This window comes from Citrobacter sp. wls829 (genome assembly GCF_005280825.1).
GTDB lineage: Bacteria > Pseudomonadota > Gammaproteobacteria > Enterobacterales > Enterobacteriaceae > Citrobacter > Citrobacter gillenii.
Genome location: NZ_SZWP01000105.1, coordinates 57,672 through 115,342 on the forward strand (window position 1 = coordinate 57,672; position 57,671 = coordinate 115,342).

Here is a 57,671-nt window from a genome sequence, read left to right on the forward strand (position 1 = left end):
CCACTCGATGCTCACAGAAACCGTGGCGCGTACTGACATCGATATGCAAAACGGCGATCTCGATTTAATTACTGCGTTCCTCAACCCGGTGGCATTTAATCAAATTAACGGTGTGGGTGTTTCTGATGATGTGGCCATCGGCGCGATTGTTCGCGGCATGACGCGTCAGGTGGGCAACGAGATTGATGAGTTTATTACCGATGCCTTGCGCAATAACCTCATCGGGTTACCGCTGGACTTAGGTGCACTCAACATTGCGCGCGGTCGTGATACCGCAATGCCGACGCTGAACCAGGCTCGCGAGCAGTTCTTTGAACTCAGCGGTGACTCGCAGTTGCGCCCCTATACCAGTTGGGCCGATTTCACCACCTACCTGAAAAACCCGGCGTCCATTATTAACTTTATGGCCGCCTACGGTCAGCATGAGCTGATCCTTAACGCCACCACCCTCGTCGAAAAACGCGCGGCGGTTAACTTCCTGTTGTTTGGCGATAAAAACAATGCCCCACCAGCAGATGCGCTCGATTTCTTCAACAGTACCGGCGCATGGGCCACCAAAGAAACCGGCCTGAATATGGTCGATTTCTGGATCGGCGGCCTGGCCGAGCGCAAAAACGAATTTGGCGGCATGCTGGGTTCGACCTTCAACTTTGTGTTTGAAACGCAGATGGAAATGCTGCAGGACGGCGATCGGTTCTACTACCTGAGCCGTGTTCAGGGCCTGAACCTGCTCAATGAACTGGAGGCAAACTCGTTCTCCGCACTGGTGATGCGTAACAGCGACCTTGGCGAAGCGAATTCCTCTCACCTGCCGGCTAACCTGTTCCAGACGCCGGATCATATCTTCGAAGTCAACACCGTGTTGCAAATGGAAAGTGATCCAACATGGGGGAATCCGCTGAAAGACCTGCTGACACCTTTGCTGGTGCGACGGGCTCCGGGGAATGATGTTGATGGTGATACCCATGCCGACGGCGGCTACCTGAAATACATCGGCGACGGACATGTGGTACTCGGCGGCACTGCCGGAAACGACACGTTAATTGGTGGTAAAGGTATCGATAGCCTGTGGGGTGACGGTGGTGATGACCGTCTGGACGGTGGCGACGAAGCCGATGTGGTCCACGGTGGTGACGGCAATGACATTATTACCGACACCGGAACACCGGTTGGCGATGCTGATTTCCTGCACGGCGATGCCGGGCATGATGTCATCTTCTCCGGTAACGGTAACGACCTGGTCTTTGGCGGCAGCGGTAGCGACTTCGTGGTGGTTGGCGAAGATGCACAGGAGGTCTTCGGCGGTCTGGATAACGACTTTGCGTTGGGCGGATCGGGTGCTGATACCCTGATGGGTAACGAAGGTGACGACTGGCTGGAAGGCGGCGACGGCTTCGACACGCTCGCCGGTGATAACTCTGAGCTGTTCTTCAACAGTACCATTATTGGTCATGATGTGCTGAACGGTCAGGGCAACGATACCGACTACGATGGTGAAGCTGGCGACGATATTATGGTTCAGGGCGCGGGTATTCAACGCAACAATGGCATGGCCGGTTTCGACTGGGCAATCCATAAAGGCGACCCGAACGGTGCGAACTCCGATCTCGGGATCCCGATTTTCGTTAATCAACAGGAATTCATTCTGCGTGACCGCTTTGACCTGGTCGAAGGGCTTTCAGGATGGAAGCACAACGACATTTTGACCGGCACGGAACAGCCGATCGGCACTGCGCCGGTTCAGGGCACCCCGCTCTCCAATAACCTGACGCAGGAAGGTGCGGACAGGATCAACGGCCTACAGTCCATTCTCGGCGTCGAGCGTTCCTCTAACCCGAATGCGGTGTTGCTGAATCCGGATGACGGCAGCGACATCATCCTCGGCGGTGGCGGCAGCGACCGTATTATGGGTAAAGCGGGTAACGACATCATTGATGGCGATGCCTGGCTGAACGTGCGTATTGCCGTCACCGGCATGGCAGGACTCACCAGTGCAGAAAGCATGGCTGAGCTGAAGTCGTACATGCTGGCCGGCACCCTGAAACCGAACCAGCTGTCGATCGTGCGTGAGATCTTGCGTGAAGGTAACGGCACCGAAACTGACGTTGCGGTGTATCGCGATATCAGCACGAACTATGCCTTTACCCGTATGGCGGACGGTAGCCTTCGGGTCGACCACGCAACGCCGAATGCCGCCCTCAACCTGGATGACGGCACTGACCGCCTGCTGAATATCGAAAAACTGGAGTTTGGCGACGGTCAACAGCTGTGGGTCACCGCACAAAAAGCGACAGGTAACGTCAACATTAGCAGCGCGACACCTTCGGTCGGTGACTTGCTGCGCGTTAACGTGGCCAACTTGCTGGATGGTAACGGACTCGCGGCAAATACGGTGATCACCATGACCTGGCAGGCTCTGGTCAACGGACAATGGCGCGATCAGGCAACCGGCGTAGAGTTCAGAGTACCGGGCTCTATTCAGGGCGCTCCGCTGCGTGTGGTCGCCAGTTTTAACGACCAAATGGGCGATGCGGAAACCTTAGTCTCAGCACAAACCCAGGCCATTATGCCACGCAATCAGGCGACCACCGGCGCACCGGTGATTAACGACCTGACGCCGACTGAAAGCCTGACGTTGACCGCAGTGGTCTCCGGCATTGCTGATGCTGACGGTCTGAGTGGCGGCAACTTCAGCTACCAATGGCGAATGAGTTCCCCGACAGGGTTCATCAACATTGTTGGTGCAACATCGGCAACCTATACCCCAGGTCAGGCCGCTGTGGGACGCACGTTGCAGGTAGTGGTCACCGTCGTTGATGACGAAGGCAACCCCCCTGTTGTTCTGACATCAACCACCACTCAACCGGTGGGGGATCTGATTGTTGGTAATAACGGAAACAACACGCTGAACGGTACCGCATGGAGTGACATTCTGCGCGGTGAAAACGGCAATGACAATTTGTTTGGTGGTGCGGGTGATGACCTGCTGGTCGGAGGGGCCGGAAACGACAGCCTGTCTGGTGACGCGGGACAAGACACGCTGCAAGGCGATGCCGGAGATGACCTCCTCGATGGTGGTTTGGGGGCAGATAGCATGACCGGGGGTGCCGGTAATGACACCTACATCGTGAATGACGTTGGTGATGTGGTGATCGAAGGTCTGAACGGCGGGACGGACGTGGTTCGCACCAGCCTCAGCAGCTACGACATGACCGGTAACGTTGAAGAACTGGTGTTCACCGGCAGCGGCAGCTTTATCGGTACCGGTAATGGACTCGCCAACATCATTACCGGTGGTGTGGGCAACGATCAGCTATTTGGTATGGGAGGTAACGATCAGCTGTTCGGTGGGATCGGGAATGACTTCCTGGATGGCGGAGACGGCAATGATAACCTGCAAGGTGGAAACGGCAACGACGTCATGATTGGCGGCGCGGGCGTCGATACCCTCACCGGCGGTAACGGTAACGACATCCTCAATGGTCAGGAAGGCAATGACAATCTGGATGGCGGTACCGGGAATGACATCTTCGCCTTTGCCGCCAACTTTGGGCGAGACCGCATCACCGGTTTTGACAGTAATCCTAATGGTGGTCAGGACTATCTTGACCTGGTTCAGTTGGGCATTAATGCGGGGAATTTTGCCAGCAGCGTGTCCATCACCGGCAGCAACGGCAATACCATCGTCACTATCGGGGCTGACAACATCACGTTGGTCGGCGTCAATTCAAGCACCGTCACGATAGGTGATTTTTATCTGGAAACGCCGAACACCCTTGCCAGTAATAACGGCAACGGTTCATTGATCGTATAAGGAGAAGACTATGTCGCGCCAGCATACGCCAACAGAACTGAATGATGCATTAAAAGGAACGAAACCTACTTTTCTTATCCTGTTATTTTTTAGTTGTGTGATTAATATGCTTATGCTGGCGCCGGCAATTTATATGCTACAGGTTTATGACCGCGTTCTGGTGAGTAAAAACACCACCACGCTGTTAATGTTAACCTTACTTATTGTCGGATTATATACTGTCATTGCCATGATTGAATCAGCCCGTGCTAAGGTCATGGTTCGTCTGGGAAATCGGCTGGATGTGAAGTTAAGCCAGCTGATTTTTAACTCAGCGTTTAAAAGAAAGATTGCCACCGGTGAGAACAACCCCGCGCAGTCAATAGCAGAACTTGACCAGGTTCGTCAGTTTCTTTCTGGCAATAGCCTGTTTGCTCTGCTGGATATTCCGTGGACCCCCATTTATTTATTCATCGCCTTTCTTGTCCACCCTTTATTGGGATATCTCTCCCTCGGCGGGATATCCATACTGTTTATTCTCACCATAGTGTCTGAATTATCGACGAAGCGACCTATTCAACAAGCCCATGCGTTGACCATCAACAATGCCACCAAACTCAATAAGCAGTTGCAAAACTCCGATGCCATTGAAGCGATGGGGATGCTCTCTACCCTCAAGTCCAACTGGCAAACCCAGCATGACAAGGTGCTGGTATTACAAACGCAGATCGCCGACAAAACGGCAGGATTAAGCAGCCTGAGCCGCTTCGTGCGAGTGTTATTGCAGTCCATCGCGCTGGGCGCCGGTGCGCTACTGGTGATCGGGGGACAAATTACCCCCGGCCTGATGATTGCCGCCTCGATTATTCTGGGGCGCGTTCTGAACCCGGTTGAACAGGTGATCGGCAGCTGGAAGCAGTTTGTGCAATTTCGCAGCGCGTGGCACCAGTTATCAAACCTGCTGAAGGAGTACCCGGCACCGAAAGATGTCTTGACTCTGCCAAAACCCAAAGGCAATATCAGCGTCGAAGCCGTCTTTGCGGCCGCCCCCGGTCAGCATACTCCGCTGCTACGCAATATTTCATTTCAGCTTGAACAAGGCGAAGTACTGGGGATTATCGGCCCGTCAGCCTCAGGCAAAACATCGCTGGCTAAAGTGCTGGTCGGCGTGTGGAAACCGTTATCGGGTAAAGTCCGGCTCGACGGTGCGGATATTTGTCAGTGGGATAAAGAACTGCTGGGCCCGTCCATCGGCTACCTTCCGCAGGATGTCGAACTGTTTGACGGCACAATCGCGCAAAACATTGCCCGTTTTACGAAAAATGACAGTGAACTTATCGTGACGGCCGCGCTGCTTGCGGGTGTGCACGAGATGATCCTGCGCCTGCCGCAGGGGTATGACACTTTACTGGGTTCAGGTGGATATCAATTATCAGGTGGTCAGCGTCAGCGTATCGGGCTGGCGCGCGCGGTGTATAACAACCCCGCATTTCTGGTCCTTGATGAGCCAAATGCTAACCTGGATGATGCCGGTGAATTTGCCCTCATCAAGGCGATTAATACCCTCAGAACCCAGGGGCAAACCACCGTGATCATCTCCCACCGCCCCACGCTGCTCGGTGTGGTGAACAAGGTTTTACTGCTCAATGAAGGGGCTATCCAGGAGTTTGGTACCCGTGATCAGGTCTTTACCACGTTACGCCAGGCCAATGTATTAAAACCAGTGGCGACAGCGTCTTCATCCAACAATGAACAAAAACGCGAGGCATGAAGATGAAAAAGAATACAAAAGGTTCTGGAAATCCGGGGTCTTCAGGTGTGGATACCAATATCTGGGCGCCGATTGTTCGGGGAATCGTCGTCATCGTGCTCGGCGTTGGCGGCTTTCTGCTCTGGGCGGTACAGGCGCCGTTGGATGCCGGGGTGGTCGCGGATGGCACGGTGACGGTATCAAGCAACCGGAAAACAATTCAACATCTGAGCGGCGGACGTGTAACGGATATTTTCGTTAAAGAAGGTGACCAGGTCAAAAAAAATCAGGTCCTCATCCGTCTGGATAAAATGCAGCTCGATATGCGTTTCAGTGCCTTAAACGCGCAGTATATTTCAGCAAAAAGTATTGAAGACCGGCTGATGGCAGAGCGAGACGGTCTGGAGGAGATTGCCTTCAATAGCGCGCTGACTCAGCAATTTTCCGGGAATAAACGTCTGACAGAAGTCAGAAATTTGCAGGCCAAACTCTTTGATACCCGGCGTAAAACGATTCAGGATGAATTGTCGATGATTCAGGAAACGCTTGATGGCCTGATCGGGCAGACGGAAAATCTCAACAAAATAAAAGGTTATCGCGATCATCAGTTCACGCTGATTAACCGCGAGCTCGGCGCAATTCGTGCATTGAGTGAAAAAAACTACTACCCGAAAGCGCAATTACTGGTGCTTGAACGTGAGGCCGCTGAAATCTCCAGTAGTGTATCCGAAGATATTCTGAACATTGCCAAACTCAAATCTCAGCAAAATGAGTTGAAAATCAAAGCATATCAGGCGCGTCATCAATACCTGCGTGAGGTAGAGTCTGAACTGACCGAAAACCAAAAAGAAGTCGCCATGCTGGAAGATGAACTGGTATCTACCCGTCATGAGCTGGATAACACAGAAATTCGCTCCCCCATTAACGGTGTGGTACTGGACGTTAAGGTCAGTACCGTTGGCGGTGTAATTCAACCGGGCGAACATCTGATGGATATTGTTGCCGCCGGACAACCGATGCAAATCGATGCCAAAATACCGGTACATGCCATTGATAAACTGGCGCCAGGGTTAACCGTGGACGTCCTGTTCCCGGCCCTTAACCACGCGTTGCTGCCGTCAGTACCTGCGCATGTATTAACCGTCTCCGCTGACCGGTTAATTGATGAAGCCACCCAACAGCCCTATTATCTCGCCGAAGTGCAGGTTTCCTCTGAAGGTGCGCGCTTGCTGGGTGATTACAAGATTAAAGCCGGGATGCCCGCCAGCGTAACGATAAAAACCGGCGAGCGGACATTTTTAAGCTACCTGTTTAAACCCTTACTCGCCCGTCTGGAACTGGCGTTTAAAGAATACTGATCGTCAATTCATTACCCTGACAGGAACCCTGGTGCTCATTCGCGAGCATCAGGCCTGTTTATGCCATTGCTGGTCGCCCTGCTTTCTTGTAACCTTCCCCTTCGCAAGCCTACTGCGTGCGTGAATGATTAATTTGCACCCCTGAACTGGACTTCATATGAATGCTCATACTTCGAAAGACCCTTTACACGGCGTAACGCTTGAAATGCAGGTCACTGCGCTGGTTGACCGCTTTGGTTGGGCTGAGCTGAGCCAACTCATCAACATCAACTGTTTTAAAAACGATCCCAGCGTTAAATCCAGTTTAAAATTTCTGCGCCGCACGCCCTGGGCGCGCGCTGAAGTAGAAGCGTTGTATCTTGATTCCCTGAATGATGACGCCCCGGAAAACACCGAGTCACCGGACTTCGATCCCTGGGCTAATAGTCGCGCTAATAAGAAATAAGAGCCCTTTCAGATGTCTGCACCCGGTTTTATTTCAGGTCATTACCAGAAAAAGCTGGCGAATCTCGTCGCCCGTTCTCGCAACATACTGCCGATAACCAACGTGAAATGGTTCGCCGTGCTCGTCGGCAGCATGCTCTTACTCGGCAGTTGCTCTTCCGAGCCGCCGGTGCCGAAAACCTCGCCACAGCCGCCGTTAACCAAACCGCAGCGTAGTCAGGAGCCGATGCGTGGTGTCTGGCTGGCAACGGTTTCGCGCCTGGACTGGCCGCCGATCTCCTCGGTTAACGGCAGTTCGTCCGCCATCCGCATTAGCCAGCAGAAAAAAGCGCTGACGGATAAGCTGGATAATCTTAAGCGTCTTGGGATCAACACCGTGTTTTTCCAGGTCAAGCCAGATGCCACCGCGCTATGGCAATCCAAAATTTTGCCGTGGTCAGATACCCTGACGGGCAAAATTGGTGAAGATCCGGGTTACGATCCGCTGCAGTTTATGCTCGACGAAGCCCATAAGCGTGGGATGAGAGTCCATGCCTGGTTTAATCCGTATCGCGTTTCTGTCAACACCAAACCCGGAACGGTAACGGAATTAAATAATACCTTGTCCCAGAATCCATCCAGCGTCTTTGTTCTGCATCGAGACTGGATCCGCACGGCGGGTGAGCGTTTCGTCCTCGACCCGGGCATTCCTGAAGTCAGGGACTGGGTAACCAGCATCGTGGCGGAAGTGGTTGAGAATTATCCCGTCGACGGCGTGCAGTTTGATGACTACTTCTATACCGAATCACCCGGTTCTGCGCTAAACGACAGTCAGACCTTCAGAAGATATGGTCAAGGATTTGCCTCGAAAGCGGACTGGCGACGCCATAACACAGAAAAGCTCATTGCGCAGGTCTCGCAGACTATCAAGAAACTGAATCCTGAAGTGGAGTTCGGCGTCAGCCCGGCAGGCGTATGGCGTAACCGTTCGCACGACCCGGCGGGTTCCGACACGCGCGGTGCGGCGGCCTATGATGAATCCTATGCAGATACACGCCGCTGGGTTCAACTGGGCCTGCTGGATTACATCGCCCCACAGCTTTACTGGCCTTTTGCCCGGGATGCCGCGCGTTACGATGTGTTGGCAAAATGGTGGGCGAACGTGGTCAAGTCAACCAACACGCGCCTGTATATCGGGGTTGCGCTGTATAAGGTTGGTGAGCCGTCAAGAAAAGAGCCCGACTGGGCGGTTAACGGTGGTGTTCCGGAACTGAAAAAACAGCTCGATATGAACGAGACTGAACCGCACATCAACGGTACGATCCTGTTCAGAGAGGATTACCTTAATCAACCCCAAACCCAGGATGCGGTAACCTATATCCGCACCCGCTGGGGGCAGTAATGTTGCCACTGTCCGCCGCTATGGCATCAAGCGGCGGATGTTAGTCGATACAGATGCACACCAGATGACCGCGCTGAAGCTGGATTGCCCCCTGCCGTTTGAGTCTGGCAAGGGTATCCATAACCGTGCTACGCGAAAGTCCAGTACGATCCCGAATGTATTGTGCTGCAGAGATCCTTTGTCTGATCTCCTCAGGTTCTTGTTGCAGCAGTTCGAGGTGTCCCCAGACCATATCTGTGGCACTCCGGCTGGTGATAAGGCGATCGCGTTGGCTCATCACCTGGATAATGTAGGCTTCAACGACCGCTACCGACTCCCATAACTGATCGCGATTCACGACCGTCATAAAATCTGTTTTCTTGATAACGTGTGTCGTACAAGGACTGACGGCCTCAATATCATAAAAGTTTTGCCCGGTAGGAAGAAAAAACTCTGCCATTCCCAGCATTATCGGCGCCTGCTGGCTTGCCAGAATAAGACCATCAATGCGACGTCTTATCACGATTCTCCCCTCTGTCAGCAGCCAAATTCCGTTCTCTCCCTGCGAGTCCATAATAAAAGACCCACTGCGATATAAGGATTGTGGTTCGGAAAGTGGTAATAATGCGTTGAAAAGTCTGGAAATATTTACCGTCAGAAGTTCTTCACTGCGACCTGATTGTTCGGGGGGATTTGTCATAGCGTTCTCAAGATTATTTATATTGCCTCTCTTCAATAATTATCCTTCTGAACGGAAAAAGCAAATGAGGAAAATCCAATTTTGGATTGGCTTATATCGGATAATTTTCGAGAAAGTCTTATTTTATACTTTTAACATATTAACACTCTTTGCCATTAAAAATATGGCGATAATGTATCGCTAACAACGGGAGTTTTTATGGTACTCAATTATATTGCATTAGCGATGCTCATTTTCGTGTTCTTAGTTATTTTTTATGGCGTACTGATTTTGCATGACATTCCCTATGAAATTGCCAAAAAGAGAAATCACCCACATCTGGATGCGATCCATGTAGCTGGTTGGGTAAGCCTGTTTACGCTACATGCGCTCTGGCCATTTCTGTGGATATGGGCAACGTTATACAGTGATAAACAGGGTTGGCATGGTCATGTCTCGCGTAATGACACGCAGGAACTTACCGCGCGGATCGCCTCACTGGAGAAAACACTCGAAAAAATAGCACCCGGTAATGTGCAGGAATCGAAGGTGAATTGATCGTGGAAACATTATTAGTATTAAGTTACGCCGCTATTGTTTATGCCATTTTCAAGATATTTAAAGTACCGTTAAATAAATGGACAGTCCCTACAGCGGTTCTTGGTGGGATAGTTATGCTGGGCGCGTTAATTCTCACCATGAATTACAACCATCCCTATACCGAGGATGCGCAAAAACTGGTAGTGGGTATTCCTGTTGTCCCACAGGTTACGGGCGTGGTGTCTGAAGTCACGGACAAAATTAATACACCGATCAAAAAAGGTGAGATTCTGTTTAAAATTGACCCTACCCGCTACAAAGCCAAACTGGAAAAATTGGAAGCGGACATTGTCACGGAAAAGCATGACGTTATGCCGCTGGAAGAAAAACGCAACAGCGCGCGTCTTCAGTTTGAGCAGGCGAAAGCAGAGCGCGATAAGTATTACAAAAATTATCAGCGCTACCAGCAAGGAAGTCGGGCTAAGGTTAATCCCTTTACCGCCAATGATATTGATACCGCGCGTCAGGATTATCTGGCGCAGGATGCGGCGATGGATGCCGCCCATGCTGAATTGAACAGTATTCAAAAAGAACTCGACAGCAGTATTAATGGTCAAAATTCACAGATTGCCAGTTTACAGGCACAAATTGATGAGGCGCGATTCAATTATGAACAAACGATTGTTCGTGCTCCAAGTGACGGTTATATCAGTCAACTCCTGGTGCGGCCCGGAACCTATGCCTCGAGGCTCCCTTTTAAACCGGTGATGGTATTTATTCCTGCCCACAAGAATCAAATTGTGGCGGCTTTCCGTCAGAACGCTATTTTACGTCTTAATGTAGGCGACGATGCAGAGATTGTTTTTAACGGGTTGCCGGGACAGGTGATCGAAGGAAAAGTGGTGAACGTGGCCCCGGTAATCCCTACCGGAGCCTATTACGCCCAGGGCACGTTACAATCACTGAATATGGCGCCAGGAAGCAACAAAGTGCTTGTGAGCATTGATGTCGGTGAGAATCAGGCGGAACAGCAGTTGCCAGATGGCGTGGCCGCGCAGGTTGCGGTCTATTCCGCACACCATTTTGAAGCCTTGTCGTTGCTGCGAAAAATACTGTTGCGTATGACCAGTTGGATGCACTACCTGTATCTGGATCACTAATGGCGTATTCGGGCGCAGACGTTGCGCCCGGATACCGGTTTTGCGGAATCAGGCCGCGGCTGGTTCAGGCAATTTGAATGTCGAAACCAGCAGCGCTAACTGCTCGGCCTCTTCTTTAAGCACCTGGGTACGTGCGGCAGCGTCATCGATTAACGACGCATTCTGCTGCACGGTGCTGTCCATTTCAGTTACCGCCAGCGTGACTTCTGAAACACCTTTGCGTTGTTCTTCCCCCGCTACGCGAATTTCACCCATCAACTGGCGTACCTGCCGCACATTGCTGACCAGTTCTTCCAGCCGTTCGCCGGCAGTGTGAATTTGCTGACTGCTACTGCCCACATGAGACACCGACTCATCAATCAACGCTTTGATTTCCTGAGCGGCTGTAGCGCTGCGCTGTGCCAGCGTACGAACTTCAGAGGCGACAACGGCAAATCCTCTCCCCGCATCGCCCGCGCGAGCGGCCTCAACGGCAGCGTTTAGGGCCAGAATGTTGGTCTGGAAAGCAATGCTGTCGATCACCGCGACAATTTCTACCATTCTGCCGGATGAGCCGCTGACGTTATCCATGGTGGAGATCACCCCCTGCATCACATCGCCGCAGCGGTTGGCCGTTTGCGCGGTATTGTCGGATAACTCATCTGCCAGCTGCGTATTGCTCGCATTTTGATGAACGGTCGCATTTAACTGCTCCATTGCCGCTGAACTTTCTTCCAGCGCCGCTGCCTGCTGCGTCACCCGTGAAGAGAGCTCCATATTGCTGTCTGCCAGGCTGACCGCGTTATTGGCGACCACCACGCTGCTGCTTCTGACGGTAATCAGGATGGCCGCGATTTTATCGACAAACAGATTAAACGCCTCCGCAATGGCTGAAATCTCATCTTTGCCGCGGACATCGAGACGACGGGTCAAATCACCTTCGCCCTGCGCAATATCATCCAGAGCGCGACGCGTATCGTCCAGACGCGAGATCAGTCTGCGCACCACCAGCCAGGAGCCCACCAGCAGAACCGTCATAATCGGGATCAACACTTCCAGGACGTCCTGCATCATCACTTTTGCAAGGCCAACAATGCGTGATTCTGGCGTGACCAGGCCCACCACCCAGCCGGTGTCCGCCATCGGGAACAGCATCACTCGCGACGGTGTATTCAGCACGCCATCGTTTTCCAGCGTAATGGTTTTCACCCCGTCGGCAACGCGAAGCGACTTCAGGCCATTTTCGACCGGAGCCAGCCATTGCGCACTGCGGGACAGATCGCTAAATGTTTTCTGTTTTGCGTTGTCGGCCTGCGGGAAGTACAGGATTTGCCCCTGTTTATCGACCACAAACGCATAGCCACCGGTACTGTTACCCTGCTGCTGCATAAAGGTCGCGACGTTATCCAGACGAATATCGGTGGTCGCTACTCCGGCAAACGTGCCCGAGTGCAGGTATGGGATACTGCAGGTCACCATATTGACGCCAGAACTGGCATCCTGATAAACATCAGACCACAAACAACTGTTCTGCGAATGCCCTTTGGCATGCTGATACCAGCTTTCGTTGTGATAGCCATTTGAACCTTCGGCGTTATAGTCGTTGGAAAAATCCAGTTTTCCCTCCGCGTTACGCGCCCAGAAAAAGCTGCGCTTCTCCACGCCCGGAGTGAAAGCATTTGGCTCCGGCCAGATCCCGCCGCCGGTAATAATCGAATTCTTATCCTCGCCAATCAGGTGCGGCACCACGCTTTGGTACAGGGATTCATCGTTAGGTAATACTTCAGCCAGACGTGACAGACTAACGGTCTCACCCTCAATACGCGATAACACAGTACTCAGTTGGCGGGTTAACCCTTGCCCCGTCTCTTCGATCAGGGCGGTATTGATCTCAACAACCCTGGGCTGACCGCGCCAGAGCATAATCGCGACAATCACCAGGGTGGTGACGGCAAGCAGCAGAATGCCGCCAATGGTTAAACGCGTGGAAATACGAGTAGGATACCAGGCCATACAAACTCCTTCAGCAAAAGGCTAACTTTTAAGCAGTATCGGCACGGTTGTTAATATCTTTATGATGATTTATCAGAGGATGTGAAAATATATATGTGACACTGTCACGTATAGCAAAACCCAGCACTGTGGCTGGGTTTTAATAAGTGTTTAATCTTATTTAGATAATTCTTTTTTGATCTCGGCTTTTATTTTACTTAATTCACTCTGTGGATTCTTTTTGCACATTTCAATGGTCAGGGGAACCGCAGTAGTGATCGTTTCGTTATAGTCTACGTAGTCTCCCCCTTTGAAGTCTTCATCTTCGTTCAGCACCCAGAAGGCAACCGGCGCCATGGTTTGTGGGTTCAAATCAATAAACTCCTGGCAGCTCATTCCTTTAGGCGTCACTTCAGTTTTTGTGGTCTCAGTTGCTGCATTGACGCTGACACTGGTTAACAACGCGGCAACCAGAATACCTGCGGTAGAAAGGGAGAATTTATTCATTGTAGTACTCCATTTATAATATAGATAATATCTACACTTGCGCTTTAAACCGTTAATGTAGCTCGGGAAAAATAATACCCCTACTCTTAAAAGAATAAAGATGATGGTCGTTGATATGGCTGAAATTTATATTTCGGGTTACCAATTCTGATGTCAGTGGGGAAAATATCGCTCACAATGTGATCGTCCCGACGAAATCCGCCGATTCATACCCCGCTTTCCCTACCGTTGCACCAAAACTGAACTACGCTGCACAAATGTTGATCATTGGTTAATAAAATTACGCATTGTTTAACAAATGGCGCCAGTAAACCGGGGGCGCAGACATGGCACGCGTCCTGCGTTGTTAATCCAGTAACAACGACACGGCATCTGACAGGCAACTAACAGCGAGACGGTAATGACATCAAAACCTGAATTATTCGCCCGCGTAGAACATACCTTCAGCCAGCTTACGCCGAGTGAAAAGCGTGTTGCCGGTTGGCTGTTAGCACACGCTGCGCAGATCCCGTTTGAAACTGCAGACGGCATTGCTAAGGCCACGGGAACCAGTGGCATTACCGTTGGACGCTATCTGCGCAAACTGGGTTTTCGCAATCTGGAAGATGCTAAAGCCAGCCTGCGCGAACTGCCTGTTATCCCCTTTCAGCCGTGGGGAATGAATGAACGGCTTGATTCCTGGCACCAGCAGCAACGTCTGCCGGACCGGGCGCAGCAGTCGCTGCTGCTGGAAATTGATGCCATTACCCATGTTTATCAACTGGCGCAAAGCGACACATTTTTACGCATTGCGCAACAACTGGCACACGCCGAGGCCGTGTATATCCTCGGCATTCAGTCGACCCGCGGGATTGCCAACGCCTTTTTCAGCCATCTGGAATACCTGCGACCTAAAGTCAGTTACTCCGAGGGCTTGTCCGGAAGCTGGGTTGAGTCACTGAATTCAGGGTTTGACCAGCCGTATGTGGTGATAACCGATATGCGCGCCTACTCGGCAACATCACGACAATATTGCCGGGTCGCCCGCGACCGCCACATTCCGCTGGCGCTGATAACCGATGTCTGGTGTCCGTGGGCCAGAGACTACGGTATTGATTTACTCCAGGTGAAAACCGACACCGGGCATTTCTGGGACTCCCTTGCCCCCGTCAGCTGTCTGTTCAACTTATTACTCTCCGCGGTGGTGGCGCAACTGGGCGACGCTCTCGCCGGGCGCCTGCAAACCAATCGCCAACTCCAACAGCAGTTTGGTCAATTCGAACAATAAACAGGAATCGTGCTATGCCAGAAACCTCTGTTCTGGTCGATCTGTCGGTGATCTTTCCGTCACTGCATATCGATCTCAAATACGCTACCCGCGATAACATTACCGGCGCACCCGTCTACCGGGAAGCGCGCTGCCTGTTACACACCGATGCGGTCACGGGACTGGCCAAAAGCATCAGCATTGCGAAACTGGCGGGCCTGAATCTGGTGGTGTACGACGCTTATCGTCCGCAGCAGGCGCAGGCGATGCTATGGAATGCCTGCCCGGATCCGCAGTACGTTGTCGATGTCGCGATTGGCTCCAATCACAGCCGCGGCACGGCCATTGACGTCACGCTGATGGACGAACGTGGCAATGTCCTCGATATGGGGGCCGATTTTGATGAAATGCACGATCGTTCCCACGCCTGGCATCCTTCCGTTGCGCCACCCGCGCAGCGTAATCGACTAATGCTGAACGCCATTATGTCCGGTGGCGGTTTTGTCGGGATCAGCAGCGAATGGTGGCATTTTGAATTACCAGACGCAGCTCGTTACCCCCTGCTTGATGACTGTATTGCGTGTTTCCCTGCCCCCCAAATAACAACACCACACCCCCTTTAATTTCTGGAGCCTGGTTATGAAGACAACACACGCCTTAACATCGCTGTTTCGCCCCGCGCTGATTGCTTTAGCATTAGCGGCAGCCCTGCCCGCGGCACAAGCCGCGGTACCTAAGGATATGCTGGTGATCGGTAAAGCCGCCGATCCACAAACGCTCGATCCTGCCGTCACGATTGATAACAACGACTGGACGGTAACCTATCCGTCTTATCAGCGTCTGGTGCAGTATAAAACTGAAGGTGATAAAGGATCCACGGAAGTAGAAGGCGATTTAGCCAGCGGCTGGAAGGCGTCTGACGATCAAAAAGAGTGGACCTTCACCCTGAAAAGCGAGGCCAAATTTGCCGATGGCACGCCGGTAACGGCTGAGGCGGTGAAGCAATCTTTTGAACGCCTGATCAAAATTGGCCAGGGACCTGCCGAAGCGTTCCCGAAAGATTTGAAGGTAGAGGCCATTGATGCCAGTACAGTGAAATTTACCCTCAGCCAGCCGTTCGCGCCTTTCCTGTACACGCTGGCGAATGACGGCGCGTCGATAATCAACCCGGCGGTGTTAAAAGAACATGCCGCCGACGATGCGCGCGGTTTCCTTGCCCAGAATACGGCGGGCTCGGGTCCTTTTATGTTAAAGAGCTGGCAAAAAGGACAGCAGCTGGTTCTGGTGCCGAACCCGCATTGGGCGGGCACCAAGCCGGTGTTTAAGCGCGTATCGGTGAAAATCATCGGTGAAAGCGCCTCCCGCCGTCTGCAGCTGTCGCGCGGCGATATCGACATCGCTGATGCACTGCCCGTCGATCAGCTTGCCGCCTTAAAGCAGGAAGGCAAAGTCAAAGTAGCGGATTACCCGTCACTACGCGTGACCTACCTGTACTTGAACAACAGTAAAGCACCGCTCAATCAGGTGGATTTACGCCGCGCTATTTCGTGGTCAACGGATTATAAGGGCATGGTGAACGGGATCCTCAGCGGCAACGGTAAGCAGATGCGCGGCCCGATCCCCGAAGGCATGTGGGGCTTTGATGAAAAAGCCATGCAATACAGCTTTGATGAAGCGAAAGCCAAAGCCGAGTGGGACAAAGTCGCAAACAAACCAGACAGCCTGAGCTTCCTGTACTCGGATAACGACCCGAACTGGGAGCCGATTGCCCTCGCCACCCAGGCCAGTCTTGGCAAGCTGGGGATCAAGGTCAAGCTGGAAAAACTGGCCAACGCCACCATGCGTGACCGCGTTGGTAAAGGTGATTACGACATCGCCATCGGCAACTGGAGCCCGGACTTCGCCGATCCGTACATGTTTATGAACTACTGGTTTGAGTCGGATAAAAAAGGCTTACCAGGCAACCGTTCATTCTATGAAAACAGTGAGGTCGATAAGCTGCTGCGCAGCGCGTTGTCAACGACCGACCAGGTGGCCAGAACCAACGATTACCAGCAGGCGCAAACCATCGTGATTGATGAAGCGGCCTACGTCTACTTATTCCAGAAAAACTACCAGTTGGCGATGAACAAAGACGTCAAAGGATTTGTATTTAACCCAATGCTGGAACAGGTCTTCAACATCTCCACCATGAGTAAATAATCTCACCACGTTTATGCGGAGCCGCATTGGCTCCGCAAGGGGAAGCCAATGACTTTCTGGAGCATTTTACGCCAGCGCTGCTGGGGACTTATCCTGGTGGTGGCCGGTGTTTGCGTCATCACCTTTATTATTTCGCACCTGATCCCGGGCGACCCCGCGCGGCTGCTGGCGGGCGATCGCGCCAGTGATGAAATTGTTGAGAATATTCGCCAACAGCTGGGTCTTAATCAGCCGCTGTACGTGCAATTTTTTCGCTACGTCAGCGATGTGTTTCAGGGCGATTTAGGCACCTCGATTCGTACCGGACGTCCGGTGATGGATGAGCTGCGCGTGTTCTTCCCCGCCACGCTTGAGCTGGCCTTTTGCTCCCTGCTGCTGGCGCTAATTATCGGGATCCCGCTGGGAATTTTATCCGCAGTCTGGCGTAACCGCTGGCTCGACCACCTTGTGCGTCTGATGGCAATCACCGGTATTTCGACGCCGGCGTTCTGGCTTGGTCTCGGGGTTATCGTACTGTTTTACGGTCATCTGCAAATATTACCCGGCGGTGGACGCCTGGATGACTGGCTGGATCCACCGACGCACGTTACCGGGTTTTACCTGATAGATGCGCTGCTGGAAGGCAATGGCGAAGTGTTTTTCAATGCGCTCCAGCATCTGATCTTACCGTCCCTGACGCTGGCCTTTGTACATCTTGGTATTGTCGCCCGCCAGATCCGCTCCGCTATGCTCGAACAGCTTAGCGAGGATTACATCCGCACTGCCCGCGCCAGCGGTTTACCGGGCTGGTACATCATTTTGTGTTATGCGCTGCCCAACGCGCTCATTCCGTCCATCACCGTCTTGGGGCTGGCGCTGGGCGATCTGCTCTACGGCGCGGTACTTACCGAAACGGTATTCGCGTGGCCAGGCATGGGCGCCTGGGTCGTCACCTCCATACAGGCGCTCGACTTCCCGGCCGTCATGGGATTTGCCGTGGTGGTGTCATTTGCCTATGTGCTGGTCAACCTGGTGGTGGATTTACTCTACCTATGGATTGACCCGCGCATCGGACGCGGAGGTACACAATGATGCTCTCACAAGAAACGCCCGCCACCTCGCCGAGCGCTCACCGTCGCCGCAACTGGGCCAAACTGTTCTGGATGATGAAAAGCAGCCCGCTGACGCTGATTGGTGGAGCGATCATCGTGCTGATGTTGTTGATGATGGTGCTGTCACCGTGGATAACGCCTTACGATCCCAATGCGATCGACCTCACCGCACGTCTGCTCCCCCCGTCAGCTACTCACTGGTTTGGTACTGATGAAGTGGGACGCGATCTGTTTAGCCGTGTACTGGTCGGCAGCCAGCAGTCGATCGTAGCAGGACTGGTGGTAGTGGGTATCGCCGGTGGGATTGGTTCACTGTTGGGCTGCCTGTCCGGCGTGATGGGCGGACGGGCGGACGCGATTATTATGCGCGTGATGGACGTGATGCTGTCGATCCCCTCGCTGGTGCTGACCATGGCGCTGGCCGCCGCGCTGGGGCCCAGCCTGTTTAACGCCATGCTGGCCATTGCGATTGTGCGCATTCCTTTCTACGTACGCCTGGCCCGGGGACAAACCCTGGTAGTCCGCCAGTTTACCTACGTACAGGCTGCCCGTACGTACGGCGCATCCCGCTGGCATCTGATTAGCTGGCATATCTTACGTAATTCGCTGCCGCCGCTGATCGTGCAGGCCTCGCTGGACATCGGCAGTGCGATCCTGATGGCCGCCACGCTGGGGTTTATCGGGCTGGGTGCGCAGCAACCGAGCGCGGAATGGGGAGCCATGGTGGCAATTGGCCGCAACTACGTGCTTGACCAGTGGTGGTATTGCGCGTTTCCCGGTGCTGCCATTCTGATCACCGCCGTGGGTTTCAATCTCTTTGGAGACGGTATTCGTGACCTGCTGGACCCGAAAGCCGGAGGAAAACAGTCATGAGCCAACCCGTCCTGGAAATTGAAAATTTGCACCTGAGCTTCCCCGGCTATAAAGCTGACGTGCATGCGTTGAACCATGTCTCGTTGCACATCAACCGGGGTGAGATTGTCGGCGTGGTCGGCGAGTCCGGCTCCGGGAAATCCGTTACCGCCATGCTTGCCATGCGCCTGCTGCCGGAGGGCAGTTATCGCATTCACCAGGGGCGCGTGTCGCTGCTCGGTGAAGATGTGCTGAACGCCAGCGAGAAGCAAATGCGCAAATGGCGCGGGGCGCGCGTGGCAATGATTTTTCAGGAGCCGATGACGGCCCTAAACCCGACCCGGCGCATTGGCCAGCAAATGGTAGAGGTGATCCGCCATCATCAATTACTCAGCCGCACGGATGCGCGACAAAAAGCCATCGCCTTACTGGAGGAGATGCAAATCCCGGACGCCGCCGAAGTCATGTCGCGCTTCCCGTTTGAGCTTTCCGGCGGTATGCGCCAGCGGGTGATGATCGCGCTGGCTTTTTCCTGCGAGCCGGAGCTGATTATTGCTGATGAACCGACGACCGCGCTGGATGTTACGGTGCAACTGCAGGTACTGCGCTTGCTGAAGCATAAAGCGCGGGCCAGCGGCACGGCGGTGCTGTTTATCAGCCATGATATGGCGGTGGTTTCGCAACTGTGCGACCGGGTGTATGTTATGTACGCCGGAAGCGTGATCGAAAGCGGCACGACGCAGACGGTGATTCAGCACCCGACGCATCCCTACTCCATTGGTTTGCTGAAATGCGCGCCAGAACACGGAGAGCCCCGCGCGCCGCTGCCCGCAATCCCGGGTACCGTGCCGAACTTAACCCAATTGCCTGCCGGATGTGCATTCCGCGAACGCTGTTATGCGGCCGGGACACAGTGTGACGCGGTCCCGGCATTATGCAGTCAGGGGCATGCGGATCAGCAGTCCGCCTGCTGGTATCCCCAACTGGAGACTCGTCATGACTGACATTTTGCTGTCGCTTCAGGATATACATGTCAACTTCCCGGCCCGAAAAAACTGGCTTGGCAAGGTCACCGAGCGCGTGCACGCGCTCAACGGGTTAGATTTACAGATTCGCCAGGGGGAAACATTGGGTATCGTTGGTGAGTCTGGCTGTGGCAAAAGTACGCTGGCTCAACTGCTCATGGGGATGCTCAGGCCGAGTCAGGGGCAATACGCTCGCAGCACAGAAAAACACAGCGGCATGCAAATGGTCTTTCAGGACCCACTTTCGTCGTTGGATCCGCGCTTGCCGGTGTGGCGGATCATTACCGAACCGGTGTGGATCCAAAAGCGCAGCGCCGAACGTCACCGCCGCGCCCTTGCGGAAGAGCTGGCGTTACACGTGGGGATTCGTCCGGAATACCTTGACCGCCTGCCGCACGCGTTTTCCGGCGGGCAACGCCAGCGCATTGCCATTGCCCGCGCGTTGTCCTCTGAGCCGGATGTGATTGTGCTTGATGAACCCACCTCGGCGCTGGATATTTCCGTACAGGCGCAAATCCTCAACCTGCTGGTGGCGCTACAGGCACGCAGAAACCTGACCTATGTGCTGATCTCGCATAACGTGTCGGTCGTGCGGCATATGAGCGACCGGGTGGCGGTAATGTACCTCGGGCAAATCGTCGAGCTGGGTGACACGCAGCAGGTATTAACCTCTCCCGCGCACCCGTATACACGTCTGTTGCTGGACTCGGTCCCTAAAACCGGTGCACCGCTGGCGGAAGATCTGGTGTTACGTAAAACCGAGTTGCCGGGGAATCGAACCCTACCGCAGGGATGTTATTTCCGCGATCGCTGCCCGCTGGCGACTCAGGGATGTGAGAAGAAACAGGCATTATTGAACAACGAGACCGGGAGTGAAGTCCGCTGCTGGCGGGCAGTTAGCGAAATCTGACCTCACGGGCGTAGTGTGCCTGGTGTATCAGGCGCAATATGCCTTTTTCAGCGCATCCACCAGCATTTCGGATGCAGTCGACAACTTATGATGCGAGGAACGTAGGATCCCAATACGACGCTGGATAACCGGGCCGTCCAGCTCAATACAGGTTGCGCCAAGTTCGGTCATCTGGGTGCGGCACAATGCAGGCACGGCACTGCCGCCTAAACCATTCGCCACCAGGCGTCCAATGGTCACCAACTGGTGACTCTCCAGCGCCACTTCCAGCGCATGGCCGCTTTGTACCAGTTGCTCTTCCAGCATCAGACGTACGGCAGAGGGACGTTGCAAGGTAATAAAATCCAGCGTCAGCAAGTCCTTCCATGCGATGCGTTCCCGGCCAGCCAGACGACTGGTCGGAGGGACGATGGCGATAAAACGATCCATCCCAAGCGGGGTAAAATGCAGGTGTCCGGAGTAGTCCGGTTCAAAGGCAATCCCCATCTCGACCCGCCCTTCGCTGACCATTTCAATCACCTGCTCGTTAATTACGTCGTGCACCGTGACATTGACACCAGCATAGCTGTCGCGAAAGGTCTTGAGCACCGGCGGCAGCACATTCGCGGCAAATGACGGCATCGCAGCAATCGAAATTTTGCCACGTTGCAGTGTAAAGCGCTGGCGCATGGCTTCTTCGGTATTTTCCCAGTCGGCAAGCAGCTGTCGCCCCATGGTCAGCAGCGTTTCGCCCTCCTGCGTCAGGGTCACCTTGCGGGTGGTTCTTAACAGTAAAGCGCCCCCTAACGACTCTTCCAGTCCTTTGATCGCCAGGCTTAACGCGGGTTGCGACATATTCAGCCGTTCACTGGCATGAGCAAAATTCAGAGTGTGAGCTACCGCTAAAAACGCGCGTAACTGTTTGATGCTCATTCTCATTACTCATTCCTTTAACTTGTTGAATACCTTTAATTAACATTAAATTGATAAAAAAACCCAATAAGTGAGTCACAAATTTAAAATTAACAAATCATTTTTCACCCCTAATGATGTCGCCAGGAACAACTGGAGGGGCAAGTGTATGGCTGGACTGGATAAACGGGTCGCCACGTATCAACAGGCGTTGGAAGGGCTGACTGACAACATGACAGTGCTGGCAGGCGGTTTTGGCTTATGCGGTATTCCTGAGAATTTGATTGCAGAAGTGCGCCGTCGGAACGTTCAGGGACTGACCGTGGTGTCGAACAACTGCGGCGTGGACGGGTTTGGCCTCGGCGTGCTGCTGGAAGCACGCCAGGTACGCAAAGTGGTGGCGTCCTATGTCGGTGAAAATGCCCTGTTCGAAAAGCAGGTGCTGAGCGGAGAGCTGGAAGCCATTCTGACGCCACAGGGCACGCTGGCGGAGCAGCTACGAGCCGGTGGTGCGGGCATTCCCGCCTTCTTCACCGCCACCGGGTACGGAACCCCCGTCGCCGAAGGCAAAGAGGTGCGCGAGTTTGCCGGCCGGCCTTACATCATGGAGCAGGCGCTTACCGGTGATTTCGCGCTGGTCAAAGGCTGGAAAGCCGACTGGTACGGCAACGTCATCTACCGCCATACCGCGCAAAACTTTAACCCACTGATGGCAGCAGCCGGACGCATCACGGTAGTCGAAGTGGAAGAAATTGTCCCTCCCGGCGAGCTGGATCCCGCCGCTATTCACACCCCCGGAATTTTCGTCAATCGCATTATTCAGGGGCAGTTCGAAAAACGTATTGAACAACGCACCCTACGCCATCAAGGAGCCTGACCATGTTAACGCGTGAACAAATGGCGATGCGTGTCGCTCGCGAGCTGCGCGACGGTTATTACGTCAACCTCGGTATCGGTATCCCGACCCTGGTAGCCAATTATATCCCCGACGGCATGGACGTGATGCTGCAATCAGAGAACGGCTTGCTTGGTATGGGGCCGTTCCCTACCGAGGACGACATTGATGCCGACATGATCAACGCCGGTAAGCAAACCGTGACGGCGCGTAAAGGCGCGGCAATTTTCGACTCCGCTCAATCCTTCGCCATGATCCGCGGCGGCCACGTCGACCTGACGGTTCTTGGCGCATTTGAAGTGGATACCAATGGCAATATCGCCTCGTGGATGATCCCCGGAAAAATGGTGAAAGGTATGGGCGGCGCGATGGATCTGGTCGCTGGCGCTGAAAACATCATCGTTGTGATGACGCACGCCTCGAAAAGCGGTGAGTCCAAACTGCTTCCCAGTTGCACTCTGCCCTTGACCGGCGTGGCCTGTATCAAGCGCGTGCTGACCGACCTGGCGCTGCTGGAAATTGCCGACGGCGCGTTCATTCTGCGCGAACGGGCGCCGGGCGTCAGCGTGGACGACATTGTTGCCAGAACCGCCGGCAAGCTGATCGTTCCCGATCATGTCCCCGAAATGCACTTCAACTAAGGATCTGATCATGATGGATGTTGTTATTGTCGCAGCAACGCGCACGCCAATTGGCAGTTTTCATGGTGCCCTTGCCCCGCTTTCTGCCGTTGAGTTAGGGACAACGGTCATTCGCGCTCTGCTGGAAAAGACCGGGGTTGCACCAGAACAGATAGACGACGTGATTTTAGGTCAGGTTTTAACGACCGGCTGTGGGCAGAATCCGGCCAGACAGACGGCAATTCGTGCCGGTTTGCCGGTAACCACCCCAGCGATGACCCTCAATTTACTGTGCGGTTCAGGACTAAAAGCGGTTCATCTGGCGGTGCAGGCCATTCGCTGCGGCGATGCGGACATCGTGATTGCCGGCGGTCAGGAAAGCATGAGCAATGCACCCTATTTTCTCGACGGTGCCCGCGCAGGATTACGTCTGGGTCATACCAGCCTGAAAGACAGCGTGGTGCATGACGGGCTGTGGGATGCGTTCAACGACTACCATATGGGTATTACCGCCGAAAATCTGGCGGATAAATTCGCCATCAGTCGCGAGCAACAGGATGCCTTCGCCCTGCACTCCCAGCAAAAAGCGGCCGCCGCCCTCGAAGCCGGTCGGTTTAACGCAGAAATCACCCCAGTTAGCGTTCCGCAAGGGAAAAAAGCACCGCGCGTGGTGGAGCGTGATGAGCAACCTCGCCCGGAGACTCAGGCGGAAAAACTGGCGCAGTTGAAACCGGCATTTCGTCCCGGCAACGGCACGGTGACGGCGGGCAATGCGTCTTCCCTAAACGACGGTGCGGCGGCAGTAATGGTAATGAGTGCCGCCAAAGCCGCTGAATTAAACCTTCCGGTGTTGGCAAAAATCACCGGTTACGCCGTCTCGGGCGTTGATCCAGCCATTATGGGGATCGGCCCGGTGGAAGCCTCGCTGAAGTGCCTGAAGCGCGCCGGGTGGACGCTGGATGACGTTGATCTGATCGAAGCCAACGAAGCCTTTGCCGCCCAGGCGCTGGCGGTCGGCGAATCGCTGAATTGGGACAGCAGCAAGGTTAACGTTAACGGCGGTGCAATTGCGCTGGGCCACCCAATCGGGACCTCAGGTTGCCGCATTCTGGTTACCTTGCTACATGAAATGGCGCGGCGCAATGTGGCCAAAGGGCTGGCCACGCTGTGTGTGGGTGGTGGCCATGGCGTGGCGCTAACGGTGGAACGTCCAACAGGAGCACACTATGCAGACTAATCACATTAGCGTACTGGGCGCCGGGCTAATGGGCATCGGCATCGCGACCCACTTTGCCCGTCTTGGTCATCCTATCTGGCTGTTTGATACCGACAGCAACCGTATTGCCGAGATAACGGCTGTTGCCAGCAGCATTCTGGACGAGCTGGTTGTCACCGACCAGTTTGCCGCCGCAGATAAAGCATCGGTTCTCACGCGACTGCACGGCACAACCTCTCTGGCGGATATCGCCGCGTCTGGATTATTAATCGAAGCGATCCCGGAACGGCTAGAGCTGAAGCACGCGCTGTACGCACAGCTGGAAGCCGTTATCTCACCCGAAGCGATTATCGCCAGCAACACCAGTGGCCTGCCGCCGGATGCGTTGGCGGAAAAACTCGCGCACCCGGAGCGGTTGCTGATCGCACATTTCTGGAATCCACCGCACTTTATTCCGCTGGTTGAAATCGTGCCGGGCACAGCAACCAAACCTGAATATCTCAGTGAATTGCAGCAATGGCTGGTCGCGATGCAGCTTGAGGCGGTGGTGCTCGATCGCGCCGCACCGGGCTTTGTCGGCAACCGCCTGCAGTTTGCCCTGCTGCGTGAAGCGCTGCATATCGTCAAAAGCGGTATTGCCAGCGCCGAGGTGGTAGACCAGGTGATGCGTGCGTCGCTGGGCCGCCGTTACGCGATGGTCGGCCCGCTGGAGGCGGCGGACATGACCGGGCTTGCCACGGTGCAGGATATTTGTCGCCATCTGCTTCCAACACTCGCCACCGGCAGCGACATGATGTCGCTGGTCGCCGACAAGGTTGCTCGCGGTGAAACCGGTTTACGCAGTGGTCAGGGGTTTTATCACTGGGATGATTCGCGCAAGGAATACATCCAGCAACGCAGAGAGCATCAGCTGCGTTTTGCCCTGAAACCGTAACTTCTCTTTCTGTACCCCACTATAACAATGATATTGAGGAGTCATGATGAGTGTATTAATCGCCCTGGCCGCGCTGGGCCTGCTGATGCTGGCAGCCTATCGCGGATACAGCGTCATCCTGTTTGCCCCCATCGCGGCATTAGGTGCTGTTTTGCTGACTGAACCCAGCGCCGTCGGTCCTGCCTTTACCGGCCTGTTTATGGAAAAAATGGTCGGTTTTGTGAAGCTGTACTTCCCGGTGTTCTTACTGGGTGCAGTGTTTGGCAAGTTAATCGAATTATCGGGTTTTTCCCGTTCAATCGTCGCCGCCGCCATCAACATCCTCGGGCGGCGTCACGCCATTCCGGTGATCGTGCTGGTGTGCGCGCTGCTGACTTACGGCGGTGTCTCGCTGTTCGTGGTGGCGTTTGCGGTGTATCCGTTTGCCGCTGAGCTGTTCCGTCAGAGCAACATTCCGAAGCGACTGATCCCGGCAACCGTGGCGCTGGGCGCCTTCTCTTTCACCATGGATGCACTGCCCGGTACACCGCAGATCCAGAACATTATTCCGACCAGCTTCTTTGGCACCAACGCCTGGGCCGCGCCCTGGCTGGGGCTGATAGGCTCGCTGTTTATTATCTTTGTCGGCCTGATTTACCTTGAGCGTCAGCGCCGAAAAGCGCAGGCAAAGAACGAGGGCTATGGCACCGAACTGCTTAACGAACCGGAAACGCCGGATAATATTAATCTGCCAAACCCGATTATTGCGATTTCGCCGCTGATTCTGGTGGGGGTGTTTAACCTGTTGTTCACCCGCTGGATCCCGGTGTTTTATGGCTCGACTCATCAACTGGAGCTACCGGGTCTTGCCAAACCGATTACCACTGAAGTCGGCAAAATTACCGCTATCTGGGCGGTGGAAGCCGCGCTGATTGCCGGGATCCTGCTGGTCGTGATTTTTGGTTTTCGCAATATAAAAGGTCGCCTGGCGGAAGGCAGCCGAACGGCGGTGGGCGGTGCGATCCTCGCGGCAATGAATACCGCTTCAGAATACGGTTTTGGCGCAGTGATCGCCGCGTTGCCGGGCTTCCTGGTGCTGTCAAAAGCGCTAGCGGCCATTCCCGACCCGTTGCTCAACGAAGCCATCAGCATCACCACTCTGGCCGGGATCACCGGTTCAGCATCCGGCGGGATGAGTATTGCGCTGGCGGCAATGTCCGACACCTTTATCGCCGCCGCACATGCCGCCAACATTCCACTGGAAGTCTTTCACCGCGTGGCCTCTATGGCCAGTGGTGGCATGGATACTCTGCCGCATAACGGGGCGGTAATCACGCTGCTGGCCATCACCGGTCTCAGTCACCGTCAGGCATATGGCGGGATCTTCGCCATCACCATAATCAAAAGTCTGGCCGTTCTGTTTGTGATCGGCGTCTTCTACACCACCGGCATTGTTTAAGGAGAATCATCATGAACTTAACGGGAAAAGTGGCCCTGGTTACCGGCTCCACCAGCGGTATTGGATTAGGCATTGCGCAGGTGCTGGCGAAAGCCGGCGCCACTCTGATTCTTAACGGCTTTGGTGATGCTGAAGCGGCAAAAGATGCCGTGGCGAAGTATGGCAAAACACCGGGGTATCACGGGGCGGATCTCAGCGATGCAGCGCAAATTACCGAGATGATGCGCTACGCCGACAGCGAGTTCGGCGGCGTGGATATTCTGGTCAACAACGCCGGGATCCAGCATGTTTCACCGCTGGAGACGTTCCCGGTCGATAAATGGAATGCGATCATCGCGATTAATCTGTCCTCCGTTTTTCACACTACCCGTCTGGCGCTGCCCGGCATGCGTCAACGCAACTGGGGTCGCATCATTAATATCGCCTCTGTGCACGGGCTGGTGGCGTCAAAAGAAAAATCGGCCTATGTCGCGGCTAAACACGGCGTGGTGGGGCTAACCAAGACCACCGCACTTGAGACAGCGCAGACCGGCATAACCTGTAACGCACTGTGTCCCGGCTGGGTGCTGACGCCGCTGGTACAACAGCAGATCGACAGGCGCATTGCCGAGGGCACCGCGCCGGATGTTGCGCGCGATGCTCTGCTCGCGGAGAAGCAACCGTCACGCGAGTTTGTCACCCCGGAACAACTGGGAGAGCTGGCGCTGTTCTTATGTTCAGACGGTGCGGCGCAGGTGCGCGGTGTGGCGTGGAATATGGACGGCGGTTGGGTGGCGCAGTAAGTTATGTCAGCCGGATGCGCTCTCGCATCCGGCACATCATCGTTAAGACTTCAGCTGGTAATCCAGCGTAATTTCCGCGTTCAGAACCTGTGACACCGGACATCCGGCTTTCGCTTTCTGGATAATACCGTCAAAGGTTGCGGCATCAATGCCGGGCACGGAAACGTCACTGTGCAGCGCCACTTTGGTGATGGCAAAACCCGCATCCACCTTATCCAGAGAAACATCGGCAGTGGTATCAATGGCGTCTGGCGTGAAGCCCGCCTCACCCAGCATTAACGAAAGCGCCATCGAGAAGCAGGCCGCATGAGCCGCGCCAATCAACTCTTCAGGATTGGTGCCTTTCGCACCTTCAAATCGCGTATTAAACCCATACGGCTGCTGGTTCAACACGCCACTTTCGGTCGACACGGTCCCTTTACCGCGTTTAATGTCGCCTTCCCAGTGTGCCTGACCTTTCTTATGGATAGTCATTACCGCTCTCCTGTGTTGTCGTCGGAGTAACAAGTATAGGACGCTGAGGGAAACACATGACGCATATTGGATAGTTCTGTATTAACTGCTTAAGCATTGACCTTTCAGATGAAATGACCGACCATCCAGAAAGCCGTTATTTTAGACACCGGCTGTTAATCAGGTTGTATTTCGTCCGCGCTTACGCGGGCTCGCCCTTGAAACCAGTAACAGGATTAAGGAGTTAGAATGAAATCGAACCGTCAGGCCCGTCATGTTCTTGGACTGGACCACAAAATCTCCAATCAACGTAAAACCGTGACCGAAGGCGACAAAACCAGCGTGGTCAACAACCCTACCGGAAGAAAACGCCGCGCTGACGCCAAGTAATACCCCGCACGTTATACTGAATAATGATGATATACACCATTGCAACCGCAGTGGTGTTTTTGCTTATAAAACCCCTTAACCCATTCACAATGCTTTATACTTCGGCCGTTTCCCTGGCGGAAGGCAACCTACGATCATAAACAGTGCCAGGGAGGGTTATTCAAAAAAGAGTGAGTGACATGGAAAACGAAACTAACAAACTGCGTTCCCTTTACATCCCTTACGCTGGCCCGGTACTGCTGGAATTTCCCTTACTGAACAAAGGGAGTGCTTTCAGTGTGGAAGAACGCCGTAACTTCAACCTGCTGGGGTTACTGCCGGAAGTGGTCGAGACGATTGAAGAGCAGGCCGAACGCGCCTGGATCCAATATCAGGGATTCAAAACGGAAATCGACAAACATATCTACCTACGCAACATTCAGGATACCAACGAAACCCTGTTTTACCGACTGGTACAAAACCATCTTGATGAGATGATGCCGGTTATCTATACCCCGACGGTGGGTGCCGCCTGTGAGCGTTTCTCCGAGATTTATCGTCGCGCGCGCGGCGTGTTTATCTCCTACCAGAACCGCCATAACATGGACGATATCCTGCAAAACGTCCCGAACCACAATATCAAAGTTATCGTCGTGACCGACGGTGAACGTATTCTGGGTCTTGGCGACCAGGGGATCGGCGGGATGGGCATTCCTATCGGCAAACTGTCGCTGTACACCGCCTGTGGCGGCATCAGCCCGGCCTACACTCTGCCGGTAGTGCTGGATGTCGGTACCAACAATCAGCAGTTGCTGAACGATCCGCTGTATATGGGCTGGCGTAATCCGCGCATCACCGACGATGAATACTACGAATTTGTTGATGAGTTCATCCAGGCGGTGAAACATCGCTGGCCCGAAGTGCTGCTGCAGTTTGAAGACTTCGCGCAGAAAAACGCCATGCCGTTGCTGACCCGCTATCGTGATGAAATTTGCTCGTTTAATGACGATATTCAGGGCACGGCGGCGGTTACCGTCGGGACGCTGATTGCGGCCAGCCGCGCGGCGGGCAGCCAGTTGAGCGAACAAAATATTGTCTTCCTTGGTGCGGGGTCCGCCGGTTGCGGGATTGCCGAGCAGATCATCGCGCAGATCCAGCGTGAAGGATTAAGCGAAGAGGCCGCGCGTCAGCGCGTGTTTATGGTTGACCGCTTTGGTCTGTTAACCGACAAAATGCCGAACCTGCTCTCGTTCCAGACCAAACTGGTGCAAAAACGCGAAAACCTGCAGCACTGGGATACGAAAGAAGATGTGCTGTCTCTGCTCGACGTGGTTCGCAACGTGAAGCCGGACATTCTGATCGGTGTCTCCGGTCAGACGGGCCTGTTTACCGAAGAAATTATTCGCGAGATGCACAAGCACTGTCCGCGCCCAATCGTCATGCCGCTGTCTAACCCGACGTCGCGCGTGGAAGCCACGCCGCAGGATATTATTGCCTGGACCGAAGGCAATGCGCTGGTGGCCACCGGTAGCCCGTTTGCCCCGGTCGCCTGGAAAGATAAAATCTACCCGATTGCCCAGTGTAACAACGCCTATATCTTCCCGGGTATCGGTCTTGGCGTGATCGCCTCTGGCGCCAAGCGCATCACTGATGAAATGCTGATGTCGGCCAGCGAAACGCTGGCACAATATTCACCGCTGGTGTTGAACGGCGAAGGGCTGGTATTACCGGAACTGAAGGATATTCAGACCGTTTCCCGCGCCATAGCCTTTGCCGTAGGTAAAATGGCCCAGCAGCAAGGCATGGCAGTGAAAACATCGGCTGAAGCCCTGCAGCAGGCGATTGACGAGAATTTCTGGCAAGCAGAATATCGCGACTACCGTCGTACCTCTATCTGACGGTTTACCCGGCGGCGCCCTGCCGCCGGGTGTTCAACACTTGCACAATTCAGCGACTTGCGATTACACTTTCACCATCGATTAACATTCGGGAAAAACTAAGGAGGATACTTATGCTGTACTGTGAACGTTTGATCGTTTCACATGCTTTTGGCGATCGCCAGTGCTCAAGCGTTATCGGTATCGTGCTGCGATAACTTCTGCTTGAGCGAAGCTAACTTCTAAATCCCCTTCTCTCGGGCTTACCGGGTTATCGTCAGCGATGTTTGACGAGGCGTTTTTACGTCTGTAACTCTTGAGTAAGCAACAATGAGCACATTACTAACCGCACAATCCTTACACGTTGATACGGCATTTGGCACGCTATTCGACGATCTCACTTTTACCCTGAAAAAAGGCGACCGCATTGGGCTTATCGGCTACAACGGCTGCGGCAAAAGCACGCTGTTAAAACTGCTGGATGGCACGATTTCTCCCACCAGCGGATCCATTGCCCAGGCACATCACTGTCATCTTGCGCGCGTAGAACAGCATTTGCCGGATGAGATCCTGCCGCTAACACTCCAGGAAGCCGTACTGGCACAACTTCCCGAGCATGAACGCGCGGGTCAGCAATGGCGGGTTGAGTCACTACTCGCAGAAATGGGCTTTACGCCGGAGAATTTGCACCTCACCGCACAAACGCTGAGCGGCGGCCAGCACACGCGCCTGCTGCTGGCCCGCGCGCTGATGCGCAATCCCGACCTGCTGTTGCTGGATGAACCGGGTAACCATCTGGATATGGAAGGCAAAGAAGCGCTGGCGCACACGCTGCAACACTTCAGCGGCGGCGTGCTGCTGGTCAGTCATGACCGTCAGCTTATCCGCCAAAGCTGCAACCGCTTCTGGTTTATTGATGAGGGTGAACTTAGCGAATGGCACGACCTGGAAGCGATTAACGCCCGCATTCAGGAAACCGCCAGTGAGCTAGCGGCGAGCAAAACGGTGGCAGAGGTTGTTTCTGATCCGCATCATCATGGCGACGAAATACTGGAGAAACTTCTCGAGCTGGAGCTGCGGCTGTCTGATGACCTGGCACGCAAAACCAAACATCAAAAACCGCAGTTGCAGGCACAATGGCGCAAGGAGATTGAGCATCTGAATTCACTGCTGGACTAAAACGGTTGCCGGATGGCGGCATTATGTCGCCGTCTGGCGAATCTTGCGCGCCGCTTTCCATTTATCCCCCCGCCCGCTTTTCCTTTTACCGCACTCGCTGCACACTTTGGCAAAATTCGGCTATTAGTGTTGCGTTCAGCGGAACATTAATGATAATGTTCCTTTTTAGGGAACAAGGAAGGTATGGATGATCATGAACTTCAGACACAAAGGATTGCGCGACTTGTTTCTTCAGGGGCGAACATCAGGCGTGACGGCGAAGCATGTCCGGCGATTGCGGCACCGACTTGCCGTTATTGATGCAGCGAGCCATGTAATAGATATCAATATGCCTGGTTATAAACTGCATGCGTTAACGGGCGATCGCGACGGCGTTTGGTCGATTTCTGTTTCAGGCAACTGGAGTATTACGTTTGAATTCGTCAATGGCGATGCATATATACTGGATTACGAGGACTATCATTGATGAAAATGGCTAATCATCCCCGTCCGGGGGATATTATTCAGGAAGCGCTGGATGAGTTAAACGTCAGCCTGCGCGAATTTGCCAGAGCAATGGAGATTGCCCCCTCAACCGCGAGCCGACTGTTAACGGGCAAGGCAGCATTAACCCCGGAAATGGCGATCAAACTTTCAGTGGTGATCGGCAGTTCGCCCGAAATGTGGTTGAATCTGCAGAATGCCTGGAGTCTGGCTGAAGCGCAAAAAAGCGTGGATATCTCACGTCTGCGCAAACTGGTAGCACAGTAACGGTATTGTAGGCTGGATAAACCTGCGCTATCCGGCAGGTCTTAATGGACAAAAAAATGGCGCTACATCGGTAGAGAACGTCAATGGGTTATTGCAGCCCTTGCTCGTTCTCTTTTTTGGCTTCGGCTTTTTCGACTTCGCGATACCAGCGTGGGTGATGCTTCTTCGCCCAGCGGCGGCTGACCTTCCCTTCGACCATGCCTTTAATCGATCCTTTCACCCAAAATGCCATGTACATATGGATGAGGATGGCGTGCATCAAAATAATACCCGCCGCAGCGTGGATCAGCAGGCTGTAACGCACAACCTGCATTGGGAAGAACTGCGCAAAGTACGGACGCCAGATAATCACCCCGGTAATCAACAGTACAAAAATCATGCTCATGATCGACCAGAACATCATTTTTTGTCCGGCGTTGTACTTACCAACGTCCGCCACCTTGTGTTCATTGCCCTTCAGCACTTCCACAATGTTTTTCAGCCACGGAATATCTTTCTTATCCGGGATGTTGTGGTGCACAAAGCGCACAAACATGAACATCAGCGCGACGAAAATCAGCAGACCGAAGAATGGGTGCAAAATGCGGCCCATTTGCGGTGTACCGAAGGTCTGCGTCAGCCACTGCAGCGTCGGGAAGAAAAACGAAATCCCCGACAGCGACACCAGAAAGAAGCAGATCACCACTGTCCAGTGACAGGCGCGGTCGATAAACTTCGTGCGCACAATCATTTTCGACTTACTCATGATGATCCTCCTCGTCGTCGTCCACTTCCTTGTTCGGGCCAATACCGATGTAGTGATAAATCAGCCCGGCGAAGGTGGCGATAAATCCGGCGGCGGCCAGCGGTTTCAGTGCCCCTTTCCACAGATTGATAGAAGTATCTATCTGCGGATCTTTTGGCAAACCGTGGTACAACTCCGGCTGGTTGGCGTGATGCAGGACGTACATAACGTGCGTTCCACCCACACCCTGCGGGTTGTAGACACCGGCATGTTCGTAGCCGCGCGATTTCAGTTTCTCCACGCGCTGCTCGGCCATTTCCAGCATCTCTTGCTTGGTGCCGAAATGTATCGCCCCGGTCGGACACGTTTTCACGCAGGCAGGTTCCTGCCCGACGCTCACGCGATCCACACACAGCGTACATTTATACACGCGGTTATCCTCTTTATTGAGGCGCGGAATATTAAATGGACACCCGGCAATACAGTAACCGCAGCCAATGCAATGCTCTGACTGGAAATCAACAATCCCGTTGGCGTACTGGATGATGGCTCCGGCAGACGGGCACGCCTTCAGGCAGCCCGGATCTTCACAGTGCATACAGCCGTCTTTACGAATCAACCATTCCAGCTTGCCATTCTGTTCGGTTTCGGTAAAACGCATCACCGTCCAGGATTTGGCGCTGAGATCGGCAGGGTTGTCGTACACCCCGACGCAATGGCCGACTTCATCACGGATATCGTTCCACTCTGAACATGCCACCTGACAGGCTTTACACCCAATACAAGTGGAAACGTCAATCAGCTTCGCGACTTCTGCTTTGTAATCACGTGCCTGAGGAGGCGGCGTGATGGAGTTGGTAGCGGACCTTTTGATGATGTCCTGCGTTTCCATAGACATATGATCGCCTCCCTTACGCCTTCTCGATGTTAACTAAAAACGCTTTGTATTCCGGCGTTTGCGAGTTTGCATCACCGACATTTGGTGTCAGGGTGTTGGCGATAAAGCCTTTACGCGCGACTCCTTCAAAGCCCCAGTGAATCGGGATCCCCACCGTCTCTACCTGCTGACCGTTGACGTTCAGCGAGCGCAGACGACGCGTCACCACCGCAACCGCACGAATGAACCCGCGCTTGCTGCTGACTTTCACGTGATCGCCGTTGGCAATCCCTTTCGCCGCCGCCAGCGTTTCGCTGATTTCCACAAACTGCTCTGGCTGGGCAATCGCATTCAACAACGCGTGCTTGGTCCAGGTGTGGAAATGTTCGGTCAGACGATAGGTCGTACCAACATATGGGAAGTCATTCTTGTTCCCCATACGTAACGCATCCGCTTCGTACAAACGTGCTGCCGGGTTAGAGATGACGTTCGGGTGCAGCGGGTTTGTACCCAGCGGCGTTTCCATCGGCTCGTAGTGTTCCGGGAACGGCCCTTCCGCCAGCTTGTCGATGGCGAACAGACGACCCAGACCTTCCGGTTGCATGATAAACGGATTGGTCGCGCTACCTGGCGGTGCGTTGTTGAAGTCCGGGATATCGTTACCCGTCCACTTCGTTCCGTTCCACTTGATCAGCATACGCTTCGGATCCCACGGTTTACCCTGCGGATCGACCGATGCGCGGTTATACAGCACGCGGCGGTTCAGTGGCCATGCCCATGCCCAACCCAGCGTATTCCCCAGCCCCGACGGGTCAGAGTTATCGCGGTTAGCCATCTGGTTGCCCTGCTCGGTCCAGCTACCGGTGTAAATCCAGCAGGAGGATGCCGTGGTACCGTCATCACGCAGCAGCGCAAAGCTGTTCAGCAACTGGCCTTTCTTCGCAACCAGCACGCCGTTGGCATCATAGAGATCTTCGAGCGCATAGCCGTTGTTCTCTTTCGCCACTTCTTCTGAATGCGGTTCGTCCGGCTGCTTGTAGCTCCAGCTCATTTTCAGTACTGGCTCTACGCCTTTACCACCTTCAGTGCGATACATATTGCGCAGACGATGGTAAATACCGGCCAGAATTTCGCCGTCATTGCGCGCTTCGCCCGGTGCATCCTGACCTTTCCAGTGCCACTGCAGCCAGCGTCCGGAGTTGGCAATTGAGCCGTCTTCTTCCGCAAAGCAGGTTGATGGCAGACGGAACACTTCGGTCTGGATAGTCGACGGATCGACATCGTTCGATTCGCCATGGTTTTGCCAGAACGTTGAGGTTTCTGTCACCAGCGGATCGATAACCACCAGATACTTCAGTTTGCTCAGCGACTGCACCACTTTGTTTTTGTCCGGGAAGGACGCAACCGGGTTAAAGCCCTGACAGATGTAGCCGGTGACTTTCCCGCTATCCATCATGTTGAAGTATTTAATGACGTCGTAGGACTGATCCCACTTCGGCAGCCAGTTAAAGCCCCAGTCATTGTCTTTTTGCGCCGCATCGCCGTAGAAAGATTTCATCAGGCTAACGAAGAACTTAGGATAGTTACCCCAGTAGTTCACCTGATCGGCCAGCGTGGCTTTTGGCGTATTCGCCGTCAGATACGTTTGCAGATCGGTCTGTTTCTCAGACGGCAGCGTCAGATAGCCCGGCAGGCTGGTAGACAGCAGACCTAAGTCGGTTAACCCCTGAATGTTGGAGTGACCGCGCAAAGCGTTGACGCCGCCACCGGCCATCCCCATGTTACCCAACAGCAACTGGATCATCGCCATGGTGCGGATGTTCTGCGCACCCACGGTATGCTGAGTCCAGCCCAGTGCGTACAGGAAGGTGGTGGTACGATCGGCCGCGCTGGTAGAGGCCAGCACTTCACACACTTTCAGGAAGTCGGCTTTTGGCGTACCGCAGATGTTTTCCACCACGTCCGGCGTATAGCGGGAAACGTGCTGTTTCAGCAAGTTCCAGACACAGCGCGGATGGGACAGCGTTTCATCGCGTTTGGCATAGCCGTTTTCATCGAACTGGTAGTTCCACGACGATTTATCGTATTGACGTTTTTCTGCGTCGTAGCCGCTGAACAGACCATCTTCGAAAGCAAAATCATCCCGCACCAGCAGGCTGGCGTTGGTATAGTGCTTAACGTATTCAGCGTTAATTTTGTTGTTTTCAATCAGGTACAGCAACACACCGGAAAGGAACGTAATGTCCGTACCGGAACGAATCGGCGCGTAAATATCCGCGACGGAGGCTGTACGTGTAAAACGGGGATCGACAACAATCAGCGTGGCATCATTGTTGTTCTTGGCTTCCATCGCCCAGCGGAATCCCACCGGATGTGCTTCAGCGGCGTTACCGCCCATCACCATCACGACGTTAGCGTTTTTGATATCAACCCAGTGGTTGGTCATCGCACCGCGACCAAATGTTGGAGCAAGACTTGCTACCGTTGGTCCGTGTCAGACGCGCGCCTGGTTATCTACCGCCAGCATGCCGAGTGAGCGCACAAATTTTTGCGTCAGCATGCCAGTTTCATTACTTGCCGCAGATGCGCACAGCATCCCGGTTGAAAGCCAGCGGTTTACCGTTACGCCCTGCTCATTCTTCTCAATGAAGTTGGCGTCACGGTCAGCTTTCATTAATTTTGCAATGCGGGTGAATGCTTCATCCCAGCTAATGCGCTGCCATTTATCGGAACCCGGTGCGCGATATTCAGGATAACGTAAACGGTTTTCACTGTGTACGTAGTCCAGCAATCCTGCGCCCTTCGGACATAATGCCCCACGGCTCACCGGATGATCCGGATCCCCCTCGATATGGTAAATCGATTCTTTGGCATTTTTTGCTCCATCACCCAGGCTATACATTAATAGCCCGCAACCTACGGAACAGTATGTGCAGGTGTTTCGGATCTCTTTCGCGCGTATCAGCTTGTAATTTCGCGCCTGAGCCAGAGCCATCTTGGGTGCAAAACCCAGTGCGGCTACTGTTGTTCCCGCCATACCGCCCGCGCAGATTTTAAAGAATTGTCTGCGGCTGACGTCCATTGCTTTCCTCTTTTTTGCAGGGATGCGTACACTGGCACCTTCTCGTTGCACTAAAGCGGCAGCTTGAAAGGTGATGCGTACAACTTCGCGACGAAACTAACAGCTATATCCATAAATTTTTTGCGTCAAATCAATAACGAAACGGTTCCGCTACTAAATAGTGCAGTTTGTTTAACCCTCATACCCACAAGGGGTTAGCCAAAAGCTAATTCGTTAGCGTGCTACGACCTAAAAGTGCTATACATTTCAGCTCCATTTTTTTGCCAGTACTATGGACAGACAAACCGAATGACAAAGCAAAAAGCAACGTTGATTGGGCTTATCGCCATCATACTCTGGAGCACCATGGTTGGGCTGATCCGTGGCGTTAGCGAGGGACTGGGGCCTGCAGGCGGCGCTGCCATGATCTTTTCTTTAAGCGGTCTGCTGCTAATATTCACCGTTGGCTTCCCGAATATCCGTCAGTTTCCTGTTCGCTATTTAATCGCCGGCAGCGTACTGTTCGTTAGCTATGAAATATGTTTAGCGTTAGCGCTGGGCTATGCCGCCACCCGCCACCAGGCGATTGAGGTCGGTATGGTTAATTATCTCTGGCCCAGCCTGACCATATTGTTTGCGATATTATTTAATGGTCAAAAAACAACCTGGCTGGTTATCCCCGGATTAATCGTGGCATTGACCGGCGTTTGCTGGGTATTAGGTGGAGATAATGGACTTAACTTAGGTGAAATTATCAGCAACGTCGCCAGTAGCCCGCTCAGTTATTTTCTCGCTTTTCTTGGCGCATTTATCTGGGCGACCTATTGCACTGTGACCAATAAATATGCAAAAGGCTTTAACGGCATCACCGTGTTCGTTTTACTGACGGCCACCAGTTTGTGGATTTATTATTTTATTACGCCACAACCTGAGATGGTGTTCAGCACGCCGGTGACCATTAAACTGTTTACCGCCGCATTAACCTTAGGATTTGCCTATGCGGCGTGGAATATCGGTATCCTGCACGGGAATGTCACGGTTATGGCCGTTGGCTCTTATTTCACACCGGTCCTCTCTTCAGCACTTGCCGCCGTGCTGCTGAGCGCCCCGCTGTCATTTTCGTTCTGGCAAGGTGCACTGATGGTCTGCGCTGGCTCTTTGCTGTGCTGGCTGGCAACACGCCGCGCCTGAAAAAAGATGCCGGGTGGAGCCTAAAAACGAAATCCGGTTATATTATCGTCACATTAATGGATATTTATTGTTCATTCCGCTTGTGTTTTATGTTTTATTTTGTTTAATTAAATGTTAAAAATATGGTAATTAATTAACCCATGAAAGTATTGCATGGTTATCTATATCCCTCTAAATGTATATATTACACATGCGCAATTAACGCTAATTAAACCATAGCCAGCATAATAGTTCCTTGTGTAAATATACCCATATCGATAAATCACATATTACGACTAATATAATCAGTTGTATTAAGTAGATCTAGATCACACAACTTCAAATATTCTGCAATATTATGAAACTTATTATTGAACTCATACCACAAGGTCATTTAAAAATAGTTCGCCATTGACGAACCCCTTCGTTTAGCAATGGTTTAGGAATCACACCAAGAAGAAAATTATAAGGATTATTTAGAATGAAACTTAAATTAGTTGCAGTGGCAGTGACTTCCCTGTTGGCAGCAGGTGCGGTAAACGCAGCTGAGGTATATAACAAAGACGGCAACAAACTGGATCTGTACGGTAAAGTTCACGCTCAGCATTACTTCTCTGACGACAACGGCAGCGATGGCGACAAAACTTACGCACGTATGGGCTTCAAAGGCGAAACTCAGATCAATGACCAACTGGTTGGTTTTGGCCAGTGGGAATACGAATTCAAAGGCAACCGTTCTGAAGATCAGGGTTCCGAAGCAGACAAAACCCGTCTGGCATTCGCTGGCCTGAAATTCGCTGAATACGGTTCTTTCGACTACGGCCGTAACTACGGCGTAGCCTACGACATCGGCGCATGGACCGACGTTCTGCCTGAGTTCGGTGGCGACACCTGGACCCAGACTGACGTGTTCATGACTAGCCGTACCACTGGCGTTGCAACCTACCGTAACACCGATTTCTTCGGTCTGGTTGAAGGTCTGAACTTTGCTGCTCAGTACCAGGGCAAAAACGACCGCACCGATGTTAAAGAAGCAAATGGCGACGGTTTCGGTCTGTCTACCACTTATGAGTACGAAGGCTTCGGCGTAGGTGCAACCTATGCGAAATCTGACCGTACCGACGAGCAGAACAACCGTAACAACATCTTCAAAGCTAATGGTGAAAACGCTGAAGTATGGGCTGCTGGCCTGAAATATGATGCGAACAACATCTACCTGGCAACCACATACTCTGAAACCCGCAACATGACCACTTATGGTTCCAACGTTGCCGGTATCGCTGAGAAAGCGCAGAACTTTGAAGCTGTGGCTCAGTACCAGTTCGACTTCGGTCTGCGTCCGTCCATCGCTTACCTGAAATCCAAAGGTAAAGACATTGCCGTCTTCGGCGACCAGGATCTGGTTGAATACGTAGACTTGGGTGCGACCTACTACTTCAACAAAAACATGTCCACCTTCGTTGATTACAAAATCAACCTGCTGGATGACAACAACTTCACACGTATTGCTGGTGTAAGCACCGACAACGTTGTGGCTGTTGGCCTGAACTACCAGTTCTAATTTTGTTGTAAGTGAAATACAAAGCCAGTCCTCTACGGGCTGGCTTTTTCTCTTGAAGTAGACTCGGTCATAAGGAGTATGACGTGCAGACGTTCACAGGTCGTTGTCTTTGCGGACAAAGTCATTTTACCGTTAACGTCGACATGCTTGATGTCTATGCCTGCCACTGCACGCTGTGCCAGAAGTGGTCTGGCGGCATCGCCATGTATCTGGAAGCCAGCGGTCATCCGCTGATGTCGCCAGAATCTGCGGAACCTTCGCACTTTCCTTCTTCAAATCGTGGTGAACGTTTCTTCTGTTCCGGTTGCGGGTGCCCGCTGTGGTTTACGCTGACCGACAGCGAACGCTACTTTATTCCGTGGACATTGCTGGAACTGAACGAAGTAGACCGCCGCCGCCTGATTTTAGCGGCAGAGATCTACACCGAAACACAGCCTGCGTTCTGGAGACTGACGGGGCAATACGCTCGACTGAGTGGAAAAGAAGTCGAAGAGATGGATTACCCCTGCCATTTAGCCCACTAGTTATTGCTGTTTCACTTTTGCCAGACTGAACCACATTCCTACCGCCAGGACGATCAGCATGCTGCCCGCGCTGCTCAATGCCACGCTATGCGACCAGGTAAAGGCGTCTCTGGCGGCCGTCAACAGCGCCTCACTGAGTGAGGGCGGAAGCGAGTGCGCCAGCTGTACCGCTTCCCCCATCGATGATGAGGCGCGCTCAAGCTCCTGCGGGTTAAGTCCTGCAGGCGGCAGAATTGACGCGGAAAAACTGCGGCTTAGCAGTAAACCAAAAATCGCGATCCCCAGACCCGCACCCAACTCGTAGGCCATGGTTTCGATAGCCCCGGCAGCGGCCGCTTTTTCTGCGGGTGCCGCCGCCATAATGGCCGCCGTGGAGGCTAACAGCGCGCTGGCGGCACTGAAGCCCAACAGGGCCATTAATATCCAGGCCTGGATCTGCTGGGTGCTAAAATCGGTCATCGCCAGCCCATAGAAGCTGACGGCACTCAGCGCCATGCCCGCGGTAGCCACGCAACGTAGTCCCAGACGCGATACCAACATCCCGGCAATCGGCCCGCTGAATCCACTGGCCAGCATCACTGGCAGCATAAAGAGACCCGCCTGATACGGTGTTAATCCGTGCACAAACTGCAGTTCCTGGGCCATTAATAGTTCAAAGCCTACCAGGGTTATCATCGCGGTCATTGCCATGACAACGCCGCTCAAGATAATGCGATGGGTAAACAGTCGCATATCGATCATCGGGCGCGATGCGGCAAGCTGGATGCGCACGAACTGCCCCAGCAGTAAAGCGCCCACCAACAGCGTCAGCACAATCACGCCCGTCGCGATGTGTCCCTTCAGCGCCGTTTTCGCGCTATACACCAGCAGCAGAATGGCAACAATCAGCATAATCGCATGACCGAAATTTAATGACTGATCGCGACGACCGGTTTGGCGCGGAACGTAACGCGCGGTCAATGCCATCACCACTAACACAATCGGCACATTGATTAAGAATACAGAACCCCAATAGAAGTGCTCCAGCAGCATACCGCCAACCAGCGGACCAAATGCTGCCCCGCCGGAACCGACCGCCGCCCAGACGCCAAGCGCCATATTACGGTGGCGCTGTTCAGCAAAGGTCGCACGAATACCGGCCAGCGTCGCCGGGACGATCATTGCCGCACCAATTGCCAACACGGCGCGCGTGGCGATAAGCCATCCGGCGGTATGGGCAAAGGCTGCAGCCAGCGAGGCCAGACCAAACAGGCCTCCGCCCAGCAGCAGCAGGCGTTTAAAGCCAATGCGATCGCCCAGTGCCCCCATCGGCAGCACCATCCCTGCCATCACCAGGGAATAAATATCAATGATCCACAGCAGCTCGTTACCACTGGCACCCAGCGTCATACTCAGCGTGGGCGCGGCAACGTGCAGCACCGTTGCATCAATCGCAACAGGGATGTAGACCAGCACAATAATCACTAACGTTAACCACTGACGAAACATAAAACTCCCTACAAAACTTAAACTGGACACATGTCCAGCTTTAACGATCCTACGGAAAATTGAACATATGTCCAACTTTTTGTTAGACTGCTTTCAACGTAGGTAGAGGGGGATGTATGAGTTATTTGAATCGGGATGAACGTCGGGAAGTGATCCTGCAGGCGGCAATGCGCGTCGCGCTGGAAGAAGGGTTTAGCGCCATGACGATACGACGCATTGCAACCGAGGCGAAAGTGGCGACCGGCCAACTGCATCACCATTTCACGTCAGCCGGTGAGCTTAAGTCTCTGGCGTTTGTTCGTCTGATTCGTACCCTGCTTGATGCGGAACAGGTCAGCGAAGGTGCGACCTTCCGCGAGCAACTCCACGCTATGCTTGGCAGTGATGACGGCGGGTTTGAGCCGTACATTAAACTCTGGCGAGAAGCGCAGATCCTGGCTGACAAAGACCCCGAAATCAAAAGCGCCTACCTACTGACCATGCGCATGTGGCATGAAGAAACAACGGCGATCATTCTTCGCGGCCAGCAAGAAGGTGAGTTTTTGGCCGAACAGGATGCCGCCGACGTCGCCTGGCGCTTGATCGGTCTCGTGTGTGGCCTCGACGGTATGTATGCGCTGGGGATGTCAGAAATGGCGGATCCGGCCTTTACACGGCATCTGGATCGAATGATTCGTCTGGAGCTGTTTAGTTAATGTTATTGATACATTAATAATGTATCTTTTATATTTACAATTAGTAACACATAAGCAACGCTTAATTCTCCACTCACTCCGCACTATTGCGCTTTTTTATCTATCCTTTCATTCAATATTCTTAACGCTTTTCAATAATTTCTAATCAGGGCCAGTACGGCTCTGTATGCGTTTATTTCTTGAACGACGTGCGCATGTGAGGATAATATGTCACCTTCAAATGAGAAAAATAATCGTTATCTTTTAACCGACTGGAAACCAGAAAATGCCGCCTTTTGGGAAAATAAAGGTAAGCATATTGCCCGAAGAAACCTCTGGATATCAGTCAGTTGTCTCCTTCTTGCGTTCTGTGTCTGGATGCTATTTAGCGCCGTAGCAGTAAACTTAAATAAAATTGGTTTTAATTTCACCACCGATCAACTTTTTTTATTAACCGCATTACCGTCCCTTTCTGGTGCAATATTACGCGTCCCCTACTCCTTTATGGTGCCTATATTTGGCGGCCGCCGCTGGACGGTTTTTAGCACTGCGATTCTTGTTATCCCGTGCCTGTGGCTCGGATTTGCAGTGCAAAATACAGCTACTCCGTTTGGCGTATTTATCGTTATTGCGCTGATGTGTGGTTTTGCTGGCGCCAACTTTGCCTCCAGCATGGGCAATATCAGCTTCTTCTTCCCGAAAGCGAAGCAAGGCAGCGCACTCGGCGTTAACGGCGGTCTCGGCAATCTGGGCGTCAGCGTGATGCAATTGATCGCTCCACTGGTGATTTTTCTGCCTATTTTTACCTTCCTCGGCGTCCAGGGCGTGCCGCAACCTGATGGTTCGTTACTGTCATTGACCAACGCCGCCTGGATTTGGGTGCCGTTGCTGCTGCTCTCCACTCTGGCAGCGGGCATCGGCATGAACGATATCGCCAGTTCCAAAGCCTCTATCGCCTCACAGCTGCCGGTACTGAAGCGTTTTCATCTGTGGCTGTTAAGCCTGTTGTATCTCGCCACCTTCGGTTCATTTATCGGTTTTTCCGCCGGGTTTGCCATGCTGGCCAAAACCCAGTTTCCTGACGTGAATATTCTGCAGCTGGCGTTCTTTGGGCCGTTTATCGGCGCACTGGCGCGCTCTGCGGGCGGCGTTATCTCGGACAAGTTTGGCGGTGTGCGGGTGACGTTAATCAACTTTATGTTTATGGCACTGTTTAGCGGCCTGCTGTTCCTCACCTTGCCGGGTTCGGGTTCTGGAAACTTCACCGCCTTCTACCTGGTGTTTATGGGACTGTTCCTGACCGCCGGTCTGGGCAGCGGCTCAACTTTCCAGATGATTGCGGTGATCTTTCGCAAAATAACCATTTACCGCGTGAAATTGCACGGTGGTACGGAAGAACAGGCCCAGCGCGAAGCAGTAACCGACACCGCAGCGGCCCTTGGTTTTATCTCGGCCATTGGCGCAGTGGGTGGTTTCTTTATTCCGAAAGCCTTCGGTACCTCGCTGGCGCTGACTGGATCACCAGTGGGCGCCATGAAAATATTTTTAGTGTTTTACATCGTCTGCGTGCTGGTGACCTGGCTGGTCTATGGCCGCAAATCACAAAAAAAATAACAACTATTTGGCCTGCAGATCGTAGGCAGTGTCCATTAGGAGCAGGAGAAATGTCATGAGTAAACTGTTGGATCGCTTTCGTTACTTTAAACAAAAGGGCGATACGTTTGCCGACGGGCACGGGCAAGTCATGCACACCAATAGGGATTGGGAAGACAGCTATCGCCAACGCTGGCAGTTTGATAAAATTGTCCGCTCGACCCACGGCGTCAACTGTACCGGCTCATGCAGTTGGAAAATCTACGTTAAAAACGGCCTGGTCACCTGGGAAACCCAGCAAACTGACTATCCACGCACCCGCCCGGACCTGCCCAACCATGAACCTCGCGGATGCCCGCGCGGTGCCAGCTATTCCTGGTATCTTTACAGCGCCAACCGCCTGAAATACCCGCTGGTGCGTAAACGCCTGGTCGAACTGTGGCGCGACGCCCTTTCCCGCCAGCCCGACCCGGTACTGGCGTGGGAATCCATTATGCACGATCCGCAAAAGTGCCAGAGCTACAAACAGGTACGCGGACGTGGCGGATTTATCCGTTCCAACTGGAAAGAATTAAATCAACTGATCGCCGCAGCTAACGTCTGGACGGTGAAAACCTACGGCCCGGATCGCGTAGCCGGATTCTCCCCCATCCCTGCCATGTCGATGGTCTCCTACGCAGCGGGGACACGCTATCTGTCGCTGCTCGGCGGCACCTGCCTGAGCTTCTATGACTGGTACTGTGACTTGCCTCCGGCCTCGCCTATGACCTGGGGTGAGCAGACTGACGTGCCGGAATCCGCCGACTGGTATAACTCCAGCTATATCATTGCCTGGGGATCTAACGTTCCACAGACCCGTACGCCAGATGCTCACTTCTTTACCGAAGTCCGCTATAAAGGCACCAAGACCATCGCCATTACGCCGGACTACTCGGAAGTTGCCAAGCTGTGCGATCAGTGGCTGGCACCGAAGCAAGGCACTGACAGCGCGCTGGCGATGGCCATGGGTCACGTTATCCTCAAAGAGTTCCACCTTGATAAGCCCAGCGACTACTTCATCAACTATTGCCGGCGTTATACCGATATGCCGATGCTGGTGCTGCTAGATGCCCGGGAAGACGGTAGCTTTGTACCAGGACGGATGATGCGCGCCTCGGACCTCGTCGACGGACTGGGTGAAAGTAATAACCCTGAATGGAAAACCGTGGCCTTCAACAACGCCGGTGAACTGGTGGTACCGAATGGTTCTATTGGTTTTCGCTGGGGCGAAAAAGGCAAATGGAACCTCGAGTCGCTGGCTGCCGGCACGGAAACAGAACTGTCCCTGTCGTTACTCGGCCAGCATGATGAGGTGGCGGGTGTGGCGTTCCCCTATTTTGGTGGTAACGAAAATCCGCATTTTCGCAGCGTGAAGCAGGAGCCGGTGCTGGTGCGTAAACTACCGGTTAAGCACCTTACCCTCGCTGATGGCCGCCGTTGTCCGGTGGTCAGCGTGTACGATTTAGTCCTGGCGAACTACGGGCTCGATCGCGGACTTGATGATGACCTCGCGGCCCGTGATTACAGTGAGATTAAAGCCTACACCCCGGCCTGGGGCGAACAAATCACCGGTGTGCCTCGCCGTCATATCGAACAAATTGCCCGTGAATTTGCCGATACCGCGCACAAAACCCATGGTCGTTCGATGATCATCCTCGGGGCAGGCGTCAACCACTGGTACCACATGGACATGAACTACCGTGGGATGATTAACATCCTGGTGTTCTGTGGCTGTGTCGGTCAAAGCGGCGGCGGCTGGGCGCACTATGTAGGACAGGAAAAACTGCGCCCGCAGACCGGCTGGTTACCGTTGGCCTTTGCGCTGGACTGGAACCGCCCTCCGCGTCAGATGAACAGCACCTCGTTTTTCTACAACCATTCCAGCCAGTGGCGCTATGAAAAAGTCACCGCCCAGGAGTTGCTCTCTCCGCTGGCTGACGCGTCGAAATTTACCGGACATCTGATCGATTTCAACGTCCGTGCCGAGCGTATGGGCTGGCTGCCTTCTGCCCCACAGCTCAACCTGAACCCATTAACCGTTAAAGCCCGAGCGGAACAGGCTGGATTATCTCCAGCGGAATACACCGCGCAGGCGCTGAAGTCCGGTGATATCCGCATGGCCTGTGAGCAACCGGACAACGGCAGTAACCACCCGCGTAACCTGTTTGTCTGGCGTTCGAACCTGCTTGGCTCCTCCGGCAAAGGGCATGAATACATGCTCAAATATTTGCTGGGTACCGAAAGCGGTATTCAGGGTGAAGCGCTGGGCGAAAGCGAGGGTATTAAACCTGAAGAGGTGGAATGGCAAACGGCGGCCATCGAAGGCAAGCTTGACCTGCTGGTGACGCTTGATTTCCGTATGTCCAGCACCTGCCTGTTCTCCGATATCGTGTTGCCGACCGCCACCTGGTATGAAAAAGACGACATGAATACCTCGGATATGCATCCGTTTATTCACCCCCTGTCTGCGGCGGTTGACCCAGCCTGGGAGTCCAAAAGCGACTGGGAGATTTACAAGGGCATTGCCAAAGTGTTCTCCGAGGTCTGCGTGGGGCATCTGGGTCAGGAAACCGATGTGGTGCTGCAACCGCTCCAGCATGACTCTCCGGCAGAGCTGTCGCAGCCGTTTGATATTCAGGACTGGCGCAAGGGTGAATGTGACCTCATTGCCGGTAAAACGGCGCCCAATATTACGGTTGTCGAACGCGACTACCCTGCCACTTACGAACGCTTTACCTCGCTCGGTCCGCTAATGGATAAACTGGGTAACGGCGGGAAAGGCATTTCGTGGAACACCCAGGCTGAAGTCGATTTCCTCGGTAAGCTGAACTACACCAAGCGAGAAGGCCCGGCGAAAGGCCGACCGCTGATCGACACCGCGTTGGACGCGTCTGAAGTGATCCTCGCGCTGGCACCGGAAACCAACGGTCAGGTGGCGGTGAAAGCCTGGCAAGCCCTGGGGGCGATGACCGGGCGTGATCACACGCATCTGGCTCTGAACAAAGAAGACGAGAAGATTCGTTTTCGCGATATTCAGGCACAGCCGCGCAAAATCATCTCCAGCCCCACCTGGTCGGGTCTTGAAAGCGAGCATGTCTCCTACAACGCCGGCTATACCAACGTACACGAACTGATCCCATGGCGCACCCTGTCCGGTCGCCAGCAGTTGTATCAGGATCACGCGTGGATGCGTGCCTTTGGCGAAAGCCTGGTGGCTTATCGACCGCCAATCGATACCCGTAGCGTGACGGAAATGCGTGAGGTTCCACCGAACGGCTTCCCGGAAAAAGCGCTGAATTTCCTGACGCCGCACCAGAAATGGGGCATCCACTCCACGTACAGCGAAAACCTGCTGATGCTGACGCTGTCGCGCGGCGGGCCGATTGTCTGGATCAGTGAAACCGACGCCAAAGAGCTGGGGATCGAGGATAACGACTGGATCGAAGCCTTCAATGCCAACGGCGCGTTGACCGCCCGTGCGGTGGTCAGCCAGCGTGTACCGCCGGGAATGACCATGATGTATCACGCGCAGGAGCGAATCATGAATATCCCCGGTTCTGAAGTTACCGGCATGCGAGGTGGTATTCACAACTCAGTGACCCGCGTGTGTCCGAAACCGACGCACATGATCGGCGGCTATGCACAGCTGTCCTACAGCTTTAACTACTACGGCACCGTCGGCTCTAACCGCGATGAGTTCATCATGATTAGAAAAATGAAAAATATTGACTGGCTGGATGATGAAGGTCGCGATCAGGTACAGGAGGCGAAAAAATGAAAATACGCTCACAGGTAGGCATGGTTCTTAATCTGGATAAGTGCATCGGCTGCCACACCTGCTCCGTCACCTGTAAAAACGTCTGGACCGGACGTGAAGGTATGGAATACGCATGGTTTAACAACGTCGAAACCAAACCGGGGATTGGTTACCCCAAAAACTGGGAAGATCAGGAAGAGTGGCAAGGCGGCTGGATCCGCGACGTTAACGGTAAAATCAGACCGCGCCTGGGCGGCAAGATGGGCGTGATCACCAAAATTTTTGCCAACCCGGTGATCCCGCAAATCGATGATTACTACGAGCCGTTCACCTACGATTACCAGCATCTGCATAGCGCACCGGAAGGCAAACATCAGCCCACCGCCCGTCCGCGTTCGCTGATTGATGGCAAACGGATGGACAAGATTATCTGGGGGCCAAACTGGGAAGAACTGCTCGGCGGCGAGTTTTCTAAGCGCGCACGCGATCGTAACTTCGAGAAGATGCAAAAGGAGATGTACGGCCAGTTCGAAAACACCTTCATGATGTATCTGCCGCGCCTGTGTGAACACTGCCTGAACCCGAGCTGTGTGGCGACCTGCCCGAGCGGTGCCATCTACAAGCGTGAAGAAGACGGCATTGTGTTGATCGACCAGGATAAATGCCGCGGCTGGCGTTTGTGTATCAGCGGTTGCCCGTATAAGAAAATCTACTTTAACTGGAAGAGCGGCAAGTCGGAAAAATGTATTTTCTGCTATCCGCGCATTGAATCCGGCCAGCCGACGGTGTGTTCAGAAACCTGCGTCGGCCGCATTCGCTATCTCGGCGTCCTGCTGTACGACGCCGACCGCATTGAAGAAGCGGCCAGCACCGAGCATGAAACCGATCTCTACGAGCGCCAGTGCGACGTGTTCCTCAACCCGAACGATCCAGCGGTCATTGAAGAAGCGCTGAAACAGGGTATTCCGCAAAACGTGATTGACGCCGCCCAGCGCTCGCCGGTCTACAAAATGGCAATGGACTGGAAGCTGGCTCTGCCGCTGCATCCGGAGTATCGCACCCTACCAATGGTCTGGTATGTGCCGCCGTTGTCACCGATTCAGTCGATCGCCGACGCCGGTGGCCTGCCGCACAATGGCAATATCCTGCCCGCGGTAGAATCGCTGCGTATTCCAGTGCAATACCTCGCCAACATGCTCAGCGTGGGCGATACCGGCCCGGTGCTGCGCGCGCTAAAACGTATGATGGCGATGCGCCACTACATGCGCTCGCAAACCGTTGAAGGTGTCACCGATACCCGCGCTATCGACGAAGTCGGGTTGAGCGTGGAGCAGGTCGAAGAGATGTATCGCTATCTGGCGATTGCCAACTACGAAGACCGCTTCGTGATCCCGACCAGCCACCGCGAAATGGCCCGTGATGCCTTCCCGGAGAAAAACGGCTGCGGCTTTACCTTCGGCGATGGCTGCCACGGTTCAGATACCAAATTCAACCTGTTCAACAGCAGCCGCATTGATGCTATCGACATCACCGAAGTGCGCGATAAAGCGGAGGGTGAATAATGCAGATCCTCAAGGTTATCGGGCTGTTGATGGAGTATCCGGATGAATTGCTGTGGGAATGTAAGGACGATGCGCTGGCGCTGGTCGCCAGTGATGCACCGATGCTGAGCGAATTCACCCGAGAACTGTTAAATGCCCCGCTGCTGGATAAGCAAGCCGAATGGTGCGAGGTGTTTGACCGGGGGCGCGCCACCTCGCTGCTGCTGTTTGAACATGTTCATGCAGAATCACGCGATCGCGGTCAGGCAATGGTCGACCTGCTGGCACAGTACGAAAAGGTCGGGTTACAGCTCGCCTGCCGTGAGCTGCCTGATCACCTGCCGCTGTATCTGGAGTATTTGAGCGTGCTGCCGGAGGCAGAGGCTAAAGAGGGATTGCAAAATGTCGCGCCGATCCTGGCGCTGCTTGGCGGGCGCTTAAAGCAGCGTGATACCCCATGGTATCAGCTGTTTGACGCCCTTCTCATGCTGGCGGGCAGTCCGCTTTCAAGTGACAGTGTCACGAAACAGGTCGGCGCAGAAACCCGTGACGATACCCGACAGGCGCTCGACGCTGTATGGGAAGAGGAACAGGTGAAGTTCATTGAGGATAACGCCACCGCCTGTGACAGTTCACCGTTGCAAAGCTACCAACGGCGCTTTAGCCAGGACGTGGCGCCACAGTATGTTGACGTCAGCTCGGGAGGCCCGAAATGATACAGTACCTGAACGTCTTTTTTTACGACATCTACCCGTATCTGTGCGGGACAGTGTTTATCCTCGGCAGCTGGCTACGCTACGACTACGGCCAGTACACCTGGCGCGCCTCCTCCAGTCAGATGCTGGACAAACGCGGCATGGTGTTGTGGTCAAACCTGTTTCACATCGGCATTTTGGGGATTTTCTTCGGCCATCTGTTTGGCATGTTAACCCCGCACTGGATGTACGCCTGGTTCCTGCCTATCGCAGTGAAGCAGCAAATGGCGATGATTGCGGGCGGGATTTGCGGCGTGCTGACGCTGGTCGGCGGCGCGGGTTTGCTGGTTCGTCGTCTGACGAATTCGCGAATTCGCGCGACATCCTCTACCGCTGATATTCTGATCCTGTGTGTTCTGCTGGTTCAGTGTATCCTCGGTCTGACCACCATTCCGTTCTCAGCACAACATCCGGACGGCAGTGAAATGCTGAAACTGGTGGGCTGGGCGCAGTCGGTGGTGACCTTCCAGGGCGGCGCGTCTGCGCATCTGGATGGCGTGGCGCTAATTTTCCGCGTCCATCTGGTTCTGGGGATGACCATCTTCCTGCTGTTCCCGTTCACCCGTCTGGTCCACGTGTGGAGCGCGCCGGTCGAATATTTCACCCGTCGTAACCAGATCGTCCGTTCTCGCCGATAAATTCGCGTTGTATTGCCAAATCCGGCCTACAGGGAGATTCCGTAGGCCGGATAAGACGCAGGGCGTCGCCATCCAGCATTTTGCACGTTATGATGCTTCTCCACTCCAGGGAGAACGCCAATGAAACCACAGGTTTACCACGTCGATGCCTTTACTCCACACCCATTTCGCGGCAATTCCGCAGGCGTTGTGCTGCATGCTGACGGACTGAGTGAGGCGCAGATGCAGCTGATTGCGCGTGAACTGCGTCATTCTGAAACCGCTTTTCTGCTCACCAGCGACGACAGTGACGTGCGTATTCGCTATTTCACGCCAACGGTCGAAGTACCTATCTGTGGGCACGCCACCGTCGCCGCACACTATGTTCGCGCCAGCGTGCTTGGACTGGGCACTACGACCATCTGGCAAACGTCGTTGGCCGGGCGTTACCGCGTTGATATTCATGCTGAAGATAACGGCTATCGCATCAGTCTGGAACAGGGTACGCCGACTTTTGAGCCGCCGCTGGAGGGACCCACGCGTGCAGCCATCATCGCCGCCCTGCATCTGACCGAAGACGATATACTGCCGGGACTGCCGCTCCAGATTGCCTCGACCGGACATTCGAAAGTGATGATCCCGTTGAAACCGGAGGTCGACCTCGACGCCCTGTCCCCGGACCAGTCGGCATTAATCGCGATCAGCCAGCACATTGGCTGCAACGGCTTCTTCCCGTTTCAGATTCGACCAGGGGAAAATGCCACTGATGGTCGGATGTTTTCACCGGCGATTGGCATTGTGGAGGATCCGGTCACCGGCAATGCCAATGGTCCAATGGGCGCATGGCTGGTGCACCACAACCTAATGGCTCATGACGGAAAAATCTTGCATGTTCAGGGGCATCAAGGCCGTGCGCTGGGACGCGACGGCATTGTCGAGGTGACGGTGGCAATCCAGGACAATCAGCCGCAAAAAGTGACGATTACCGGTGCGGCGGTGATCCTGTTTCATGCCGAATGGGCGATAGATTTTAATTGAGTCGGTAGGCCGGATAAGACGCATCGCGTCGCTATCCGGCAAATCATCACCCTATTTACCCGCCTCCGGATGCGTATCAAACGCCGCCATCACCGTTGCCAGTTCCGCCTCGGTAAAGCCGTGTTTGGCATCATCAACTCCCAGACCAAAGCGGTCCTGTAACAGGGCATACAGGCTCGCGACGTCAGGTAAGTTAATCTGCTCTACCGCATGGCCCGCTTCATAGTGCGTAAAATGGAAGTTGGTCAGGGTCAGCTTACCGCCGTCTGGCAGATGACGACACATCAGCAAGTGATGGCGAAAATGCGACTGTGGCCAATGCGCGGACCAGAAGTTACCTATCAGATGATCGCTCTGATGCTGAGTGACCAGATCGAAGTGGTACATCGATTGCCAGTGCTCATGATGACGGAACTGCAGGATCCAGTCCTCGTCTTCCCGAATCAGCCGATATTCACCGTGCGGTGTCTGCTGTTCAATGTCGGCCTGCAGACGAATCGGCGCGGTTAGCGTTTGTCCGCCAAAACCAACATCGGCAATCCACGCTTCACCTTGCAATTCGACCAGTAACAGTCGATGCGTGCGCGGCGGCAAGCTGGGCGGATTTGCCAGCACCACCCGCCCAAGTAAACTGCGCACGGTAAAGCCAATCTCCCGCAGCGCACGCTCAAATACCCCATTCTGCTCAAAGCAATAGCCGCCGCGACGCGCGCCCACCAGTTTCTCTTCCAGCGACTGCTCGTCGAGCTGCATTTCTCGCGGCAGCAGCACATCGAGATTTTCAAACGGAATCGCACCGTTGTGCAGTAAATGCAGCGCCTGCAAAGTGTCAATGTTGACGTTAGCCGTACCTGACCAGCCAATACGGGAAAAATAAGCGGTTAAAAAAGGCGTCATACCGGATCCCTGTGCGTTGAATGTTGTACTTATAACGCATTTTTCATTTTCAGCCGTCGATTTTGTGCGCTCCCGCCGTATGCCGGGCGACAAAATCGCTAATCCCGTTAATATCTATATTAATTGTGTGCACTATCCACTCAACTGAGGATCCACCATGAGTCATTTCCGTCCGGTTGAATTACACCATGCCAGCCGACTGTTAAATCACGGTCCAACGGTCTTGATAACCAGTCGTGATGAAAATACGCAGCGGCGAAATGTGATGGCGGCGGCGTGGTCCATGCCCGTTGAGTTTGACCCGCCGCGTATTGCCATTGTGGTGGATAAGACCGCCTGGTCGCGTGAACTCATTGAACGTAACGGCATGTTTGGCATTGTCATTCCCGGCGTGGCGGCAACTAACTGGACCTACGCGGTGGGCAGCGTTTCTGGTCGCGTGGAAGATAAATTTAACTGCTACGGCATTCCGGTAGTCAAAGGTCCGGTGCTGGGCTTACCGCTGATAGAGGCTAAATGCCTGGCGTGGATGGAGTGTCGCCTGCTGCCTGCAACATCTGCGCAAGAGAAGTATGACACCCTGTTCGGCCAGGTTGTTTCCGCTGCAGCGGACGATCGCGTCTTTGTCGACGGACGCTGGCAGTTCGATGATGACAAACTCAACACCCTGCATCATCTCGGTGCGGGCACCTTTATCACCAGCGGAAAACGCATTACTGCAGGTGAGTGATCGGAACGGATGACAGCCCCCTGTCATCCACGTTTTTTTATTCTACTTTTTCTTAAAACTTCCAAAAAAAACAATTGGATAAAACAGCCACCGTGACCTTGCCGATTCATTCATGTGAATTATAGTTAAGTTTGCTCTAATTCAAATATTTAACCAAAACGCTATCCGTAGACACCGCACGTCCTGAAGTCTCTGAGAGGATTTACGATGCAACTTAATAGAATCGCACAAAGTTTACTCCTGGCTGGGTTATTAACATCGTTTGCCGTCCCAGTTATGGCTGCTGAAGCGCCAAAAGACGCCACTGCCGCCACGCAACAGGCCAACAATGCGCTATACAATCAACTGCCCTTCTCTGATAACACCGACTTTACTGACGCCCATAAAGGCTTTATCGCCCCGATTCCTCAGGAGGTGATTAAAGGTGAGCAAGGTAACGTGGTCTGGAACCCGCAACAGTACGCCTTTATTAAAGAAGGTGATAAATCACCGGATTCGGTTAACCCAAGCCTGTGGCGACAGGCTCAGCTAATCAACATCAGCGGACTGTTTGAAGTAACGGATGGCGTCTACCAGATCCGTAACCTCGATTTGTCGAACATGACGATTATCGAAGGTAAAGAAGGCATCACCGTGGTTGATCCGCTGGTCTCTGCTGAAACAGCTAAAGTAGGGATGGATCTTTACTTTAAAAACCGGGGTAACAAACCGGTTGTAGCGGTAATTTACACCCACAGCCACGTTGACCATTATGGCGGCGTACGCGGCGTTGTTGATGAAGCCGACGTGAAAGCGGGCAAGGTGAAGATTTATGCGCCAGCTGGCTTTATGGAAGCCGCGGTGGCAGAAAATATCATGGCCGGTAACGTCATGAGCCGTCGCGCCAGCTATATGTACGGTAACCTGCTAAAACCGGACGCCAAAGGCCAGGTCGGCGCGGGACTCGGCACCACCACCTCTGCGGGCACGGTTACTCTGATTGCACCCACCAATATCATTGAGAAAGATGGGCAAAAAGAAGTTATCGACGGTCTGACCTATGATTTCATGTTGGCACCAGGCTCTGAAGCCCCGTCGGAAATGCTGTGGTACATCGAAGAGAAAAAGCTGATTGAATCTGCCGAAGATGTCACCCATACCCTGCACAACACTTACTCGCTGCGCGGCGCTAAAATCCGTGAACCGCTGCCGTGGTCAAAATACATCAACGAAGCGATTGTGCGCTGGGGGGACAAAGCTGAAATCCTGATGGCGCAGCACCACTGGCCAACCTGGGGTAACGACAAGGTCATGACACTGCTGAAAAGCCAGCGTGACTTGTACCGTTACATCAACGATCAAACGTTACGTATGGCCAACGAAGGTCTGACCCGTGACGAGATCGCCGCGAACTTTAAACTGCCGGACTCGCTGGCACATACCTGGGCCAACCGGGGCTACTATGGCTCTGTTAGCCACGACGTGAAAGCCACCTACGTGCTGTATCTCGGCTGGTTTGACGGCAACCCGGCCACGCTTGATGAATTACCGCCGGAAGAAGCCGCGAAGAAATTCGTCGACTATATGGGCGGCGCCGATGCCATTTTGCAAAAAGCGAAAGCCGACTATGACCAGGGTAACTACCGCTGGGTGGCGCAGGTCGTGAGCAAAGTGGTGTTTGCCGATCCGAACAACCAGGCCGCGCGTAATCTGGAAGCCGATGCGCTGGAACAATTAGGCTACCAGGCTGAATCCGGACCGTGGCGTAACTTCTACCTCACCGGCGCACAAGAGTTGCGTAACGGCGTGATCAAAGGGCCAACCCCGAATACCGCCAGCCCGGATACCGTCCGCGCGATGACGCCAGAAATGTTCTTTGACTATCTGGCAGTGCATATTAACGGGCAGAAAGCGGGCGACGCGAAATCAGTATTCAACATCGACCTCGGTAGCGACGGCGGTAAATACAAGCTGGAGCTGGAAAACGGCGTGCTAAACCACACCGCCAATTCTGAAGCCAAAGACGCAGACGCAACTATCACGCTCAACCGTGACACGTTGAACAAAATCATCCTTAAGGAAGTGACGCTGAAACAGGCTGAACAGAGTGGCGATGTGAAGGTGACCGGTGACGGCGCTAAACTTGATTCTATGCTGGGCTACATGGATAAATTCGAGTTCTGGTTCAATATCGTTACCCCTTAAACATAACGTACAACGGGCGGATTATCCGCCCGTTTTCTCTCACATACTGTAACCCGGTTTTTTAATCAGCGTATCCATGTGCGGTGCGATTTCCCTATCCCACACCTGCTGCCAGGCTTTTGGGTCAACCTCATTGAGCGCGACGCTCACCGAGCTGTCTTTACTTTGCAGATGGCGAACGATCACCTCGGTAATCTCCGCCGCCAGCGCGGATTTTTGTTCGTCATTCAAATCGCGGGGAAAACATTTAATATCAACGTGCGGCATAGCAGGTTCCTTATTATTGTCTTTACGCGGACTCGCGTACGATAAGATGAAATCCGACATCGATAATATCGTCTTCACGAGGAATGTGCTCAATTCTGTCGGCGAGCAGCGAGGCGGCCCGCTGTCCAATGGCGCGTCGGTCTACGCTGACGGTGGTAATTGCCGGGCGATTGCTAGCGGCAAAATCAAGATCGCCAAAGCCCACCACCGCTAAATCGTGTGGTACCGCCAAACCACGGCTTTCCGCCTCCATAATTGCCCCCTGCGCGAGGGTATCCGAGCTACAGACAATCACATCAAATTCGCTGTCGGCAAAAAGCTGCGTCAAGCCACTGCGTCCCAACGCCAGCGAAGCCGGAAGCGGCACATCCACCTGCGGCACCGTGGTAATGCCATGGCGACTCAACACATCACAGAGTCCGTGTTTACGCTGACCTGCGCGGCGATCGGCGGTCCATAACAGGCCCGGGCGACGATAACCTTTTGCAAGGAGATAGTCAGCCACCGCCTGCCCGACTTTTTCGTGCGAGAACCCCACCAGCATATCGATGGGGGTTGGCGTCAAATCCCAGATTTCCACCACCGGAATGGCGGCGTTGAGGATCACTTTTTTCAGCTCAACGGTGTGGTGGATACCCGTGAGCACCACGCCGTCCGGTCGACGAGAAAGCAGCGTTGCTACCAGCTCGGCTTCGGTTTGCTGCGTATACCCAGCTACGCACAGCAAGATGTGATACCCACGTTCAGCCAGTTTGTCGCTCAGCGACTGAATGGTATCGACAAACATATTGTTGTTAATTTGTGGGACCACTACCGCAATCAGTTTGCTGCGACGTGAGGCCAACCCCCCCGCCAGTGCGTTGGGAATATATCCGGTGGCGCGAACGGCCTGCATCACCTTTTCTACTGTTTTCGGGCGCACCATTTGCGGGGTATTCAGCGCCCTGCTTACGGTCATTGGCGATAATCCCGCGGTGCGGGCAACATCTTCCAACGTTGGTGCGCGGGGAGGTCTGGAATTTTTCACGGTTGATGCCTTTGTAAAAATCGCCGATGGATTTGTGCATTATTCATCATGATTTCGGCCATTGCCAGCATCCCTGGTGCATAACGCAGAGAAAACAGCAGCTTAGTGAAATAACGCCTTGTAAAATGTTAGCGCCATCATAATGATTTGTGCATTTTCACACAATGCGTTGGAATGTGATGCTGTTTATAAAAACAGCCCCTGTTATCTCCGCATTTGTGATCGATTGTTCAAATCAGAAGCAATTTACTGGCGTAATGATTGCGCCATCATTAAAAATGTTAGCGCAATCATTTTATAACCACCAGGAGAGAACAAGATGTCACTAAGTGCGAATTCCGATGCCGTAACTTATGCCAAAACGGCCAACGCAAAAACAGCGGCTGAAACAGGCGACCGTATTGAGTGGGTAAAACTGTCTCTGGCCTTTCTGCCGCTGGCAACGCCAGTCAGCGATGCTAAAGTGCTCACCGGTCGCCAGAAACCGTTAACTGAAGTCGCCATTATCATCGCTGAGATCCGCAGCCGTGACGGATTTGAAGGGGTGGGATTTAGCTACTCGAAGCGCGCAGGCGGTCAGGGTATTTATGCGCATGCCAAAGAGATCGCCGATAATCTGCTTGGCGAAGATCCGAACGATATAGACAAGATCTACACCAAATTGCTGTGGGCCGGCGCTTCCGTTGGCCGCAGCGGGATGGCGGTCCAGGCCATCTCCCCTCTCGACATCGCCCTGTGGGATATGAAGGCCAAGCGCGCGGGCCTGCCGCTGGCAAAACTGCTGGGCGCACATCGCGACTCCGTTCAATGCTATAACACCTCCGGAGGATTCCTGCATACGCCGCTGGATCAGGT

General features: G+C 53.7%; 50 protein-coding genes (2 of these 50 cut by a window edge). 38 read left to right on the top strand and 12 right to left on the bottom strand.

The features are described 5' to 3' along the window. From FDW88_RS21135 to FDW88_RS21155, 5 genes are all read left to right on the top strand, one after another. Positions 1–3,814: the 3' portion of a peroxidase family protein gene (locus FDW88_RS21135; RefSeq protein WP_137363304.1), read on the top strand. Its footprint begins 1,514 nt before the window's first position; 3,814 of the gene's 5,328 nt are visible here — the last part of the coding sequence; its start codon lies off the left edge, out of view; it ends in the stop codon at positions 3,812–3,814. A 10-nt stretch (positions 3,815–3,824) separates the two neighbouring features. Continuing rightward, entirely contained in the window at positions 3,825–5,564 is a 1,740-nt protein-coding gene (locus FDW88_RS21140) for a type I secretion system permease/ATPase (RefSeq protein WP_135912043.1), read from the top strand. Between the two features lie 2 nt (positions 5,565–5,566). After that, the gene (locus FDW88_RS21145) at positions 5,567–6,901 is read left to right on the top strand and encodes an HlyD family type I secretion periplasmic adaptor subunit (protein ID WP_135912042.1); all 1,335 of its coding nucleotides are present in this window, start codon (positions 5,567–5,569) and stop codon (positions 6,899–6,901) included. Positions 6,902–7,058: 157 nt separating this feature from the next. Next, a complete protein-coding gene (locus FDW88_RS21150; protein ID WP_096757060.1) occupies positions 7,059–7,346 on the top strand; it encodes a VF530 family DNA-binding protein in 288 nt (95 codons plus the stop codon). A gap of 12 nt (positions 7,347–7,358) precedes the next feature. Further along, positions 7,359–8,726: a glycoside hydrolase family 10 protein gene (locus FDW88_RS21155; RefSeq protein ID WP_135912041.1), complete on the top strand. Its 1,368-nt coding sequence runs from the start codon at positions 7,359–7,361 to the stop codon at positions 8,724–8,726. A gap of 40 nt (positions 8,727–8,766) precedes the next feature. On the opposite strand, the gene FDW88_RS21160 is transcribed toward FDW88_RS21155, so the two are convergent. After that, positions 8,767–9,228, bottom strand: coding sequence for a helix-turn-helix domain-containing protein (locus FDW88_RS21160; protein ID WP_137363555.1), 462 nt, complete (start codon positions 9,226–9,228; stop codon positions 8,767–8,769). A 375-nt stretch (positions 9,229–9,603) separates the two neighbouring features. On the opposite strand from FDW88_RS21160, the gene FDW88_RS21165 reads away from it, so the two are divergent. Both FDW88_RS21165 and FDW88_RS21170 read left to right on the top strand, forming a co-directional pair. Beyond that, positions 9,604–9,942, top strand: coding sequence for a DUF3302 domain-containing protein (locus tag FDW88_RS21165; protein ID WP_096757054.1), 339 nt, complete (start codon positions 9,604–9,606; stop codon positions 9,940–9,942). Positions 9,943–9,944: 2 nt separating this feature from the next. Beyond that, positions 9,945–11,084, top strand: a complete 1,140-nt coding sequence (locus FDW88_RS21170; protein WP_137363306.1) for an HlyD family secretion protein — start codon at positions 9,945–9,947, stop codon at positions 11,082–11,084. 48 nt (positions 11,085–11,132) lie between these two features. Here the strand turns inward: FDW88_RS21170 and FDW88_RS21175 are convergent, their stop codons facing one another. Further along, on the bottom strand, positions 11,133–13,076 hold the full coding sequence (locus FDW88_RS21175) for a methyl-accepting chemotaxis protein (protein ID WP_115258499.1): 1,944 nt from the start codon (positions 13,074–13,076) through the stop codon (positions 11,133–11,135). A 156-nt stretch (positions 13,077–13,232) separates the two neighbouring features. Continuing rightward, positions 13,233–13,562: an acid-activated periplasmic chaperone HdeB gene (hdeB, locus tag FDW88_RS21180; RefSeq protein ID WP_115258498.1), complete on the bottom strand. Its 330-nt coding sequence runs from the start codon at positions 13,560–13,562 to the stop codon at positions 13,233–13,235. Between the two features lie 400 nt (positions 13,563–13,962). Here hdeB and FDW88_RS21185 point away from each other — a divergent pair, with 400 nt between their 5' ends. Genes FDW88_RS21185 through FDW88_RS21215 form a run of 7 tightly spaced genes read left to right on the top strand, consistent with a single transcriptional unit; the run spans position 13,963 to position 20,888 of the window. Next, on the top strand, positions 13,963–14,829 hold the full coding sequence (locus tag FDW88_RS21185) for a MurR/RpiR family transcriptional regulator (RefSeq protein ID WP_137363307.1): 867 nt from the start codon (positions 13,963–13,965) through the stop codon (positions 14,827–14,829). Between the two features lie 14 nt (positions 14,830–14,843). Further along, a complete protein-coding gene (ddpX, locus tag FDW88_RS21190; protein WP_096757050.1) occupies positions 14,844–15,431 on the top strand; it encodes a D-alanyl-D-alanine dipeptidase in 588 nt (195 codons plus the stop codon). A 16-nt stretch (positions 15,432–15,447) separates the two neighbouring features. After that, a complete protein-coding gene (locus FDW88_RS21195) occupies positions 15,448–17,010 on the top strand; it encodes an ABC transporter substrate-binding protein (RefSeq protein ID WP_096757049.1) in 1,563 nt (520 codons plus the stop codon). 48 nt (positions 17,011–17,058) lie between these two features. Then, on the top strand, positions 17,059–18,081 hold the full coding sequence (locus FDW88_RS21200; RefSeq protein ID WP_096757048.1) for an ABC transporter permease: 1,023 nt from the start codon (positions 17,059–17,061) through the stop codon (positions 18,079–18,081). Next, entirely contained in the window at positions 18,078–18,974 is an 897-nt protein-coding gene (gene ddpC, locus FDW88_RS21205) for a D,D-dipeptide ABC transporter permease (protein ID WP_137363308.1), read from the top strand. Before FDW88_RS21200 ends, ddpC begins: the two co-directional genes overlap by 4 nt. Beyond that, the gene (locus FDW88_RS21210; RefSeq protein ID WP_137363309.1) at positions 18,971–19,957 is read left to right on the top strand and encodes an ABC transporter ATP-binding protein; all 987 of its coding nucleotides are present in this window, start codon (positions 18,971–18,973) and stop codon (positions 19,955–19,957) included. Before ddpC ends, FDW88_RS21210 begins: the two co-directional genes overlap by 4 nt. Continuing rightward, positions 19,950–20,888, top strand: a complete 939-nt coding sequence (locus FDW88_RS21215; protein WP_137363310.1) for an ABC transporter ATP-binding protein — start codon at positions 19,950–19,952, stop codon at positions 20,886–20,888. Before FDW88_RS21210 ends, FDW88_RS21215 begins: the two co-directional genes overlap by 8 nt. 27 nt (positions 20,889–20,915) lie before the next feature. Here FDW88_RS21215 and FDW88_RS21220 read toward each other — a convergent pair whose 3' ends face one another. After that, positions 20,916–21,806 (bottom strand): LysR family transcriptional regulator, encoded by an 891-nt coding sequence (locus FDW88_RS21220; RefSeq protein WP_096757044.1) that lies wholly within the window; start codon positions 21,804–21,806, stop codon positions 20,916–20,918. Between the two features lie 142 nt (positions 21,807–21,948). Between FDW88_RS21220 and FDW88_RS21225 the strand changes: the two genes are divergently transcribed. Genes FDW88_RS21225 through FDW88_RS21250 form a run of 6 tightly spaced genes read left to right on the top strand, consistent with a single transcriptional unit; the run spans position 21,949 to position 27,664 of the window. Further along, complete coding sequence (locus tag FDW88_RS21225; protein WP_137363311.1) at positions 21,949–22,656, top strand: CoA transferase subunit A; 708 nt, start codon at positions 21,949–21,951, stop codon at positions 22,654–22,656. A gap of 2 nt (positions 22,657–22,658) precedes the next feature. Then, positions 22,659–23,315 carry a CoA transferase subunit B gene (locus FDW88_RS21230; RefSeq protein ID WP_115258492.1) on the top strand — a complete coding sequence of 219 codons (657 nt, stop codon included), beginning with the start codon at positions 22,659–22,661 and terminating at the stop codon, positions 23,313–23,315. 10 nt (positions 23,316–23,325) lie between these two features. Next, a complete protein-coding gene (locus FDW88_RS21235) occupies positions 23,326–24,531 on the top strand; it encodes an acetyl-CoA C-acetyltransferase (protein ID WP_115258491.1) in 1,206 nt (401 codons plus the stop codon). Then, positions 24,521–25,444 (top strand): 3-hydroxyacyl-CoA dehydrogenase family protein, encoded by a 924-nt coding sequence (locus tag FDW88_RS21240; protein WP_137363312.1) that lies wholly within the window; start codon positions 24,521–24,523, stop codon positions 25,442–25,444. Before FDW88_RS21235 ends, FDW88_RS21240 begins: the two co-directional genes overlap by 11 nt. A 43-nt stretch (positions 25,445–25,487) precedes the next feature. After that, complete coding sequence (locus FDW88_RS21245; protein ID WP_197970846.1) at positions 25,488–26,882, top strand: GntP family permease; 1,395 nt, start codon at positions 25,488–25,490, stop codon at positions 26,880–26,882. 11 nt (positions 26,883–26,893) lie between these two features. Then, complete coding sequence (locus FDW88_RS21250; protein ID WP_115258489.1) at positions 26,894–27,664, top strand: 3-hydroxybutyrate dehydrogenase; 771 nt, start codon at positions 26,894–26,896, stop codon at positions 27,662–27,664. Between the two features lie 42 nt (positions 27,665–27,706). Here the strand turns inward: FDW88_RS21250 and FDW88_RS21255 are convergent, their stop codons facing one another. Further along, the gene (locus FDW88_RS21255; RefSeq protein ID WP_096757037.1) at positions 27,707–28,138 is read right to left on the bottom strand and encodes an OsmC family protein; all 432 of its coding nucleotides are present in this window, start codon (positions 28,136–28,138) and stop codon (positions 27,707–27,709) included. Positions 28,139–28,366: 228 nt separating this feature from the next. On the opposite strand from FDW88_RS21255, the gene sra reads away from it, so the two are divergent. The 5 genes from sra (at position 28,367) to FDW88_RS21280 (ending at position 32,292) form a co-directional block, all read left to right on the top strand. Beyond that, positions 28,367–28,507 (top strand): stationary-phase-induced ribosome-associated protein, encoded by a 141-nt coding sequence (gene sra, locus FDW88_RS21260; RefSeq protein WP_096757036.1) that lies wholly within the window; start codon positions 28,367–28,369, stop codon positions 28,505–28,507. A 179-nt stretch (positions 28,508–28,686) separates the two neighbouring features. Further along, a complete protein-coding gene (gene maeA / locus FDW88_RS21265; protein WP_115258488.1) occupies positions 28,687–30,384 on the top strand; it encodes a malate dehydrogenase in 1,698 nt (565 codons plus the stop codon). 309 nt (positions 30,385–30,693) lie between these two features. Beyond that, positions 30,694–31,542 (top strand): ATP-binding cassette domain-containing protein, encoded by an 849-nt coding sequence (locus FDW88_RS21270; protein ID WP_137363313.1) that lies wholly within the window; start codon positions 30,694–30,696, stop codon positions 31,540–31,542. Between the two features lie 187 nt (positions 31,543–31,729). Next, complete coding sequence (locus tag FDW88_RS21275) at positions 31,730–32,008, top strand: type II toxin-antitoxin system RelE/ParE family toxin (RefSeq protein WP_137363314.1); 279 nt, start codon at positions 31,730–31,732, stop codon at positions 32,006–32,008. Then, complete coding sequence (locus tag FDW88_RS21280) at positions 32,008–32,292, top strand: HigA family addiction module antitoxin (protein WP_096757032.1); 285 nt, start codon at positions 32,008–32,010, stop codon at positions 32,290–32,292. Before FDW88_RS21275 ends, FDW88_RS21280 begins: the two co-directional genes overlap by 1 nt. A gap of 88 nt (positions 32,293–32,380) precedes the next feature. On the opposite strand, the gene fdnI is transcribed toward FDW88_RS21280, so the two are convergent. From fdnI to fdnG, 3 genes are read right to left on the bottom strand one after another with little or no spacing between them, the layout of a single operon-like run. Continuing rightward, entirely contained in the window at positions 32,381–33,037 is a 657-nt protein-coding gene (fdnI, locus tag FDW88_RS21285; RefSeq protein ID WP_096757031.1) for a formate dehydrogenase-N subunit gamma, read from the bottom strand. Then, the gene (gene fdnH / locus FDW88_RS21290; RefSeq protein WP_115258486.1) at positions 33,030–33,914 is read right to left on the bottom strand and encodes a formate dehydrogenase N subunit beta; all 885 of its coding nucleotides are present in this window, start codon (positions 33,912–33,914) and stop codon (positions 33,030–33,032) included. The genes fdnI and fdnH overlap by 8 nt, the downstream gene beginning before the upstream one ends. A 13-nt stretch (positions 33,915–33,927) precedes the next feature. Beyond that, on the bottom strand, positions 33,928–36,975 hold the full coding sequence (gene fdnG, locus FDW88_RS21295) for a formate dehydrogenase-N subunit alpha (RefSeq protein WP_117342799.1): 3,048 nt from the start codon (positions 36,973–36,975) through the stop codon (positions 33,928–33,930). 288 nt (positions 36,976–37,263) lie between these two features. On the opposite strand from fdnG, the gene yddG reads away from it, so the two are divergent. The 3 genes from yddG (at position 37,264) to FDW88_RS21310 (ending at position 40,209) form a co-directional block, all read left to right on the top strand. Continuing rightward, on the top strand, positions 37,264–38,145 hold the full coding sequence (yddG, locus tag FDW88_RS21300; RefSeq protein ID WP_117342800.1) for an aromatic amino acid efflux DMT transporter YddG: 882 nt from the start codon (positions 37,264–37,266) through the stop codon (positions 38,143–38,145). Positions 38,146–38,605: 460 nt separating this feature from the next. Beyond that, a complete protein-coding gene (gene ompD / locus FDW88_RS21305) occupies positions 38,606–39,685 on the top strand; it encodes a porin OmpD (protein ID WP_137363315.1) in 1,080 nt (359 codons plus the stop codon). Between the two features lie 143 nt (positions 39,686–39,828). Then, entirely contained in the window at positions 39,829–40,209 is a 381-nt protein-coding gene (locus FDW88_RS21310) for a GFA family protein (RefSeq protein ID WP_096759399.1), read from the top strand. Here the strand turns inward: FDW88_RS21310 and FDW88_RS21315 are convergent, their stop codons facing one another. Beyond that, entirely contained in the window at positions 40,210–41,697 is a 1,488-nt protein-coding gene (locus FDW88_RS21315) for an MFS transporter (protein WP_096757025.1), read from the bottom strand. It abuts the gene before it with no gap. Between the two features lie 116 nt (positions 41,698–41,813). Between FDW88_RS21315 and FDW88_RS21320 the strand changes: the two genes are divergently transcribed. From FDW88_RS21320 to FDW88_RS21350, 7 genes are all read left to right on the top strand, one after another. After that, positions 41,814–42,392, top strand: coding sequence for a TetR family transcriptional regulator (locus tag FDW88_RS21320; RefSeq protein ID WP_137363316.1), 579 nt, complete (start codon positions 41,814–41,816; stop codon positions 42,390–42,392). A gap of 207 nt (positions 42,393–42,599) precedes the next feature. Continuing rightward, a complete protein-coding gene (locus tag FDW88_RS21325) occupies positions 42,600–43,985 on the top strand; it encodes a NarK family nitrate/nitrite MFS transporter (protein WP_096757020.1) in 1,386 nt (461 codons plus the stop codon). A gap of 55 nt (positions 43,986–44,040) precedes the next feature. Further along, positions 44,041–47,781, top strand: coding sequence for a nitrate reductase subunit alpha (locus tag FDW88_RS21330; protein WP_137363317.1), 3,741 nt, complete (start codon positions 44,041–44,043; stop codon positions 47,779–47,781). After that, positions 47,778–49,322 carry a nitrate reductase subunit beta gene (gene narH, locus FDW88_RS21335; RefSeq protein WP_137363318.1) on the top strand — a complete coding sequence of 515 codons (1,545 nt, stop codon included), beginning with the start codon at positions 47,778–47,780 and terminating at the stop codon, positions 49,320–49,322. The genes FDW88_RS21330 and narH overlap by 4 nt, the downstream gene beginning before the upstream one ends. Then, the gene (gene narW, locus FDW88_RS21340; RefSeq protein ID WP_137363319.1) at positions 49,322–50,017 is read left to right on the top strand and encodes a nitrate reductase molybdenum cofactor assembly chaperone; all 696 of its coding nucleotides are present in this window, start codon (positions 49,322–49,324) and stop codon (positions 50,015–50,017) included. The genes narH and narW overlap by 1 nt, the downstream gene beginning before the upstream one ends. Further along, positions 50,014–50,694, top strand: coding sequence for a respiratory nitrate reductase subunit gamma (gene narI / locus FDW88_RS21345; RefSeq protein WP_096757016.1), 681 nt, complete (start codon positions 50,014–50,016; stop codon positions 50,692–50,694). Before narW ends, narI begins: the two co-directional genes overlap by 4 nt. A gap of 120 nt (positions 50,695–50,814) precedes the next feature. Then, complete coding sequence (locus tag FDW88_RS21350; protein ID WP_137363320.1) at positions 50,815–51,711, top strand: PhzF family isomerase; 897 nt, start codon at positions 50,815–50,817, stop codon at positions 51,709–51,711. A 51-nt stretch (positions 51,712–51,762) separates the two neighbouring features. Here FDW88_RS21350 and nhoA read toward each other — a convergent pair whose 3' ends face one another. Further along, complete coding sequence (gene nhoA / locus FDW88_RS21355; protein WP_137363321.1) at positions 51,763–52,608, bottom strand: N-hydroxyarylamine O-acetyltransferase; 846 nt, start codon at positions 52,606–52,608, stop codon at positions 51,763–51,765. A 157-nt stretch (positions 52,609–52,765) separates the two neighbouring features. Between nhoA and FDW88_RS21360 the strand changes: the two genes are divergently transcribed. Together FDW88_RS21360 and FDW88_RS21365 are read left to right on the top strand one after the other, a co-directional pair. After that, the gene (locus FDW88_RS21360) at positions 52,766–53,338 is read left to right on the top strand and encodes a flavin reductase family protein (RefSeq protein WP_137363322.1); all 573 of its coding nucleotides are present in this window, start codon (positions 52,766–52,768) and stop codon (positions 53,336–53,338) included. A gap of 207 nt (positions 53,339–53,545) precedes the next feature. Continuing rightward, positions 53,546–55,522, top strand: coding sequence for an alkyl/aryl-sulfatase (locus FDW88_RS21365; protein ID WP_137363323.1), 1,977 nt, complete (start codon positions 53,546–53,548; stop codon positions 55,520–55,522). 39 nt (positions 55,523–55,561) lie between these two features. On the opposite strand, the gene pptA is transcribed toward FDW88_RS21365, so the two are convergent. Together pptA and FDW88_RS21375 are read right to left on the bottom strand one after the other, a co-directional pair. After that, positions 55,562–55,789 carry a tautomerase PptA gene (gene pptA / locus FDW88_RS21370; RefSeq protein ID WP_096757011.1) on the bottom strand — a complete coding sequence of 76 codons (228 nt, stop codon included), beginning with the start codon at positions 55,787–55,789 and terminating at the stop codon, positions 55,562–55,564. 22 nt (positions 55,790–55,811) lie between these two features. Continuing rightward, complete coding sequence (locus FDW88_RS21375; RefSeq protein ID WP_371414760.1) at positions 55,812–56,747, bottom strand: LacI family DNA-binding transcriptional regulator; 936 nt, start codon at positions 56,745–56,747, stop codon at positions 55,812–55,814. Between the two features lie 388 nt (positions 56,748–57,135). Here FDW88_RS21375 and FDW88_RS21380 point away from each other — a divergent pair, with 388 nt between their 5' ends. Then, positions 57,136–57,671, top strand: the beginning of a protein-coding gene (locus FDW88_RS21380) for an L-talarate/galactarate dehydratase (RefSeq protein ID WP_135912026.1). It continues 661 nt past the right edge of the window; 536 of the gene's 1,197 nt are visible here — the first part of the coding sequence; it begins with the start codon at positions 57,136–57,138; the stop codon falls past the right edge of the window.

Bases quoted from the DNA above. Each gene is read 5' to 3' on its own strand.
- FDW88_RS21140 (WP_135912043.1), top strand. From the start codon at position 3,825: ATGTCGCGCCAGCATACGCCAACAGAACTGAATGATGCATTAAAAGGA.
- FDW88_RS21145 (WP_135912042.1), top strand. From the start codon at position 5,567: ATGAAAAAGAATACAAAAGGTTCTGGAAATCCGGGGTCTTCAGGTGTG.
- FDW88_RS21150 (WP_096757060.1), top strand. From the start codon at position 7,059: ATGAATGCTCATACTTCGAAAGACCCTTTACACGGCGTAACGCTTGAA.
- FDW88_RS21155 (WP_135912041.1), top strand. From the start codon at position 7,359: ATGTCTGCACCCGGTTTTATTTCAGGTCATTACCAGAAAAAGCTGGCG.
- FDW88_RS21165 (WP_096757054.1), top strand. From the start codon at position 9,604: ATGGTACTCAATTATATTGCATTAGCGATGCTCATTTTCGTGTTCTTA.
- FDW88_RS21175 (WP_115258499.1), bottom strand. From the start codon at position 13,076: ATGGCCTGGTATCCTACTCGTATTTCCACGCGTTTAACCATTGGCGGC.
- hdeB (WP_115258498.1), bottom strand. From the start codon at position 13,562: ATGAATAAATTCTCCCTTTCTACCGCAGGTATTCTGGTTGCCGCGTTG.
- FDW88_RS21185 (WP_137363307.1), top strand. From the start codon at position 13,963: ATGACATCAAAACCTGAATTATTCGCCCGCGTAGAACATACCTTCAGC.
- ddpX (WP_096757050.1), top strand. From the start codon at position 14,844: ATGCCAGAAACCTCTGTTCTGGTCGATCTGTCGGTGATCTTTCCGTCA.
- FDW88_RS21195 (WP_096757049.1), top strand. From the start codon at position 15,448: ATGAAGACAACACACGCCTTAACATCGCTGTTTCGCCCCGCGCTGATT.
- FDW88_RS21200 (WP_096757048.1), top strand. From the start codon at position 17,059: ATGACTTTCTGGAGCATTTTACGCCAGCGCTGCTGGGGACTTATCCTG.
- ddpC (WP_137363308.1), top strand. From the start codon at position 18,078: ATGATGCTCTCACAAGAAACGCCCGCCACCTCGCCGAGCGCTCACCGT.
- FDW88_RS21210 (WP_137363309.1), top strand. From the start codon at position 18,971: ATGAGCCAACCCGTCCTGGAAATTGAAAATTTGCACCTGAGCTTCCCC.
- FDW88_RS21215 (WP_137363310.1), top strand. From the start codon at position 19,950: ATGACTGACATTTTGCTGTCGCTTCAGGATATACATGTCAACTTCCCG.
- FDW88_RS21220 (WP_096757044.1), bottom strand. From the start codon at position 21,806: ATGAGAATGAGCATCAAACAGTTACGCGCGTTTTTAGCGGTAGCTCAC.
- FDW88_RS21225 (WP_137363311.1), top strand. From the start codon at position 21,949: ATGGCTGGACTGGATAAACGGGTCGCCACGTATCAACAGGCGTTGGAA.
- FDW88_RS21230 (WP_115258492.1), top strand. From the start codon at position 22,659: ATGTTAACGCGTGAACAAATGGCGATGCGTGTCGCTCGCGAGCTGCGC.
- FDW88_RS21235 (WP_115258491.1), top strand. From the start codon at position 23,326: ATGATGGATGTTGTTATTGTCGCAGCAACGCGCACGCCAATTGGCAGT.
- FDW88_RS21240 (WP_137363312.1), top strand. From the start codon at position 24,521: ATGCAGACTAATCACATTAGCGTACTGGGCGCCGGGCTAATGGGCATC.
- FDW88_RS21245 (WP_197970846.1), top strand. From the start codon at position 25,488: ATGATGAGTGTATTAATCGCCCTGGCCGCGCTGGGCCTGCTGATGCTG.
- FDW88_RS21250 (WP_115258489.1), top strand. From the start codon at position 26,894: ATGAACTTAACGGGAAAAGTGGCCCTGGTTACCGGCTCCACCAGCGGT.
- FDW88_RS21255 (WP_096757037.1), bottom strand. From the start codon at position 28,138: ATGACTATCCATAAGAAAGGTCAGGCACACTGGGAAGGCGACATTAAA.
- sra (WP_096757036.1), top strand. From the start codon at position 28,367: ATGAAATCGAACCGTCAGGCCCGTCATGTTCTTGGACTGGACCACAAA.
- maeA (WP_115258488.1), top strand. From the start codon at position 28,687: ATGGAAAACGAAACTAACAAACTGCGTTCCCTTTACATCCCTTACGCT.
- FDW88_RS21270 (WP_137363313.1), top strand. From the start codon at position 30,694: ATGAGCACATTACTAACCGCACAATCCTTACACGTTGATACGGCATTT.
- FDW88_RS21275 (WP_137363314.1), top strand. From the start codon at position 31,730: ATGATCATGAACTTCAGACACAAAGGATTGCGCGACTTGTTTCTTCAG.
- FDW88_RS21280 (WP_096757032.1), top strand. From the start codon at position 32,008: ATGAAAATGGCTAATCATCCCCGTCCGGGGGATATTATTCAGGAAGCG.
- fdnI (WP_096757031.1), bottom strand. From the start codon at position 33,037: ATGAGTAAGTCGAAAATGATTGTGCGCACGAAGTTTATCGACCGCGCC.
- fdnH (WP_115258486.1), bottom strand. From the start codon at position 33,914: ATGTCTATGGAAACGCAGGACATCATCAAAAGGTCCGCTACCAACTCC.
- yddG (WP_117342800.1), top strand. From the start codon at position 37,264: ATGACAAAGCAAAAAGCAACGTTGATTGGGCTTATCGCCATCATACTC.
- ompD (WP_137363315.1), top strand. From the start codon at position 38,606: ATGAAACTTAAATTAGTTGCAGTGGCAGTGACTTCCCTGTTGGCAGCA.
- FDW88_RS21310 (WP_096759399.1), top strand. From the start codon at position 39,829: ATGCTTGATGTCTATGCCTGCCACTGCACGCTGTGCCAGAAGTGGTCT.
- FDW88_RS21315 (WP_096757025.1), bottom strand. From the start codon at position 41,697: ATGTTTCGTCAGTGGTTAACGTTAGTGATTATTGTGCTGGTCTACATC.
- FDW88_RS21320 (WP_137363316.1), top strand. From the start codon at position 41,814: ATGAGTTATTTGAATCGGGATGAACGTCGGGAAGTGATCCTGCAGGCG.
- FDW88_RS21325 (WP_096757020.1), top strand. From the start codon at position 42,600: ATGTCACCTTCAAATGAGAAAAATAATCGTTATCTTTTAACCGACTGG.
- FDW88_RS21330 (WP_137363317.1), top strand. From the start codon at position 44,041: ATGAGTAAACTGTTGGATCGCTTTCGTTACTTTAAACAAAAGGGCGAT.
- narH (WP_137363318.1), top strand. From the start codon at position 47,778: ATGAAAATACGCTCACAGGTAGGCATGGTTCTTAATCTGGATAAGTGC.
- narW (WP_137363319.1), top strand. From the start codon at position 49,322: ATGCAGATCCTCAAGGTTATCGGGCTGTTGATGGAGTATCCGGATGAA.
- narI (WP_096757016.1), top strand. From the start codon at position 50,014: ATGATACAGTACCTGAACGTCTTTTTTTACGACATCTACCCGTATCTG.
- FDW88_RS21350 (WP_137363320.1), top strand. From the start codon at position 50,815: ATGAAACCACAGGTTTACCACGTCGATGCCTTTACTCCACACCCATTT.
- nhoA (WP_137363321.1), bottom strand. From the start codon at position 52,608: ATGACGCCTTTTTTAACCGCTTATTTTTCCCGTATTGGCTGGTCAGGT.
- FDW88_RS21360 (WP_137363322.1), top strand. From the start codon at position 52,766: ATGAGTCATTTCCGTCCGGTTGAATTACACCATGCCAGCCGACTGTTA.
- FDW88_RS21365 (WP_137363323.1), top strand. From the start codon at position 53,546: ATGCAACTTAATAGAATCGCACAAAGTTTACTCCTGGCTGGGTTATTA.
- pptA (WP_096757011.1), bottom strand. From the start codon at position 55,789: ATGCCGCACGTTGATATTAAATGTTTTCCCCGCGATTTGAATGACGAA.
- FDW88_RS21375 (WP_371414760.1), bottom strand. From the start codon at position 56,747: ATGACCGTAAGCAGGGCGCTGAATACCCCGCAAATGGTGCGCCCGAAA.